This is a genomic window from Pseudomonas sp. SMV7 (assembly GCF_052041995.1).
In the GTDB taxonomy this organism is placed as follows: domain Bacteria; phylum Pseudomonadota; class Gammaproteobacteria; order Pseudomonadales; family Pseudomonadaceae; genus Aquipseudomonas.
The window spans coordinates 1-54,179 of record NZ_JBKGGT010000021.1 but is presented as its reverse complement, the minus strand read 5'-3'; the positions used below and the strand labels follow the sequence as shown (position 1 = coordinate 54,179).

Here is a 54,179-nt window from a genome sequence, read left to right as displayed (position 1 = left end):
TAGCTAGCTAAGAGATTTCATTATTCGATCAATTCCCGCAGCTCGCGCATCATTTCGGTGCTGTCGGCCAGGTTCAGTTCCACAAGACGGTGCAAATGGCTCATCGACTCGACGTCGATGTACAGGCAGATGAAGCCCAGGCGGGTGGCTTCTTCGTGGCGCAATTCCACTTGCATCTGCACGCGCACATCGCGGTCGAGGTGGATGATCGCATCGAAGTCCTGGGTCAGGTCGGCGTCCCACGGCTCGGGGCGCTTGACCAGAAGGCCTTTCAGCGACACGTCCAGCAGTTTTACCGGCCAGCGGCGGTTGCCCTGGCGCAGTTCGGTGGGGGCGTCGAAATCGATGCGCTGGAAGCGGCGGCGCTCGTCGTGGTCGGTCATGAGAAAGCCCTCGGGTGACATCCTGACTATAGTTAGCTTATCTGTGCATCAGGTTCCGCAATCTGGCCGCAGAGGCTCTAGACCAAAGCAAGTGTGGCAATGCGCGATGACACGCCCTAGACTCGATGGGCGGTCTTTTCCAATCCACCAGCTGGAAGCAAACCATGAACAACAATAATAGCCTGCTACGCCACATTCCGTGGCTGGCGCTGGCAGTCATAGGAGCCTGCGCGCTGGGTGTGGTTGCCCTGCGTCGCGGCGAGGCGATCAATGCCTTGTGGATCGTGGTCGCGGCGGTGGCCATCTACCTGGTCGCCTATCGCTACTACAGCCTGTTCATCGCCACCAAGGTGATGCAACTCGACCCGCGCCGCGCCACCCCGGCGGTGCTCAACAACGACGGCCTGGACTACGTCCCGACCAACAAACACATCCTCTTCGGTCACCACTTTGCCGCCATCGCCGGCGCTGGTCCGCTGGTTGGCCCGGTACTGGCTGCGCAAATGGGCTACCTGCCCGGTACCCTGTGGCTGATCGCCGGCGTGGTGCTGGCCGGTGCGGTGCAGGACTTCATGGTCCTGTTCCTGTCCACCCGTCGCAACGGCCGCTCGCTGGGCGACATGGTGCGCGAGGAGATGGGCCGCATCCCGGGGACCATCGCCCTGTTCGGTTGCTTCCTGATCATGATCATCATCCTTGCGGTGTTGGCGCTGATCGTGGTCAAGGCCCTGGCCGAGAGCCCGTGGGGCATGTTCACGGTGATGGCGACCATCCCGATTGCGATGTTCATGGGCGTCTACATGCGCTACATCCGCCCGGGCCGTATCGGCGAGATCTCGGTCGTGGGCGTGGTCCTGCTGCTGGCCTCGATCTGGCTGGGGGGCCAGATTGCCGCGGATCCGGTGTGGGGCCCGGCGTTCACCTTCACTGGCGTGCAGATTACCTGGATGCTGGTGGGCTACGGCTTTGTCGCCGCCGTGCTGCCGGTGTGGCTGGTACTGGCGCCGCGTGACTACCTGTCGACCTTCCTCAAGATTGGCACCATCGTTGGCCTGGCCATCGGTATCCTGATCATCGCGCCCGAGCTGAAAATGCCGGCGCTGACCCAGTTCACCGACGGCACCGGCCCGGTGTGGAAGGGCACCCTGTTCCCGTTCCTGTTCATCACCATCGCCTGTGGTGCGGTGTCCGGCTTCCACGCGCTGATCTCCTCGGGGACCACGCCCAAGCTGCTGGACAACGAAACCAACGCCCGCTACATCGGCTACGGCGGCATGCTGATGGAATCGTTCGTCGCCATCATGGCCATGGTCGCTGCCTCGGTGATCGAGCCAGGCGTGTATTTCGCCATGAACAGCCCGGCCGCCGTGGTCGGTGCCGACGTGGCTTCGGTGGCGCAAACGGTCAGCAGCTGGGGCTTCCTGATCACCCCGGAACAGCTTGAGGCCACCGCCCGCGACATCGGCGAGCACACCATCCTGGCGCGTGCCGGTGGTGCACCGACGCTGGCGGTGGGTATCGCGCAGATCCTGCACCAGGTGCTGCCGGGTGAGAACACCATGGCCTTCTGGTACCACTTCGCGATCCTGTTCGAGGCGCTATTCATCCTTACCGCGGTAGACGCCGGTACCCGTGCCGGGCGCTTCATGCTGCAGGACCTGCTGGGCAGCTTCGTGCCGGCGCTCAAGCGCACCGAGTCGTGGAGTGCCAACCTGATCGGCACCGCCGGCTGCGTGGCACTGTGGGGCTACCTGCTGTACCAGGGCGTGGTCGACCCGCTGGGTGGCATCAACACGCTGTGGCCGCTGTTCGGTATCTCCAACCAGATGCTGGCCGGTATTGCCCTGATGCTCGGCACCGTGGTGCTGATCAAGATGAAGCGCCAGCGCTATGTCTGGGTCACCTTGCTGCCAGCCGTGTGGCTGCTGATCTGCACCACCACCGCAGGCCTGATCAAGCTCTTCGACCCGAACCCGGCAGTCGGCTTCCTGGCCCTGGCCAAGAAGTACAGCACTGCGCTGGACGCCGGCCAGGTCCTGGCCCCGGCCAAGGACATCGGGCAGATGCAGCACGTGATCTTCAACGCCTACACCAACGCCGGCCTGACCGTGCTGTTCCTGGTGGTGGTGTTCAGCGTGCTGTTCTTTGCCGTCAAGGTCGGTTTCGCCGCCCTCGGCCGCAAGGAGCGCAGCGACAAGGAAACCCCGTTCCAGGCCCTGCCTGACGCTTGAGAGGACTGCTGCGATGTTCAACGACCTGGGTCGACTGGGTAAGTACCTGGGGCAGGCCGCCCGCCTGATGGTCGGCATGCCTGACTACGACAACTATGTCGAGCACATGCAGAAGACGCACCCGGACCAGCCGGTGATGAGCTACGAGGCGTTCTTCCGTGAACGCCAGGAAGCGCGTTACGGTGGCAAGTCCGGGCCCAAGTGCTGCTAGGTCCAGGCTAGCGCAGTACTCTGTGCAGGGGCGGCCTTGTGTCGCGATCGGGCCGCCACGTGGCCCCGGCAATTTTGGCTGCGAAGCTGAAAATCCGGGGCCGCGTGGCGGCCCGATCGCGATACAAGGCCGCTCCTGCAGGGGGTGCGCTCCCCGTCCATTCCACTGCACAGGAGATGTTCTGCGTGCAGACGCCTATTCCCGTAACCGTACTCACCGGCTTCCTCGGTGCCGGCAAGACCACCCTGCTCAAGTACATGCTCAAGGCCGAGCATGGCCTGAAGATCGCCGTGATCGAGAACGAATTCAGCGAGGCCGGCATCGACAGCCAACTGCTCGGCGACGAGCCGGTGCAGGTGATGACCTTGGCCAATGGCTGCGTGTGCTGCAGCATCCATGGCGACCTGACCCGCGCCCTGTACCTGCTGCTCGAACGCCTGGATACAGGCGAGATCACCTTCGACCGCCTGGTGATCGAATGCACCGGCCTGGCCGACCCGGCGCCGGTGGCGCAAACCTTCTTCATCGACGAAGAGCTGCGTGAGCGCTACATCCTCGACGGCATCATCACCCTGGTCGATGCGGCCCATGCCGAGTTGCACCTGACCCAGGCCATCGCCCAGGCCCAGGTCGGCTTTGCCGACCGTCTGCTGCTGAGCAAGACCGACCTGGTCGAGCCGGCTGTGGTCGAGGCGCTGGGCGAGCGCCTGGCACGCATCAATGGCCGGGCCGAGATCCGCGTGGTCGAGCATGGCCGCATCGACCTGGCGGAGCTGCTGGATGTGCGTGGGTTCAATCTCAACCCCGATCTGGGCGCGAACCTGAAGCCAGCGCTGCGCCCGCTGCTCAAGCCCGCTACCCCGGACCGCATCTCCACCTTGGTACTGCGCACGCACACCGCTTTGGACATCGACCGCCTCAGCGGCTTCATGAACGCGCTGCTGGAAACGCACGGCAAGCAGCTGTTGCGCTACAAGGGGGTGCTGAACATTGCCGGTGAGGCGCGCAAGCTGGTGTTCCAGGGCGTGCTCAAGCTCTACGGCTTCGACTGGGATGCCGAATGGGCCGAAGGCGAAACCCGCGAAAGCGTGATGGTATTCATCGCCGACGAATTGCCGGAAGCTACGATTCGGGCTGGGTTCGAGGCGCTGGCTGCGGGCTGAGCTGGCGCGGCGTCTGCGCCTGAAACCATTGCGGCCAGGAGCTGCGGTGGCGTGTCTCGACCTCGATGCACGGGATCAGGCGCTCGCTCAGCAGCGCCGTCTGCCGGGCCGCCTTGGCCGTGCGGTACTTGACGCTGTGGATGCACTCGCGATCGCCGAATTCGCAGCGGTTCAGCGCGGTACCGCCGCAAGGGCCGTTGGCCAGGCCCTTGGGGCAGGTTTCCGGGCAGATGTACAAGGTGTCTTCCAGGCGGCAACGGCCGCAGGTGTCACAGCCTAGCAGCGGCCGCTTCACCGCGCGTTCCACCGTGTGCAGCACCTGCGCACCAAGGCGTGTGGTCCATAACGGCTGACGCACGGCCCAGCCGAATGCCTTGCTCAGGCCGTTGCGGCGGCTGAACAGCAGCGTGTGCATGCCGTGCATCAGCTGATAGCGCGCTTTCTCCGTAAACGAGGCCGCGACACGTGTCTCGCCCTGGCGCCAGGCTGCCTGTGGTGGGTGGAAACTGACCGCCGGCAGGCCAGGCATCTGCCAACTGGCGTGCCAGGCCGGTGCCCAGTGTTCCAGCGTTTCGATTTGTGCTTGCCAGTGCTCGATGCGTGCTTCCAGCGCCAGCAGCTGCTGGAGATCGTGAATCCCTGACAGGTGCACACCGGCGTAGCCCATCAGCTTGACGCCGATGATCTGCAACGCCAGGCGGTCGACGCTACGGGCCTGGGCAAAGGCCTTGGACTGGGCCGCTTCAGCTTCGAGCAGGTCGCGCATGGACGGCGTGACGGTCACCCCGGCGACATGGTCGAGCATCGCCGCCCGCCCATGGGTAAGGCTCATGAGGCAGGCCAGCATTGGCCTGGGTGCGGCCTGGCGGCTCATCCAGCGCATGGCTTCCTGATGTTTGCTGGCATCGAAGCCCAGTTGCAGGGTGAAGAAGTCGGCACCGGCCGCCAGCTTTTTCTCAGCCTTGAAGTACTGGGCGCCGCCTTCTTCCTCACAGTACTTGAACGGGTTGAGGGCCGCGCCGAGCAGCCAGTGCGGGCAGGCCTGCCGGGCGATCTGCAGGGCAGCCACCGACTCCAGGTAGCGCACCGGGCGCTGGCCAGGCTGATGACCGGGCAGGCGGTCGCCGGTCAGTAGCAGCAACTGGTCGAGGCCGGCGGCATCCATGCGTTGTAGCTGGGCAAGCAGGTGATGGCGTTCGCGGTCCTTGCCGGAGAAGTGCGGCAGGGCAGGTACCGGATTGCTGAAGGAAGCGAGGGCGTCCAGCGGTGACATGTCCAACGGGCTGCCGACGCGGTCGCCGATGGCCACGGTCATTGGCCAGCCGCACAGGTGCGCGCGCGCCAGGATTGCCTCCATGGCAGCGAAACGTTCTGCGGACGGTTTGGGGACGAATTCCATGACGCAGACAAAGGTGTTTTCACGCAGCGCGGTTTTCAGCAGGCTCATGGGGCCGGGCACCTGGTGTGGTCAGGGTGGCATTGTGCGGCAGAAGGCGGGTGGGGTCATGCTCTGAATGAGACATGTGTGTGCCTGTGCTGGCCTCTTCGCGGGCGCGCCCGCTCCCACAGGTGTTGCATGAACCTGGACGCATGTGGGGTCCCTGTGGGAGCGGGCGTGCCCGCGATGGGGCCAGTACAGACAGCACAAATTCACGATCATGAGAAAATCTTGAGTTAATCTCAAATTTAATGAGTTTGTCTCAAGATGTCGTCGCCCGGACAATCCCCTCATTCATTTTGCATGCTGAGGGACAAGACATGGCACTGGCACACAACCTGGGCTTTCCGCGGATCGGCCACGATCGCGAGCTGAAAAAGGCCCAGGAAGCCTTCTGGAAGGGCGAACTCGACGAAGCCGGCCTGCGCGCCGTGGGGCGGGAGCTGCGTGCCCGGCACTGGCAGGTACAGAAAGACGCCGGCATTGAATTGCTGCCGGTCGGCGACTTCGCCTGGTACGACCAGGTGCTGACCCACTCGCTGACCTTTGGCGTCATCCCCCAACGCTTTGCCAGCAACGACGCTGCCAGGCCCACCCTGCATACCCTGTTCGCCATGGCCCGTGGTGCCGTCGGGGACAGCTGCTGTGGCGGCGCCCACGCCCAGGAAATGACCAAGTGGTTCGACACCAACTACCACTATCTGGTCCCCGAGTTCACCGCCGACCAGCAGTTCGTCCTCAGCTGGGAGCAGTTGTTCGAAGAAGTGCAAGAAGCCCAGGCCCTGGGCCATGCGGTCAAGCCAGTGGTGATCGGCCCGCTGACCTATTTGTGGCTGGGCAAGGCCAAGGGCGGCGATTTCGACAAGCTGGAGCTGCTCGACCGCCTGTTGCCGCTGTATGACCAGATCCTCAACCGCCTGGCTGCCCAAGGCGTGGAATGGGTGCAGCTGGACGAGCCGATCCTGGCCCTGGACCTGCCCCAGGACTGGAAGAACGCCTACGAGCGCGTCTACAACATCATTCAGCGCGCGCCGCTGAAGAAACTGATCGCCACCTACTTCGGCGGCCTGGAGGACAACCTTGGTTTGGCCGCCAACCTGCCGGTCGATGGCCTGCACATCGACCTGGTGCGGGCCCCCGAGCAGTACCCGACCATCCTTGACCGTCTGCCGGCCTACAAGGTGCTGTCGCTGGGCCTGGTCAATGGCCGCAATGTCTGGCGCTGCGACCTGGAGAAGGCGCTGGAGATATTGCGCCATGCCCATGAACGCCTGGGTGAGCGGCTGTGGGTGGCACCGTCCTGCTCGCTGCTGCACAGCCCGGTGGATCTGGCCCGTGAAGACCAGCTGGATGCCGAGCTGCAAAGCTGGCTGGCCTTTGCCGTGCAGAAATGCCAGGAAGTGGCGCTGCTGGCCAAGGCCATCGACGACCCGCAGGCCGCTGACGTCGCCGCTGCCCTGGCGCAGAGCCGGGCCGTGCAGGCCAGCCGCGCTGCCTCGCCGCGCATCCACAAGCCCGCCGTGCAAGCCCGCCTGGCCGCCATCAAGCCCGCCGACAGCCAGCGCCAGTCGGCATTTGCCCAGCGTATCGTCAGGCAGCGTGCAAAGCTCGGCCTGCCAGCGTTCCCGACCACCACCATTGGCTCGTTCCCGCAGACCCCGGCCATTCGCCTGGCGCGCCAGGCCTACAAGCAGGGCAAACTGACCGAGGCCGATTATGTCGAGGCCATGCACAGCGAGATCCGCCATGCGGTGAAAATCCAGGAGGACCTGGGCCTGGATGTGCTGGTACACGGCGAGGCCGAGCGCAACGACATGGTCGAGTACTTTGCCGAGCAGCTCGACGGCTATGCATTCACCCGTTTCGGCTGGGTGCAGAGCTATGGCTCGCGCTGCGTGAAGCCGGCGGTGATCGTCGGCGACCTGAGCCGGCCGAAGGCCATGACCGTGGAATGGATCAGGTATGCCCAGAGCCTGACCGACAAGGTGATGAAGGGCATGCTGACCGGCCCGGTGACCATGCTGATGTGGTCGTTTCCGCGCGAGGACGTGAGCCGTGAAGCACAGGCGCGGCAGCTGGCACTGGCGATCCGCGACGAAGTGCTCGACCTGGAAGCGGCGGGGATCCGGATCGTACAGATCGACGAAGCGGCCTTCCGCGAAGGCCTGCCGCTGCGCCACGCTGCCTGGGCTCACTACCTGGAGTGGGCCACCGAGGCCTTCCGCCTGTGTGCTTCCGGCGTGCGCGACGACACCCAGATCCATACCCACATGTGCTACAGCGAGTTCAATGACGTGATCGAGTCGATTGCAGCGATGGATGCCGACGTGATCACCATCGAGACTTCGCGTTCGGACATGGAATTGCTGGTGGCGTTCGAGCGGTTTGCCTACCCCAACGAGATCGGCCCGGGGGTGTATGACATTCACTCGCCACGGGTGCCGAGCCGCGAGGAAATGGTCAAGCTGTTGCGCAAGGCTGCCCGGCGCATTCCCGCCGAGCGCCTGTGGGTCAACCCGGATTGCGGGCTGAAGACCCGTGGCTGGCCGGAGACCGAGGCGGCGTTGATCAATATGGTGGCTGCTGCCCGTGAACTGCGTACCAGCGCCTGATCTGTGCTAGCCGGGGCCAGCCTCTTCGCGGGTAAACCCGCGATGAGGCCAGGCCGGCCCAGATCAATCCGTGATCAGCGCTCGATCGCCAGGGCCACGCCTTGGCCGCCACCGATGCACAAGGTGGCCAGGCCTTTCCTGGCATCGCGCTTGATCATTTCGTGCAGCAGGGTCACCAGCACCCGGCACCCGGATGCCCCGATCGGGTGGCCGAGGGCAATTGCCCCACCATTCACGTTGACCCGCGCTGCATCCCACTCCAGCGCCTTGCCCACCGCCAGCGCCTGCGCGGCGAAGGCTTCGTTGGCTTCGATCAGGTCCAGTTCGGCCAGTTGCCAACCGGCTTTGGCCAGGCAGCGCTGGGTCGCCGAAACCGGGCCGATACCCATGATCGCCGGGTCGACACCGGCACTGGCATAGGCTGCGATCCGGGCCAGTACCGGCAAGCCCAGGGCCTTGGCCTTGGCGGCACTCATCAACATCACGGCGGCGGCGCCATCGTTCAGGCTGGAGGCATTGCCGGCAGTGACGCTGCCGTCCTTCTTGAACGCCGGGCGCAGTTTGCCCAGGGACTCGACGGTGGTGTCCTGGCGTGGTTGTTCGTCCCGCGCGAACACCTTGGGCTCACCCTTTTTCTGTGGCAGCACGATCGGCGTGATCTCGTCAGCGAAGCGCCCGGCCTCGATGGCCGCCACGGCCTTGCGCTGCGACTCGGCGGCAAAGGCGTCCTGCTGTTCACGGCTGAGGCCGTATTTGTCCACCAGGTTTTCTGCGGTGATGCCCATGTGATAGTCGTTGAACGCATCCCACAGGCCATCGCTGATCATGCTGTCGATCAGTTGGCCGTGGCCCATGCGCTGGCCGGTGCGGGCCGAAGGCATCACGTAGGGGGCGAGGCTCATGTTTTCCTGGCCGCCGGCGATGACCACCTCGGCGTCACCACAACGGATCGCCTGGGTCGCCAGGTGCAGGGCCTTGAGGCCCGAACCGCAGACCTTGTTCAGGGTCAGTGCCGGTACGCTGTAGGGCAGGCCGGCCTTGATCGCCGCCTGGCGTGCCGGATTCTGCCCGGCGCCTGCGGTCAGCACCTGGCCGAGGATGACCTCATCGACCTGCGCCGGCTCCAGCCCGGTCTGCTCCAGCAGGCGCTTGATCACGGCGGCACCGAGGTCTACCGCAGGTACCGTGGCGAGGGCGCCCTGGAAGCTGCCGATGGCGGTGCGGGTTGCGGCGACGATGACCACGTCGTTCATGTTGTTGTTCTCCGTGCGATGGGCGTAATGGCGCAAGCATCGGTGGCTTTGGCTCATTTGTTAAGTTTGTTTTTCTTTGCGATTGATCTGGAAAGCCAATGAATGTGCGGAAGACACCCTGTACATCTAAACTTGGCAGGTTGTACTTCAATTTCGATGGAGGTCATGCTCATGCGCACGCGCGTACTGATAGCCCTGTCCCTGCTGCTCGGCAGCAGCACTGTTTTCGCTGCCACCGAATGCACCACCGCCGACAAGAGCACCTGGCAAGACCCGGAAAAGTTCCAGGCCCAGCTCAAGGAGCAGGGCTACAAGATCAACAAGTTCAAGGTCACCAAGGGCAACTGCTACGAAATCTACGGTTTCGACAAGGATGGCAAGAAGGTCGAGATCTACCATGACCCCGTGACGGGCAAGGCAGTCAAGACCGAGTACCACTAATGGACAGCGACGGCACGATACAGCTGTGGGACCCCCTGCTGCGCCTGTGCCACCTGTCGATCGCCGTGGTGTTCTTCGCCAACTACTTCTTCAACGAGGAGGGGGAAGACTGGCATCAGTGGCTGGGCTACTACGCCCTGGTCGTTGTGTTGGTGCGGGTGGTCTGGGGCTTTGTCGGGCCTCGCAGTGCGCGCTGGGCCGACTTCTGGCCAACCCCGGCAAGCCTGGTCGGGCATGCCCGGGCACTGCTGCATGGGGAGCTTGACCATCACATGGGGCATTCGCCGATAGGCGCCCTGGTGATGGTGCTGATGCTGGCCGGCATCGTCGGCCTGGGCCTGACCGGGTGGGCGTCGCAGGAAGTGGATGCGCTGTTTGGTGTCGACTGGCCGATGGACCTGCACAGCTGGCTGGCCAACGCGGTGCTGGTGCTGGTTTGCGTGCATGTGCTGGGCGCCATCTACGAGAGCGTGCGCCTGCGCGAAAACCTGCCGTGGTCGATGATCACCGGTCGCCGTCGGCGCCGCGATTGACTGCGCCGGCCCATTCGCGGGCGTGCCCGCTCCCACAGGTATTGCGCAGCCTTCAGGATTCGCGCCGTCCCGGTGGGACGGGTTCACCCACGAAGGGGGCCGGAACAGGCCAACCACCGTTTTGCATCCCTATGTTCACCCCGTAATATGTGTCGGATAACCTGCGAGGGTAGTCTCACCCTCTGATCAATCGGAATCGCCCATGGCGGCGCTTCCTCCGGCATAAACCTGACGAGGTACAGACATTGGCCATCATTCATCCTAAGGTTCGCGGTTTCATCTGCACCACGACTCATCCGAAGGGCTGCGAGCTCAACGTCCGTGACCAGATCGAAGCCACCCGCAAGCTGGGCGTGCGCGAGGATGGCCCGAAGAAGGTCCTGGTCATCGGCGCTTCCAGCGGCTACGGCCTGGCGGCCCGTATCACCGCGGCGTTCGGCTTCAAGGCCGATACCCTGGGCGTGTTCTTCGAAAAGCCTGGCACCGAGACCAAGGCCGGTACTGCTGGCTGGTACAACGCTGCCGCCTTCGACAAGTTTGCCAAGGCCGAGGGCCTGTACAGCAAGTCGATCAACGGCGATGCCTTCTCCGACGAAGCCCGCGCCAAGGTCATCGAGCTGATCAAGAACGAAATGGGTGGCAAGGTCGACCTGGTCATCTACTCGCTGGCCTCGCCTGTGCGCAAGCTGCCGCAGACCGGTGAACTGGTGCGTTCGGCGCTGAAACCGATCGGCCAGCCCTACAAGTCGACCGCCATCGACACCAACAAGGACACCATCATCGAGGCCAGCATCGAGCCGGCCACCGAACAGGAAATCAAGGACACCGTCACCGTCATGGGTGGCCAGGACTGGCAGCTGTGGATCGACGCCCTGGCCGGCGCCAACGTGCTGGCCGAAGGCGCCCGTACCGTGGCCTTCAGCTACATCGGCACCGAAATCACCTGGCCGATCTACTGGCACGGTGCGCTGGGCCAGGCCAAGCAGGACCTCGACGAAACCGCCCTGCGCCTGGACAAGAAACTGGCCGGTGAAATCAAGGGCGGCGCCAACGTGGCGGTACTCAAGTCGGTGGTTACCCAGGCCAGTTCGGCCATTCCGGTGATGCCGCTGTACCTGTCGATGGTGTTCAAGATCATGCAGGAGAAGGGTGTTCACGAAGGTACCCAGGACCAGCTGGACCGCATGTTCCGCGAGCGCATGTACCGCGCCGACGGCGCGCCGGCCGAAGTCGACGAGAAGGGCCGTCTGCGCCTGGACGACTGGGAGCTGCGTGACGACGTGCAGGACGCCTGCAAGGCCATGTGGCCACAGGTAACCACCGAGAACCTGTTCGAGCTGACCGACTATGCCGGTTACAAGAAGCAGTTCCTCAACCTGTTCGGCTTCGAGCGCGCTGACGTCAATTACGACGAAGACGTGGCGACCGATGTGAAGTTCGACTGCATCGAGCTGTAATCGCGGCTGACTTGTACCGGCCCGCTCCTGCGGGTGTTCTCCGCCTGCAGGAATGGGTTTACCCGCGACGAGGCCGGTACAGGCTACGAATCTTTGCTAGCTTTGGCGCACGACCCCAGGGAATGTGCCATGAGCAGCCTTAACCAACCTGCCACCGCCTTTCGCCACACCGCAGCCGACGGCTACAGCCTCGGCGGCTTTCGCTGGCGCCACGCCCAAGCTGACAGCCAGCGCCCGCTGGTGATCATCAGTGCTGCCACGTCGGTACGCTGTCGCTACTACTCGCGGTTCGCCGACTACCTGTTTGCCCAGGGCTGTGATGTGCTGACCTACGATTACCGCGGTATCGGCGAGTCCCGCCCGCCATCGTTGCGCGGCTTCCAGGCCTCCTGGAGCGACTGGGGCCGGCTGGATTTCGAAGCCATGCTTGCCTATGCCGCAGAGCACTTCCCGGGCCAGCCGGTGGATGTGGTGGGGCACAGCTTCGGCGGCTGTGCGGTGGGCTTGGCGCCGTCCGCGGGCCAGGTACGCCGGCTGGTGATGGTGGGGGCGCAATTTGCCTACTGGCGCGACTACGCGGCCGACCAGCGCTGGCAACTGTTCGGCAAGTGGCACGTGGTGATGCCATTGCTCACCCGGGCGTTCGGTTATTTCCCCGGCAAGCGCCTGGGCTGGCTGGAGGACACGCCTGCCGGCGTGGTGCATGACTGGGCCACCTGTACCCCGCGTTATGAGCAGCGCCCCAGCGGGCGGGCACTGGCGATGCTACCGTTCGCCCAGGTACAGGCGGCGACGCTGGCGATCAGCCTGACCGATGACCCCTTTGGTACCGTGGCGGCGACAGAGCGCCTGCTGGGCTACCTGCAGCAGGCTGAGCGCTGCCATTTGCGCATCGCGCCTGGGGATATCTCGGTCGGGGAAATCGGCCATTTCGCGTTCTTCCATGATCGATTCCGCGAGAACTTGTGGCCGGTGGCGGTGCAGTGGTTGCAGCGGGGCAGGCTGGCAGCTGGCGTGCCGGGAACAATCATCAGTTGAGGTAATACAAACTTCGGCGGCCGCCTTGCGGCCCATCGCGACACAAGCCCGCTCCGGCTGAAGCAGCGGCCTGGTGTCGCGATGGGCTGCAAAGCAGCCCCGGCAATCTCACGCCTTGCGCGAAAGTGGCTGCCCGGCAAACTTCACGCCAGCCAGGCCATGCCTGATCAGCGCGCGGATGTTGCCATGGTCGCTGCCGTCCGGCGTGGCCAGCACATCCCGGTAGTGCTCGCCAAAGGCCAGCAGCGCTTCCTGGTCGCTCAGCCCTTCCAGCAGCGCCAGGCCCAGGGTCTTGCACGAGCCTTCGTTCTGCCCGGCCGCATTCGCCACGCCGCCGTTGTCGAAGGCCTGTGGCTGGTAGTTGTAGTGGTCGGCAACGAACGCCAGGGTATCGGCAAAGACGTGCTTGCCGCTGGCGAGGCTGGTGCGCAGGGTGTCGAGGTCAGTCACGAGGTTTTCCTTTTTCGAACGCCGCTTGTTGCTCGGCGCTGGCTTCTTTCTGGTATTGGGCCTTCCATTCGGCGTAGGGCATGCCGTACACCGCTTCGCGGGCATCGTCCAGGCTTACGTCGAGCTGGCGCTCGTCAGCCGCCGCCTTGTACCACTTGGACAGGCAGTTGCGGCAGAAACCGGACAGGTTCATCAGGTCGATGTTCTGCACGTCGCTGCGCTTTTGCAGGTGTTCGACCAGGCGCCGGAACGCGGCGGCCTCCAGTTCGAGCTGTTGCTGTGGGGTCATGGGCTTCTCTCAGGTCATGCGATTCTTCAGGTGGCGGCCACCGTTGATGACCACTTGGCTGCCGGTGCTGTACTGGCTGGCGAGCAGGTACTTGACCGTCTCGATCAACGGGCCGGCGCCGGGTTCGAACTCCAGCAAGGCTTTCTTCAAGGTTTGCTGGCGATAGGCTTCGTCACCGCCTTCCTTGAGGATCAGCAGCCCGGGCAGGATACCGTTCACATGCACCTTGGGCGCATATTTTTCGGCGAACGACAGCACCATGTTCTGCAACGCGGCCTTGGTCGCGGCATAGCCGATATGGCTCTTGCTGCCGCGCGAAGAGGTTTCGTCGCAAATATGAATGATGTCGGCCTTTTCCACCCTCGCCAGCAGCTCGCCCAGCGCCAGGTTGAGGTGGTAGGGCGCTTCGACGTGCAGGCGGAACATGGTCTCGAGGTTGTCGAGACCATCGTCGAGCCACAGCGAGGCGTTATGGATGATCGCGCGCAGGCCGTCGTAATGGCCATGCAGGTAGTCGATCAGGGCCTGGCGGTCGGCCACCTGGCACAGGTCGGCCTGGAACTGCACGATGTTCGGGTGGGCCGCCTGTGGCTGGGCGCTGCGGCTGGCACTGACCACCGTATGGCCGGCCTGGGCCAGTTCAAGGGCCAGGGCCAGCCCGACGCGCTGGCTGGCTCCGGTAACGAGAATTGGGCTGTTCATGTTCGGGGCGGTCAACTGTCTGTCCTTGGGTTGCCGCCCAGCATACCCGAACTGTTCAGCGCGTGTACCGCTGGCCTCAGCGGCTGCGCAAGGCACCCGTGGTGGGCGGCGACGCGTGCAGCCAGCCGGCCAGCAGGCGGGTGGACAGCGGGATGAACAGGTAGACCATCACAGGCGTCAGGGCCAGAGTGCTGAGCAGTACCCGAGGCACCAGGCCCAGCGCTGCCAGCCAGTGGCCGAACACCAGGTTGAACACCAGCGAAACCGGGAAAAACGCCAACCAGATGGCCACGGCCTGCTTCCAGCGCGGCGGTTTCTGCACCATGTTGGTGCCAAACCAGTCATCAATGCCGCTTACGCGCGCCTCTCTGGGGCGTTCGAACAGGCCGTTGCCGCGTTGCAACCAGGCCCGGCGCGAAGCGGAGTGCTCCCAGGCATGCAGTGTGGGTTCGTCACTGAAGCGGAAGATGATCTGGAACTCGTCGCCATCGTGGGGTGGGGCGAGGATGCCCGAGCCGAGGTAGCCGGGAAAATCGGTGGCCAACTGCTCGCCTTCATGCAGCCAGGCCAGCAGGTCCTGGTAGCGGCCATCGGCGGCGCGGCGCGACACCAGCAAGGTGACGGGTGGGGTAGACATCGTGTATCTCCTGGCAACAGGGCTGGCGGGTAGCTGGCCCTTCTGGCTGAGCCGCCCGGGGTGGTGGGCGACGCAGGCATGCATGCAAGAATCGGGCGCGGATTATCGCGTATCGGCAAGCTTCGGCCAATGTCATCCGGCAAACGGTCGATCCCTGTGCCCGTTACGGTCGTAGTAGACTATTGCTCGAACTTCCACAGGGTACCCCGTGCACATGAACGAACAGGGACGTAAGCCAGTGATCGACGCCGGCCTGATGCAGCAGGACCTGTTTCCGATCCGTGAAGTTTCCCGCCTGACCGGCGTCAATGCCGTGACCTTGCGCGCCTGGGAGCGCCGCTATGGTCTGATCCAGCCAACCCGCACCGACAGTGGTCACCGCCTGTATTCGCAGGCCGATATCGATGACGTACGGCGCATCCTCGGCTGGCTGGAGCGCGGTGTGGCGGTGAGCAAGGTCGGCAGCATACTTGCGCGCGACCATGCCCTGGCAGGGCAGGCAGGCAGGGCGACGGATACCTGGGCACGTTGGCAGCAGCAGATTCGCCAGGCACTGCAACGTTTTGATGCGGCAAGCCTGGACCGCCTGTTCGACGAGGTGTTTGCAGCAAGCGCCCTGGACCAGGTATTCAGCGAAGTGTTCATGCCGGTGTGGCATGACCTGGCCGTCGGGCAGGGCGGTTATGGGCAGGCCAGCGAGTGGCTGTTCCTGGACCAGTTCCTGCGTGGCCGGGTGTTCGCCCGCTTGCGGCTTGCCCATGCGCCGCGCAAGCGCACGGTGGTGTTGGCGCCACTTCCGGGGCAGTGCCATGAGCTGGAACTGCTGGTCACCAGCCTGGCTCTGGGCTGCGACGAAGTGGGCGTGACCCTGTTGGCGAACGCGCAGCCGCTGGCGGAGCTGGCGCTGGTTTGCGAGCGCCTGAAACCGGATGCCCTGGTGTTGTTCTCCCACCAGTCCCCCACCGTCGAACTCAGCCGGCGCCTGGCACGCCTGGTGGCCGGGTTGGAGTGCCCGTTGCTACTGGCCGGTGAGGCGGCGGAACTGGCACAGGACAGCCTGGCTGGCAGCCCGATTGCCTGCCTGGGCGCACAAGGTAGTGTGATGCGCCAACGCTTGCGGCAGTTTCTGGCCGGTCAGCTCGATACCTGAGTGTGCAGTTCGGGGTGGGCCCGGCGATGGGCCTGAAGAATGTAGTCGCGCAGGCGTTCGGTTTCTTCGGCCGCGCTTTGACTGAGGTCGTAGGCGGCCAGGTCCGGGCCGATGCGCCGGCTCAACACGCCATGCAGTTCGATGGGATTGATGCCGCCTGGCGCGAAGCGCAGCTCGAAGCGGGCTGGCGCTGACGGCAGGCCACGGACTTCAACCAGCGTCCCCTTGAACGAAATATCACGAACCCACAGGCCGCTGACTTGCCCATCGGCATCGAGCAACGCGCTCGGCTGCTCCATCGACAGGCGCCAGGGGCGCAGCATGGGGCCATCTTCGTAGATTTCCGGCGAGCCCAGTTGCAAGTGCAGGGCGTGGAATTCGTCTTCCACCAGTTGCAGCGGGAAGCTGATCTGCTGGTTGTTGAACTGGGCCTGCAAGGTGACTTGCTCGTTGGCCACCAGACGGGTAAGCAAGCTCTGGATGCGGCGGTCGCCATTGACCAGCAGGCTCGACATGGGGTCGGCCAGGTTCAATTGCGGCGAATGCTGCATGTTCTGTATGAAGTCCAGTTCGTCCTGGGTGAGGAGCGCTTCTGCTTGCATGATCGAACTCAAGGGTGGCGTTTTCTTCAACGGGATTGACCGTGGCCGACGTACTTGGTTCAGGTGCGTTCGTCGGGTTTCGGACGAGCGTGTAGTTCCGCCAGCTCGCGTTCCAGTTCGACCTGGCGGCTCACGTCCTTCTGGATACCGATGAAGTAGGTGCGTTGTTCGGCATCGTGCCTCACCGGGGTGATCGACAGCTCGTTCCAGAAGGCGCTGCCATCCTTGCGGTAGTTGCGCAGCACTTCGCGGCACGGGCGGCCTTCGGCCAGCGCCTTGCGAATGCGGGCGCGGCCAAGCTGGTCACGGTCGTCGGCCTGCAGGAAGCGACAATCCTGATAGAGGATCTCGTCACGGCTATAGCCGGTCAGGCGTTCGAAGGCGGCATTCACATAGATCAGGATGGTGTCGTCGCCTTCCTGTTCGGCGACCACGATCCCGTCGTTGGATGCGTCGACCATGGATTGCAGCAATTGGGCGTTGATCATGTTCGGGCCATTGGCGAGGAAGGGCTGAAGATGGCGACTTTGGTAGAGGCGGCCTTTTGCCAGCGCTGGGTGGTAGTATCCTACGATTTCACTCAGTTTCGGAATCCTCTACTTGATGAAAGTCGCCATTATTTCCGGATCGGTCTACGGCACCGCCGAAGAAGTCGCCCGTCACGCTGAAACCCTGCTCAAGGCAGCAGGCCTGGAAGCCTGGCATGCGGCACGCGCCACCTTGCAGGACCTTGAAGGTTTTGCGCCTGATGCCCTGCTGGCCGTCACCTCCACCACCGGCATGGGCGAGCTGCCGGACAGCCTCATGCCGCTGTACAGCAGCATCCGCGATGCGCTGCCGGCAGCCTGGCGTGGCCTGCCGGGCGCGGTGATCGGGCTGGGCGATTCCAGCTATGGCGATACCTACTGCGGTGGCGGTGAGCAAATGCGCGAGCTGTTTGCCGAACTGGGCGTGCGCGAAGTGCAGCCGATGCTGCGCCTGGATGCCAGTGAGACGGTAACCCCGGAAGCGGATGCCGAGCCTTGGCTGGCGGAGCTGGCTGCTGCACTGAAAGCCTGACGGGCTGTGTCGCCGGTTCCGGTCTTTTCGCGGGTAACCCGCGAAGAGGCCAACGGTGGCAACTCATGCCCTGTTGTCGGGCACTGATCGTTCGCTCACCAACGCCAACCACGCCTGCGCGGCGCGTGACAGGTACGCCCCGCGCCGCCAGATGAAGGCGATGTCCCAACGCAAGTCCTCCGGCGAACGCAGCGGCAAACGCACTACCCCGGGGCGTTCCAGTGCGCTTGCCACCACACGGGGCAGCAACACCACGCCCTGGCCCGCCGCCACCAGCGCCGCGAGAAAGTCGGCCTGGCCACTGCGCCCGCCTTCCTTCGGGGTAAAGCCTTGCTGCTGGCATGCCTTCAGTAACCGGTCATTGAGCACGAAGCTGCGCTGATAAAGCAGAAACGGGGTATCGGCCAGTTGCTGCAGGTCCACCCCGTCCTGGCCCGCCAGCCCGTGGCTGGCCGGTAGCAGGGCATCCAGCGGCTCGTTGCAGAACGGTTGATAGTCGAAGGCTTCGTCAGTGGGTGTCAGGCTGCCGCCCAGTTCCAGTTCGCCACTTCTGACCGCTTGTTCGACGCTGCGGCTGCCGCCTTCGAGCAATTGCACGGTAATGTTCGGGTGACGCCGCCGGTACTCGGCGAACAACCCGGCGAAGAGCGCGTCACTGCCCAGCATCGGCAAGCCCAGGCGCAACTCGCCGCGGCCCATCTGGCTGAGGTCGTCCAGTTCACTCAGCAGCGCCTGACGCTGGCGCAGCAAGGCTTCGCCACGCTCCAGCACGATGCGCCCGGCCGCGGTCAGGTGCAGCTGTGAAGCCTGGCGTTCCAGTAGCGGCTGGCCCACATCTTGCTCCAGCTGGGCGACCTGTTTGCTCACGGCCGACTGGCTGATGTGCAGGGTTTGCGCCGCCTGGGTGAAGCCACCGCGGTGAACGACTTCGATAAAGCTGCGCAGTTGTTTGAATTCCATGATCGCAATTCCATTATGGAATGGAGTTCAGTCTAACAATTCGCTTCTGGCCTAGGTAGCCGAATCCTAAAATGAGGGCCTGTTCGAGGAACCCCCCATGAAACCCGCGTTACTGAAAAAAGCCCTGCGCCTGCTGACCGAGCTGGCGACCCTCTGTGCCCTGTTCCTGCTTGGCGGCCAGCTTGCTTCCTGGCTGGGCTGGCCGATTCCGGGTGGGGTGATGGGCCTGGCCATGCTGTTGTTGCTGTTCGCTGCAGGTGTGCTCAAACCGGCCATGCTGCAACTGGGGGCGGGCTGGCTGATGGCCGAAATGCTGCTGTTCTTCATTCCGGCGTTGATGAGCCTGCTCGATTATGGCGCCCTGATCCGTGACGAAGGCTGGCGCATCTTGTTGGTGATTGCCGTGAGCACCCTGATGGTGATGGTGGTGACCGCATTGACCGTTGAACTGGTGTGCCGCTGGAGGTTGCGTCATGAGCCTTGAACCCATGCCGCTGTTCTGGCTCGCCCTGACGCTGCTGGCCTATCTGGGCAGCCGCTGGTTGTACCGGCGCAGTGGGCGCTACCTGCTGTCGCCGCTGATCCTGGTACCGGTCTTGTTGCTGGCGGTGGCGGTACCGCTGCACACCGCCTATGCCGAGTATGCCCGCAATACCCACTGGCTGATGAGCGTGCTCGGCCCGGTGACCGTGGCATTCGCGGTGCCGATCTGGCAGCAGCGGGCGATGCTTGCACGCCACTGGCCGGCGCTGATGGTGGGCATGGTGGCCGGCAGCAGTGCCTCGATTGCCAGTTCCTGGGGGCTGGCTCACCTGCTCGCACTGGACAGTGCGACCAGCCTGTCGCTGGTGCCACGTTCGATCACTACGCCCTTCGCCATGCCGCTGGCGCATGACCTCGGTGGGGTACCGGAGCTGACCGCAGTATTCGTGATGTTCACCGGCGTACTCGGGGCCATGTTCGGCGGCGTGCTGCTGCGCTGGCTGCCGTTGCGTACGCCGCTGGCGCGGGGTGCGCTGTTCGGCGTCGGCGCCCATGGCGCGGGGGTCAGCCGGGCACAGGAGGTGGGCCGCGAGGAAGGCTCGGTGGCGGGCCTGGTGATGGTCCTGACCGGGCTGCTGAACCTGTTCGCGGCACCGCTGCTGACCATGCTGCTCTGACCGTTCGTGCCACTGACTCGCTCAGTCATCAAGCTGGCTGGCAACGCAAGTTCAAGGCCTTGGGCTGCTGGCTAGACTCAGCCTCGACTCAGAGAGCACATGTAAGTGCCGAGGTGACATGCAATGAGCGCAGCCTTGCCCTGTTCAGCCAACACCACTTCACCGGGACCCCGCTGATGCCTATGGCCGAAATTCCATTGTGCGTCTGGCGGACCCGGGGGCAGAGTTTCACCTTCCGGGGCCAGAGCATCCGCTACTGGATTGCAGGGCAAGGCGAGCCCCTGCTGCTGCTGCACGGTTTTCCCACTGCCAGCTGGGATTGGCACTATCTGTGGGGGCCATTGGCCCAGCGCTTCCGGGTGATCGCCTGCGACATGCTCGGCTTTGGCGATTCCGCGAAACCGGTCAATCATGCCTACAGCCTGATGGAGCAGGCCGACCTGCAGCAGGCCTTGCTCGCCGAGCTGCAAGTCGGGCAGCCGGTGCACCTGCTGGCCCACGACTACGGTGGCAGCGTGGCCCAGGAACTGCTGGCGCGGCATCACGAACAGCGCGCCAGTATCGGCAGCTGCGTGTTCCTCAACAGCGGGTTGTTTGCGGAAAGTTGCCGCCTGCTGCTGATCCAGAAACTGCTGCTCAGCCGTGTCGGCTGGCTGGTAGGGCGCTCGTTCGGGCGCGACGATCTGGTGCGCAACGTGACCCAGGTGTACGGGCCCTGCACCCATCCCAGTGAAAGTGCACTGGATGACCTCTGGAGCCTGATCACCGCCAACAACGGCACGCGCGTGTTGCACAAGCTGGTTGGCTACATGCCGGAGCGCAGGCTGCACCGTGATCGCTGGGTCGGTGCCATGCAGCGTGAAGGCGTGCCGCTGCGCCTGATCAACGGCATGGTCGACCCGCTGTCGGGGGCGCATATGGTCGAGCGCTACCGGCAACTGGTACCGGCGCCGGACACGGTACAACTGCAAGGTATCGGCCACTATCCGCATACCGAAGCGCCGGTTCAGGTATTACGCCATTACCTGGCCTTTCGCGATCGGCCGCTGAGCTATCTGCCCCAGAAGATGGCGTGGTCCTGACCAGGCGTTACGACCATCGCATTGTGTTATTGCCAGGCATTCAGCCAGCAGGCGCTTGATTGTCCATTCGCCTTCGGCGGCAGACACTCGGCTGACCTGAACCTGCCTGGAGCCTTGAACATGAGCGAGCCTGTCCGTCTGCAAGATCGCGTGGTGATCGTCACCGGAGCCGGCGGCGGCCTGGGCCGTGCCCATGCGTTGCTGTTCGCTGCGCGTGGCGCCCGGGTGGTGGTCAATGACCTCGGTGGCTCCACCCATGGTGAGGGTGCCAGCGCCTCGGCCGCTGACCGGGTGGTCGAGGAGATCCGCGCCGCTGGCGGCAACGCCATCGCCAGCCATGATTCGGTCAGCCAGGGCGCGCGTATCGTCGAACAGGCCCTGGACAGCTTTGGCCGGGTCGATGTGCTGGTGAACAACGCTGGCATCCTGCGTGACAAGACCTTCCACAAGATGGAGGACAGCGACTGGGAGCAGGTCTACCAGGTACATGTCGAAGGGGCCTACAAGGTTACCCGCGCCGCCTGGCCGCACCTGCGCGCGCAGAACTGGGGGCGGGTCATCTTCACCGCCTCCACGTCGGGCATCTACGGTAACTTTGGCCAGGCCAACTACGGCATGGCCAAGCTGGGCCTGTACGGCTTGACCCGTACCTTGGCGATCGAGGGGCGCAAGCATGGCATCCTGGTCAACGCCATCGCCCCGACCGGCGGCACCCGCATGACCGAAGGGCTGATCCCGCCCCAGGTGTTCGAGCGGCTCAAGCCCGAACTGGTCAGCCCGCTGGTGGTGTACCTGGGTAGCGAACAGTGCCAGGGCAGCGGGGAGCTGTTCGAAGTGGGTGGCGGCTGGGTGGGCAAGGTGCGTTGGGAGCGTAGCCTGGGCGTGGGTTTCGATCCGCGTGAAGGCTTTACCCCGGAGCAGGTGGCGGAGAACTGGGTGCGCATCGGCGACTTCGAGGGGGCGGTACACCCGCAGGACAGCTTGCAGGCCTTGCAGCAGATGATGGCGAACCTGCAACAATACCCGTTGGGCTGAAACCTTTGCCGGCACAGCCGAAGTTTTATGTTCAGCGCAGATAAAAAAGGCCGCTGCAAGCCGCAGCGGCCAATCGAGACGTCAGATCAAGGAGCTTCAAAATCTACGTCGGTGAACCTCGCAGGCCTGAAAGGCGGGGGGAGAGCCCTTCATGCCGGCCAGTGAGCTAAGAATAAGCGCTTGATCCTGTAGGAAAAATAGCGGCTTATGACATTCACCTTTACGCCTCGGGCAATAGTGCCGCAGGTGTATAACCCATCCGCCAGCTGGTTTCCCGAGCTGCCGCCAGCAGCCGTTGCGCCGCCGGGCCATGCTCGTCGGCATGGAAGATCGACGTTGGCCCGACCACGGTCATCACCGCAGCGATCTGCCCCATGGCATTGAACACCGGGGCCGACAGCGCATCCACGCCGGGCATCAGCAGCCCGTGTACATGGTGCAGGCCACGTTCGCGAATGCCGGCCAGTACTGCCTGGTAATCGGCGGCACTGTGCTGCATGGCGGCCAGTTCCCGGTCGCGCAACTCCACGGTCTCGCGTTCGGGGAGGTAGGCGGCGAACACCAGGCCGGTGGACGAGCTGAGCAGCGGCAATACCGAACCGATCTGGGTGACCACGGTGACTGCGCGTACTGCCGGCTCGATGCTGACCACCGTCGCGCCCTGGTTACCCCATACGGCAATGAAGCAGCTCTCGTTGAGTTCATCGCGCAACTGTGACAACGGCAGCGCGGCGATTTTCAGTACATCGATGCTGCCCAGCGCCGCCAACCCTACCCGCAGGGCCTCGCGGCCCAGGCCGTAATGGTTGGTGGCGGCGTCCTGTTCGGCAAAGCCGCTGGCGATCAATGCCTGCAAATAACGGTGCACCTTGCTCGCCGGCATCTGCACATGCTCTGCCAGGCGCGACAGCGAGGTGGAAGGGGAAAGCTCCGCAAGGGCCTTGAGGATGTCGGTGCCGACCTCTGCCGAGCGGACTTTCTGCTTGCCGTTGTCGGCGGGGGAGCTGGCTTTGGTCATGGACATCTGCTTCCGGAGTTTTCGCGTCGCGCCTTTATAGCTTGACGCATTGCCCGGAGCAAATTACGTTATTCGTAATCTGATTACGATAAAAACAACGCAGACGCGCTGCCAACCCGATCGGGACCGGTAGCCAGCTGCCAGCAACGGCTCGGCCAGAGCCCGGAGGCATCGATGAATCGCGATACGTCACCCGACCTTCACTACCTCAGCGGCTTTGGCAACGAGTTTGCCAGCGAAGCCCTGCCGGGTGCCCTGCCGGTCGGGCAGAACTCGCCGCAAAAGGCCCCTTACGGGCTGTATGCCGAGCTGCTCTCGGGCACGGCGTTCACCATGGCCCGCAGCGAGCTGCGTCGTACCTGGCTGTACCGTATTCGTCCGTCCGCGCTGCACCCACGTTTCGAGCGCCTGGCGCGCCAGCCACTGACCGCCCCGCTGGGCGCCATTACCCCCAACCGGCTGCGCTGGAACCCCCAGCCGATCCCCAGCGAACCGACCGACTTCATCGAAGGCTGGCTGCCCATGGTGGCCAACTCGGCATCTGACAAACCGGCCGGCGTCAGCATCTACATCTACCGCGCCAACCGCTCGATGGAACGGGTGTTCTTCAACGCCGACGGTGAGCTGCTGCTGGTGCCGGAACAGGGCCGCCTGCGCATCGCCACCGAACTGGGGGTCATGCAGGTCGAACCGCTGGAAATCGCGGTGATTCCGCGCGGCATGAAGTTCCGCGTCGAGCTGCTCGACGGCCAGGCGCGTGGCTACATTGCCGAAAACCACGGCGCACCGCTGCGTATCCCGGACCTGGGCCCGATCGGCAGCAACGGCCTGGCCAACCCGCGCGACTTCCTCACCCCGGTGGCGCATTACGAGGAGGTGGCAGGCCCGGTGCAGCTGGTGCAGAAGTTCCTTGGCGAACACTGGGCCTGCGAACTGCAGCACTCACCGCTGGACGTGGTCGCCTGGCACGGCAGCAACGTGCCGTACAAGTACGACCTGCGGCGCTTCAACACCATCGGCACGGTCAGCTTCGACCACCCGGACCCGTCGATCTTCACGGTACTGACTTCACCGACCAGCGTGCATGGCATGGCCAACATGGACTTCGTGATCTTCCCGCCACGCTGGATGGTGGCCGAGAACACCTTCCGTCCACCATGGTTCCACCGCAACCTGATGAACGAGTTCATGGGCCTGATCAACGGTGCCTACGACGCCAAGGCCGAAGGTTTCCTGCCCGGCGGTGCCTCGCTGCACGGGGTGATGAGCGCCCACGGCCCCGATGCCGAAACCTGCGAAAAGGCCATTGCCGCCGACCTGGCGCCGCACAAGATCGACAACACCATGGCCTTCATGTTCGAGACCAGCCAGGTGCTGCGCCCGAGCGTGCAGGCCCTCGAATGCCCGCAATTGCAGGCCGACTACGATAGTTGCTGGGCCACCTTGCCGAGCACCTTCAACCCGAACCGGAGATAACCCATGAACCAGACCGCCATTGCCCGTAGCTGGGTGGAGCACGCCAACGGGCACAGCGACTTCCCGCTGCAGAACCTGCCGTTGGGCATTTTCAGCCGGCCCGGGGAAGCCAGGCGCTGTGGCGTGGCCATCGGCGATGCGATCCTCGATCTCGAGGCAGTGCTGGCTGCCGGCCTGTTCGACGGCGCCGCCAAGGCCGCTGTGGAAGCCACCCGCGGTGGCACTCTGAACGCATTCTTCGCCCTTGGTCGAGGCGCTCGCGTGGCCTTGCGCGAACGCCTGCTGGTGTTGCTGGGCGAGCACAGCGAGCACCAGGCGGCGTTGCAGCCAGCGTTGTATCCGGCCAGCGCCTGCCAACTGCATGTCCCGGCGCAGATCGGTGACTACACCGACTTCTATGTAGGCATCGAACACGCCAGGAACGTCGGCAAGCTGTTCCGCCCCGACAACCCGCTGCTGCCCAACTACAAGTACGTGCCGATCGGTTATCACGGCCGCGCCTCGACCATTCGCCCGTCCGGCACCGACGTGCGCCGTCCCAAGGGCCAGACCCTGCCGGCTGGGCACAGCGAACCGAGCTTCGGCCCCTGCGCGCGCCTGGACTACGAGCTGGAACTGGGCATCTGGATCGGCCAGGGCAATGACATCGGCCAGGCGATCCCGATCGGCGATGCCGCCGAGCACGTCGCCGGCCTGTGCCTGCTCAACGACTGGTCGGCCCGGGATATCCAGGCCTGGGAATACCAGCCGCTGGGCCCGTTCCTGTCGAAAAGCTTCGTTACCACCATCTCACCGTGGGTAATTACTGCCGAAGCGCTGGAGCCGTTCCGTTGCGCCCAGCCAGCACGCCCGCAAGGCGACCCGCAGCCACTGTCATACCTGCTGGACAAGCGCGACCAGGCCGCCGGTGCGTTCGATATCGAACTCGAGGTGCTGCTGCTGACCGAGCGCATGCGCGAGCAGGGCATGGCCCCGCACCGCCTGACCCTGAGCAACACCCGCAGCATGTACTGGACCGTGGCGCAGCTGGTGGCCCACCACAGTGTCAATGGCTGCCAGCTGCAGCCGGGCGACCTGTTCGGTTCGGGCACGCTGTCGGGCGCCACGCCTGGTTCGTTCGGCAGCCTGCTGGAGATTACCGAAGGCGGCAAGCACCCGGTGGAGCTGGCCAGTGGCGAGGTGCGCAAGTTCCTCGAGGACGGCGACGAGATCATCCTGCGCGGCCGTTGCGTGCGTGAGGGCGTGGCCAGCATCGGCTTCGGCGAATGCCGCGGCACGGTCATCGCGGCCAACTGAGGAGGCAGGGGCATGGAGCTGTACACCTATTACCGTTCCACCTCATCCTATCGGGTGCGCATTGCCCTGGCGTTGAAGGGGCTGGCCTACCAGTCCCTGCCGGTCAACCTGTTGCAGGGTGAGCAACGCGGTGCTGGCTACGTCGCCATCAACCCGCAGGGCCGCGTGCCGGCGTTGCGCACTGACGACGGTGAGCTGCTGGTGCAGTCTCCGGCGATCATCGAGTTCCTGGAAGAGGTTTATCCACAGCCCGCGCTGCTGCCTGCGACGCCGGCGACGCGTGCCAAGGTGCGCGGTGTGGCTGCGATCATCGGCTGCGATATCCACCCGTTGCACAATGTCAGCGTGCTCAACCGGCTGCGCCAGGCCGGGCATGACGAGACCCAGGTCAACCAGTGGATTGGCCACTGGATCAGCCAGGGGCTGGCGGCGGTGGAGCAACTGATCGGCGATCACGGTTTCTGTTTTGGCGATGAGCCAGGCCTGGCGGATGTCTACCTGATCCCGCAGTTGTATGCGGCCGAACGGTTCAACATCGACCTCGACGGCTTCCCGCGCATCCTGCGGGTGGCCGCCCTGGCAGCCGGGCACCCGGCGTTCGCCAAGGCACACCCCGCCCAGCAGCCGGACTGCCCGGCTCAGTGAATGGAACGGTTCGCCGCCGGAAGCTTGCCGATACGCTCGCACAGCTTCAGGCGCTGGACCGGGTCTTCCGTCAGCAGCAACGCATGCTCCAGGTCGAAGCGCTCGGCCTGCGGGCAATCCAGATGCTGGTAGAGCGAGGCGCGGGTCACATAGTCGCTGACTTGCGCCGGCCCCAGTTGCATGACCCGTTCGGCATCGATCAGTGCCGCCAGGTGGTTGTCATTGCTGAGGTGCAACTGGCGCAGGTTGCGTGACAGGCGTTGCAATATCTGCGCGGGGCTGGCACTGCGCAGATGCTCGGCGGTCAGTGCTACCTGCGGGCCAAACTGACGCGCCAGCAGTTCGCGACAATCGTTGGGGTACAGGCGTCGGCCGCCGCAGGGGTCGAGGAGGTGGTCGGCACCCGGCACGCGCAGCAGGAAATGGCCGGGAAAGCCCACCCCCTCCAGGGGTATGGACAGGCGCCGGGCCAACTCCAGGGCGAGGATGGCCAGGGCCAGCGGTTGGCCACGGCGACGCTGCAGCACCTTGTCCATCAGCGCGGCATGCGGGCGCAGGGGATGATACTCATCCTGCTGGAAACCCAGGGCATTGAGCTGGCGCAACAGTGGCTGGGCCAGTTCGCACAGCGGCAGCATCGGCAGGCTGGCACTGATCTCGCGCTGCAGGTCATGCAGCGTGGCCAGGCTGGCCGCCGGCTCGATGCTGCGGTCATGCTCGGCGGCAATCCACAATGCGGCTTCCAGCAGGGCGACGGGCTCGCGTTCCAGGCAGGCCAGGCAGGCTTGACGTGGCTTCATGGGGCTTCTCCACACACGCTTGAGTATTAGCCGCGGCGCGCGGTTTCGTCCAGTGGTCCGGCGGCGGCGTCGGCCCGAGGGCCAAGCCTATACTGGAATGAGCACCTCTCAGGGGAGCCCGTCGATGTTCGCGCTGATGCAAAGCACCCGTACCCAGTCGCTGCACCTGTTCACCGACCCGCCCACCGGCCTCAAGGCCGTGGTGGCGATCCACAGTGAACAGTTGGGGCCGGCCATGGGCGGTTGCCGCTACCTGCCGTATGCCGACGACGAGAGCGCCATGACCGACGCCATTCGCCTGGCCCAGGGCATGAGCTACAAGGCAGCACTGGCCGGCTTGCCACTGGGTGGCGGCAAGGCAGTGATCATGCGCAACCCGCATGTGGAAAACCGTGCCGCGCTGTTCGAGGCCTTTGGCCGCTTCGTCGATACCTTGCAGGGGCGCTTCATCATCGCCGTGGACAGCGGCACCTCTACCCTGGACATGGACTGCATTGCCCAGAGTACCCCGCATGTGACCAGCACCACGGCCTGCGGCGATCCTTCACCGCACGCGGCGATGGGGGTTTTCGCCGGCATACGTGCAACCACTTCGTTCCGGCTTGGCAGTGATGACCTGCAGGGGCTGCGGGTTGCGGTGCAAGGGCTGGGCAATGTCGGTTATGCGCTGGCCGAGCAACTGCATGCGGCGGGGGCGGACTTGCTGGTGAGCGACCTCGACCCCGGGCGGGTGCGGCTGGCAGTGGAGCAGTTCGATGCCAAGCCGGTCACCAACGATGCGTTGCTCAGCACCCCTTGCGACATCTTTGCGCCCTGCGGCGTGGGCCCGGTGCTGAACGGGCAGAGTGTGATGCAGTTACGTTGCGCAGCGGTGGCGGGGGCGGCGAACAACCAGTTGACTACCTTGCAGGTGGCCGACCAGCTGGAATCGCGCGGAATCCTGTATGCGCCGGATTACGTGATCAATGCCGGTGGGTTGATCTACGTGGCGCTTACCCACCGTGGCGAGGACCTGGGCACCATCACCGCGCACCTGGCGCGGATACCTTCGCGGCTGACCGAAGTGTTCGGCCATGCGCAGGCGGAGAAACGCTCGCCGGCGCGGGTGGCGCAGATGCTGGCGGAGCGCTTGCTCTACGGCTGACGGCCGCTCCTGCCAAGGCCAGCGCAGGTGTTACTCGGCCGCTGGCGCCTCGAGCAACTCGGCCAACGCATCCGGCTGGCTCTTGAACGCACGGGCGAACACATCGCGGTTTCTCGCCATGTAGATGCCGGCTTCCTCGACCTGCTGCTCGGTCAGCGAGGGCACGGCCTTGTGCAGCACGTCGGCCAGGCGCTCGGCCAGTTCGAGCATCTTGTCGTGACGGTCTGCTTCGGCCTTATCCATGAACAAGCGCTCCGGGTCGCGGCTGCTGCGATACACCACTTCGACGGCCATTCATCACCTCTGTGCCTTTTGCTGGTTAGGTTACGATCTACTGTATCTATATACAGTAATGGCATTTGCCATTGCCGCGCAAGCCCATTCTTCAGCGCGTGGGCGCGTGCCTTGCGGCAATCGGTCGCCTTCCAAGGCAAGGGCCTGGCCCTTTAACTGCATGGCACAAGCGTCACACCGGTGGCGCATCATCCTTCAAGACGTATCGGGGAATGGAACATCGTGAACATCAAATGGGCAGAAAAGCTGCGCAAGGGCCTGCACGGCTCGGCCGACTCGCTGGGCAACCTGTGCGTCGAGGCATTCCATTACCTGGCGCTGTTCGGCATTGGCGCGATCACCGCCTATGCGGCGGTGATGACCTTCCTGGACATGCTCGGCAAGGGCGGGGTCAGCGTCGATGACATTCTGCTGCTGTTCATCTACCTGGAGCTGGGGGCGATGGTCGGGATCTACTTCAAGACCAACCACATGCCGATCCGCTTCCTGCTGTACGTGGCCATCACTGCACTGACCCGCCTGCTGATCGGCGATGTCTCACACCACAAGGCGCCGGACGCAGGGCTGCTGTACCTGTGCGGTGGCATCCTGTTGCTGGCGTTCTCGATTCTGGTGGTGCGCTACGCCTCGTACCGCTACCCCTCGACCAAGGTGCTGGATGCCAATGGCAAGGAAGTGGAGGAGGGCAAGTAGCCCTCAGTTGGCCATGAAATGGCGGGGTTCGCGCTGAGCGTCGCGGGTCAGTGCGGCCAGCACTTGCAAGGGGTTCTGGTTGTGTTCGATGGCCAGGCCCAGGCGAATGCTGTCGATCACCCGTTGCAGGCGCACCGGGTCATTGCGCTGGGCCTGGGTGATGAGGCGCTTGGCGACTACGCCGCTGTCGTCGGACAGGGTCAGCATGATGCTGCCGTCAAGGTTGGCGATGCTCAGGTTGACCCGGTATTCGTGGGCGAATGCAGCACTGATTCGTTCGAATGGGTTGTTCATGGTCGTGCTTCTGCAATGAATGACTGCAGGGGTTGACCGACGCCTTCGGCGGTTGGTTCAGTGCCATTGATCGACACCAACGAAAACGCCCGGCACGAGGCCGGGCGTTGCTGGCGTTGCCGATCAGGCGTCCGGGTCATTCAGTTCCAGGGCGCCGCGCTTGCTGCGCAGCTTGCCGTAGAAGTGTTCCAGCGCGTGGTTCAGCTTGGTGGCGGCACCATCGACTGCCTGGTCCAGCGAAGTGGCAGTGTGGGTCACAGAGATCGGTTGATGGCCTTTGGGGCGAGCCTCCATCTGGCAGCGTTTGTCATGCGGTCCGGGCTTGGCGCCGTTCTCGTCGCGCAGGTGGACCTCGATGCGGGTGAGGTCGTCTTCGTAACGTTCCAGCGAGCTCTGCAGGGTGCTGCGGACCCACTGGTCGAGCCGGGCGTTGCCTTCGAAATGGTTGCTGCTGTTGACCTGGATTTGCATGATTCAATCCTTATTCAGCTTGCTCGCATGGAGACGCGCCTAGGCCTTTGAGACCCTTGGAAATTCTGCGTCTCTTGACTCTAAGGTCAGGCAACGGCGAAACGAATTCAAGCCCTTTTTGAAAATAAATTTCTTGTTGCATACACGGCCACAGCTGACCACGCAGCGCTCAGCCTTTGCTTATGAGAATTGAAATCATTATTATTGAACGCCCGATAACGCCCGACCGTTCGCCATGACGCGTAAAACCGCCAGCCTCCCGCTCAGCTATCGCCTGGCCGTGACTTCACGCAGCCTGGCCGCCTTGCTGGGCGGCTACCTGCTGGCGTCGATGGCCAGCGTCTGCATTGCTCTGGTGGCGCCATTGCCGCAGGTCGATGCGACACTCACAGGCCTGTTGCTGTCATTCGTCTTCTACCTGCTGGCGTTCATCTGGTGCTTCGCCTGCCGCAGCGCTTTGCGCGCCTGGCTGGGTGTGCTGGCGCCCACAGTGCTACTGAGCGTGATCAGCGGCTTGGCCTACTGGATGACAAGCGCATGAAGGAAGGCTTCCGCCAGGCCATGGCCTGGCTGCACACCTGGACCGGCCTGATCTTTGGCTGGCTGTTGTTTGCCATCTTCCTTACCGGCACGCTGTCGTACTTCAAGGAAGAGATCACCCACTGGTCGAGGCCGGAGGTGCGTAGCCAGGCACTGGACCCGACCCATGCTCTGGAGGTGGCCCAGCGTTACCTGCTGGACAACGCAGGTCATTCGGGAACGTGGTTCATCCGCCTGCCCAACGCACGTGAGGCGGGCTTGAACGTGGGCTATCGCGATACCCATGGCGGGCCACGTGGCGTTGTCAGCCAGACCCTCGATACCCAGACCGGTGAGCCGCTGCAGGCACGTGACAGCCGCGGTGGTGAATTCTTCTACCGCTTCCATTTCCAGTTGCAGATGCCACACCCCTATGGCCGCTGGCTGTCGACGTTCTGTGCATTCATCATGTTGCTGGGGCTGGTGACCGGCATCATCACGCACAAGAAGTTCTTCAAGGAATTCTTCACCTTCCGCCCCGGCAAGGGCCAGCGCTCCTGGCTGGATGGGCACAACGCCATCGGCGTGCTGGTGCTGCCGTTCCACCTGATGATCAGCTACAGCAGCCTGGTGCTGTTCATGTACCTGGTCATGCCGGCGGGCATCATGGCCAGCTATGGCAATGACACCGGCAAGTACTTCAACGACCTGTTCGGCCGCAACGATGCGCCTGCGCCAGCCCATGTCGCCGCACCGCTGGTGCCGTTGGCAGGCCTGTACGTCAGGGTTCAGGAGCTGCAACCGGGCGCGCGTATTGGCGATATCCAGGTGCAGAACCCGGGCGACCGCAATGCCCGCGTAACCTTCAGCCAATCGTCGGCCGACCACGTCGCCTACCGGCGCAGCGCCAACTGGACGTTCGATGGCACCACGGGTGCGCTGCTGAGCCAGGGCAAGCCGGAGAGCGGGGTGATGATGGCCGCGTTCAGTTTCGCCGGCCTGCACATGGGCAATTTTGCCGGGCCCTGGCTGCGCTGGCTGTATTTCTTCTTTGGCCTGGCGGGTACCGCGGTGATCGGCACCGGGCTGGTGATGTGGCTGGGCAAGCGTCAGCTCAAGCATGCCGGGAACGAACGCCTGCCGGGCGAGCTGCGCCTGGTCGAGGTACTCAACATCGCCAGCATGAGCGGGCTGTTGCTGGCCGTTGCCGGTTTCTTCTGGGCCAACCGCCTGATCCCGCTGGGGGTGCACGGCCGGGCCGACTGGGAGGTCAATACCTTCTTCATCACCTGGGGGCTGACGCTGGTGCACGCCGTGCTGCGCAGTGGGCACCGGGCCTGGGCCGAGCAACTGGCATTGGGTGCGCTGGCGTTTGCCCTGCTGCCGCTGCTCAATGCCCTGACTACCGGCCAGGGCCTGAACCATTCGCTGCCGGCAGGGGACTGGGCCATGGCCGGCTTCGACCTGACGGCGCTGGCGACCGGCCTGTTCCTCGCCTGGCTTGCCGGCAAGCTGTCGCGCAAGCCGAGGGCGGCTGCCGGACGCGCCCGGCGAGCAGCCAGCACGCCACCGGCCGAAACAGCGGGCGCAAGCTGATGGCAGGCATCGCACTGATCACATTCGCAGGCCTGGTTGCCTTGTGCCTGGCCATGCAAAAACACTTCGCCGACTTGCTCAGGCGCAAGCCACGCCCAGGCCAGCTGCGCCTGTTGCGTGGCGCCGGCTGGTTGCTGTTGCTGGCTTCGCTGGTACTCAGCGTACACCTGCGTGGCTGGGCCCATGGCCTGGTGCAATGGGTCGCGGTACTGATGGCCGGGGTGACCGTGTGGGTATTCGGCCTGCCATACCTGCCCCGGCTGCTGCTGGGCCTGGCCGCCGTCGGCGTGGTGCTGGGGCCGTTGCTCGTGGTGTATGCCGGGTGACCCGATGAGTGAACCGGGCAACATGTTCGAGCCGGGCGCCGACAACGGCGGCGGACGTGCGCGTTTCGTCGAAGTGTTCCAGGCCCAGCGCGCGCGCATGGAGGCATTGGTCAGCCGTCGGGTCGGTTGCCGGGCCACGGCATCGGACCTGGTCCAGGAGCTGTTCCTGCGTTTCTGGCGCCGCCCCGAGGTCAAGGTCGAAGCCCTGGATACCTATCTGCTGCGCTGCGCCGGCAACCTGGCTATCGACCACTTGCGCAGTGAAGGCAGCCGCGAACGTGTGGTCGAAGCTGCGTTGCCGGCAGATGAAGCCCAGGCGCCGGAGCAGGCCGTGCAGGTCGACCACGATCTGCAGCGCATCGAAGCCGCCTTGCGCGCCTTGCCCGAGCGCACCCGGCAGATCTTCCTGCTCAATCGCATTCACGGCTGCAAGTACGGCGAGATCGCCACGGCCATGCAACTGTCCCAGAGTGCTGTGGAAAAGCATATGATGCGCGCCCTCGAGGCGTGCAAGGCGAGTGTGGCCGAGCCCGCGTCCATCCCACGCCGGCCAGGGAGCGCCCGTCGATGAGCCATCTACCGCCGATTACCGAGGCGCAGTCCCAGGCTGCACTGCAATGGCTCAGCCGCATCAACGAGCAGCCCGCGCACGCCGAGGGGGCCGCGTTCAAGCGCTGGCTGCTGAGCCACCCCGCGCACCGTGCAGCCTTCGCCCAGGCGCAGGCGCTGTGGCAGGCCAGCGGCACCGCTGCGGCGCGCCTGGCTGACGAAGAACAGCAAGGCCTGCAGCGCTATCTGGACGCGATGGCCCGGCCAGTGGCCAGGTCGCCGTGGCGGCAGCGGCTCGCGGCACTGGCGCTGGCGGCCTGCCTGGTCCTGGCTGTGGGGATTGCCGGGGGCTGGCAGCCTGGCTTGTGGCTCCAGGACCTGCAAGCCGACTACAGCAGTGCCGGGCAGGTGCGCCAGGTGATGCTGGCCGACCGGTCGCAAGTGACGCTGGATGCGCAGAGCGCGATTGCAGTCGATTTTGTCCGCGGCGAGCGTCGTGTGCGCTTGTTGCATGGCGCGGCGTTCTTCCAGGTCACGCATACCGGTGAGCCATTCCTGGTCGAAGCGGCGGGTGGCGAGGTGCGGGTGCTCGGCACCCAGTTCGAAGTGCGTGGGCAGGGCGAAGGCGCCCAGGTCACGGTCCGTAGCGGGCGGGTGGCAGTAAGCCCGGCGCCGGGCGCCGCAAGGCGCGAACTGACGGCCAACCAGCAGGTCGCCTACGCTGCAGGCCAGCTGGGCGACCTTGTGGCGGTGGACGGCGACACCCGCCTGGCCTGGCGCCAGGGTTGGCTGAATTACTACCAGGTCCCGCTGGCGCAGGTGGTCGAAGACCTGGGGCGCTATTACCCGGGGCGCATCCTGTTGCTCGACGACGAACTGGGGCAGCGCAAGGTCAGTGGCAGTTTTCCTGTGGCAGAACCGTTGCTGGCGCTGGATTCGCTGGGCAAGGTGATGGGTTTCTCGCGGCAGACTGTGCTGGGACGGTTGACGGTGATCCGATAGGCGCCTGTGCCGGCCTCTTCGCGGGCAGCAATGAAAATATTTTCAAATAGCGGGTGAGGTAACAGGACGTGACATCCGTGTAATGAGTGGAAGTGCGATTCATTCGCAGTCATAACCCTCTCACAGGTCAGCGTCCATGAAGTTCACCCCGCGTTGCGTCCCTCTCTGGCTCGGCCTGTCCGCGCTGCCGGCCCTCGTTTTCGCTCCACTGGCCTGTGCTGCCGAGCAACAGCAGGCCTACGCCTTCGCCCAGCCGGCGCAACCCTTGGCACAAGCGCTCAACGCCTTCAGCCGCACCACTGGCCAGGGCGTGGTCTACACCTTGGCGCTGCCCGGCGTACAGGCCCCGGCGCTGAACGGCCGGTACAGCGCCGAGCAGGCCCTGCAACAGCTGCTGGGCAGCAGTGGGCTGGCCTGGCGTCGCGTCGACGCACGCACCTTCACCCTGGAAGCGCTGGACACTTCCGGCGCCCTCAACCTGCAGGCCACCACGATAAGCTCGGAACTGGACGAATACAGCTACCAGCCCCCGGCCAGCGTCTCGATCATGCGCGGGCAGGGCCCGAGCCAGGACATTCCCCAGGCGATCAACGTGGTGCCGGCCCAGGTCATCCGCGACCAGGCCCCGCGCAACCTCGACGACGCCCTGGCCAACGTCAGCGGCATCACCCAGGGCAACAACTTCGGCGGCACTTCCGACACGGTGATGAAGCGTGGTTTCGGTGATAACCGTGATGGTTCGATCATGCGCGACGGCATGCCGGTGGTACAGGGCCGCAACCTCAATGCCAGCACCGAGCGGGTCGAAGTGCTCAAGGGCCCGGCGTCGCTGCTGTACGGCATCCAGGACCCGGGCGGGGTGATCAACGTGGTCAGCAAGCGGCCGCAGCTGCAACAGTACAACGCCCTGACCGTGCGCGGCTCGACCTACGGCAGTGGCAAGAATGGCAGTGGCGGCGGCTTCGACAGTACCGGCGCGCTGGGCGACAGCCATTTCGCCTACCGCCTGATCGTCGACCACGAGGACGAGGACTACTGGCGCAACTACGGCGTGCACCGCGAATCGCTGGTGGCGCCGTCGCTGGCCTGGCTGGGTGAGGACACCCAGGTGGTACTGGCCTACGAGCACCGCGAGTTTCTCTCACCGTTCGATCGGGGCACGGCATTCGGCAACAACGGCCACCCGCTGGACATCCCGGCCACGCGGCGCCTGGACGAGCCATTCAACGACATGGAAGGGCGTTCCGACCTGTACCGCCTGGAGCTCGACCACCAGCTGGCCGATGACTGGAAGCTGCACTTCGGCTACAGCTTCAACCGCGAGACCTACGATGCCAGCCAGGTGCGGGTGACCAAAGTCATTGAAACAAGCGGCACGCTGTCGCGCAGCATCGACGGCACGCACGACGCCATGAGCCGTGATCAGTTCGCCACCCTGAGCCTGGCCGGCAACCTGCAACTGGCCGGCATGCAGAACGACCTGCTGTTCGGCATCGACCATGAGGACCGCAAGATCTTCCGCGGTGACTTGATCCGGCAGAAAGCCCAATCGACCTTCAGCTACGTCAACCCGGTCTATGGTCAGGAAGTGGAGGGCACCACGGTCGGTGCCAAGGAAAGCGACCAGACCGACAAGCTGCGCACCGATGCGCTGTTCGCACAGGACGCGCTGCACCTGGATGAGCACTGGATCCTGGTGGCCGGCGCGCGCTTCCAGCAATACGACCAGTACGCCGGTCGCGGCCGCCCGTTCCAGGTCAACACCGACAGCAACGGCCAGACCTGGGTACCGCACGCGGGTGTGGTGTACAAGCTCGATGAGCAACTGTCGTTCTATGCCAGCTACAGCGAATCGTTCAAGCCCAACTCGAGCATCGCGCCGCTGGTCGGCAACGTGGTGCTGGACGGCTCGGTGGCCCCGGAGGAGGGCAAGTCGTGGGAACTGGGGGCCAAGCTCGACATGCCGGGGCGCCTCACCGGCACCCTGGCGCTGTTCGACATCACCAAGCGCAACGTGCTGGTGTCCAGCCTCGACCAGCGCACCGGCGAGACGCTGTACAGCAATGCCGGTGAAGTCGGTTCGCGGGGTGTCGAGCTGGACCTGACCGGCCAGCTCAGCGAGCGCTGGAGCCTGATCGGCAGCTACGCGTTCACCGATGCTGAAGTGACCAAGGACCCTGAACTCAAGGGCAACCGCCTGCAGAACGTGGCCCGGCACAGTGGTTCGTTGTCGGCGGTGTACGATTACGGCAGCCTGTTTGGTGGCGACCGCTTGCGCATGGGGGCCGGGGCACGCTACGTGGGCGAGCGAGCGGGTGATTCGACCAACACCTTCGACCTGCCTGCCTATACCGTCGCCGATGCCTTTGCCAGCTATGAAACCCGGCTAGACGAGCACAAGGTGCGGTTGCAGCTGAACGTCAAGAACCTGTTCGACAAGGTTTACTACAGCTCGGCGGTGAACCAGTATTTCGTGGCTGTCGGGGATGCGCGGCAAGTGAGCTTGTCCAGCACCTTCGAGTTCTAGACCAGCCTGTGCCGGCCTCTTCGCTACAGGTACTGTGCAGCCCTTCAGGGTAGTACGGTCCCTTGCAGGAGCGGCTTTAGCCGCGAATGGCCGAGCGGTATTCGCCCGGTGTCGCACCGATCGCCTGGCGAAAGCGGTTGCTGAAATGGCTGGCGCTGGCAAAGCCGCAGAGCAGGGCAATCTCCCCCAGCGGCATCACCCCCAGCCGCAGCAGCTGGCAGGCCCGGTGCAGGCGCCGGGCCAGCAGGTACTGGTGCGGCGGCAGCCCGAAGCTGGCGCGGAACATGCGCGCGAAATGGTATTCGGACAGGTTGCAGCGCACGGCCAGTTCACCCAGGGTAATGGGCTGGTCCAGGTGTGCTTCGATGTAATCGACCATCTGCCGGCGCAGGCTCGGTGCCAGCCCGCCTTTCATACGCAGGCCCTGGCGCAGCCCGACCTGGTTGAGCAGCGCATGGTCGACAATCGCGTGCGCCAGGCTGCTGGCCAGCAAGCGCTCGCCAGGTTCGTCCCAGTCCAGGGTGATCAGCTGGCGAAAGCGCGCGGCCTGCTGCGGGTCGTCGAGAAAGGTCGCCTCCTGCAGTTGCAGCTCACGCGGTTCGCGGTCGAGCAGGCGCACGCAGCCCAAGGCGAACTGCGCCTCGCTGATGTACAGGTGGGCCAAACGGATCGCGCCATTGACCACCCAGTTCGACTCCTGCCCGGCCGGCATCACGCACAGCTTGTTCGGCGCCCCCTTGTCGGCCGGGCGCTGGCGACGGAAGGTGCCGGTGCCGTCGGCGATGTAGCACGACAGGGTGTGGTGGCTGGGTGCCTGGTAGTCGCGGGCATCGTCGCGGTTGTTCCACAACGCCGCCGCCAGGCCGTCGCCCAGCTGCGCGCTCAGCTCCAGCCGGGCGTTGGGCGAGGCGTGCATGGCGTTGAACACTTGCAGTTGGCTGAATGGCGTCATGGGCGGTTCCTCTTGCCAGCCATCCTACTGCGCCTTGGGCAGGCTTTCAGCCACCTGCAGGACAAATGCGCAAGTTTGTGCAAGCGCGTGGTTGTGCGAGCGGAGAACACTGGGATGCCTCGGCGAGGGCTGTGCCCTCGATTAGCGGCCAAAACCGCGAAGCGCCGGGCACCGATCTTGAAAGGCTCAAGGAACCGCCACCATGAACTTGTCACTCTATCTACTTACCGTGCTGATCTGGGGTACGACCTGGATCGCCCTCAAACTGCAGCTGGGCGTGGTCGCCATCCCGGTCTCGATCGTCTACCGCTTCGCCCTGGCCGGGCTGATCCTGTTCGCCTTCCTGCTGCTCACCCGCCGCCTGCAGCCGATGAACCGGCGTGGTCACCAGATCTGCCTGGCCCAGGGCCTGTGCCTGTTTTGCGTCAATTTCATCTGCTTCCTCAGCGCCAGCCAGTGGATCGCCAGCGGCCTGATTGCGGTGGTGTTTTCCACCGCCACCTTGTGGAACGCGCTCAACGCACGGATCTTCCTTGGCCAGAAGATTGCCAGCAATGTGCTCGGCGGTGGCGCCTTGGGCTTGCTCGGCCTGGGCCTGTTGTTCTGGCCGGAGCTGTCCCACCACACGGCCAGCCGCGAGACCCTGTATGGCCTTGGCCTGGCTTTGCTCGGCACCTTGTGTTTCTCGGCCGGCAACATGCTCTCGAGCATGCAGCAGAAGGCCGGGCTCAAGCCGATGACCACCAATGCCTGGGGCATGGTCTACGGCGCAGCGATGCTGGCGCTGTTCTGTGTGATCAGCGGCGTGCCGTTCAGCATGGAGTGGAATGCGCGCTATATCGGCTCGTTGCTGTACCTGGTAATCCCGGGTTCGGTGATCGCCTTCACCGCCTACCTGACCCTGGTCGGGCGCATGGGGCCGGAGCGGGCGGCGTATTGCACGGTGCTGTTCCCGCTGGTGGCGTTGAATGTGTCGGCGGTGGCCGAGGGCTATCAATGGACGGCGCCGGCCTTGTTGGGGCTGGTGGCGGTGATGGCGGGGAATGTACTGGTGTTTCGCAAGCCCAGGGCCAAGTTGGCAACCGGGCTGTCGAGGCCTGTGTAGCAGCGGCCTTGTGTCGCGATGGGGCGCGTAGCGGCCCCGATTCAGCTTCTTCGCTGATATTGCCGGGGCCGCTTTGCGGCCCATCGCGACACAAGGCCGCTCCTGCAGGAACCGCGTCGGGTCAGGCGAGCATCAGCCCTTCCACACTTGCGGGTTGACCAGGTCTCGCGGCCGCTCACCCAGCAGCGCCGCACGCAGGTTGTCGATCGCCCGGTTGGCCATGGCCTCGCGGGTTTCGGCAGTGGCCGAACCGATGTGCGGCAAGGTCAGTGCATTGGGCAGCTTGAACAGCGGCGAATCGCTCAGCGGCTCTTTCTCGTACACGTCCAGGCCTGCACCGCGAATAGTGCCGTTCTGCAGCGCCTCGATCAGCGCCGCCTCGTCCACTACTGGCCCGCGGGCGATGTTGATCAGGAACGCGCTCGGCTTCATCAGTTGCAGCTCGCGGGTACTGATCAGCTTGCGCGTGGCATCGGACAGCGGCACCACGATGCACACGAAGTCCGCTTCGGCCAGCAGTTGCTCCAGGCTGCGGAACTGGGCACCCAGCTCTTGCTCCAGCGCCGGCTTGCGGCTGTTGCCGCTGTACAGGACCGGCATGTTGAAACCGAAGTGGCCCCGGCGCGCCACGGCTGCGCCGATGTTGCCCAGGCCGACGATGCCCAGGGTCTTGCCATGCACGTCGCTGCCGAAGTGCGCCGGGCCCACCGTGGCCTGCCAGTGGCCGGCCTTGGTCCAGGCATCCAGTTCGGCGGTGCGGCGGGCGCAGCCCATGATCAGCGAGAAGCCCAGGTCGGCGGTGCTTTCGGTGAGCACATCCGGGGTATTGGTCAGGGCGATGCCACGTTCGTTGAGGTAGTCCAGGTCATAGTTGTCGTAGCCGACCGAAACGCTGGACACCACTTCCAGCCTGGCCGCGCCTTCGAGCTGTGCCCGGCCCAGCTTGCGGCCGACCCCGATCAGGCCGTGGGCCTCGGGCAGCGCCTCGTTGAACTGGGCGTTGATGTCGCCCAGCTTGGGGTTGGGCAGGATCACATTGAAATCTTGCTGCAGGCGCTCGGCCATGGCCGGGGTAATGCGGCTGAAGGCCAGGACGGTCTTTTTCATCGGGCAATTTCCACAAGAAAAGCCAACAAGCTACAAGCTTCAGTTGGCGATCAGCAACTGGTGGGTTTTCAGGTCCGCCTCGTGCGCCGCGAGAATCTCCGGCAGCGAGTTGCGCAGGTATTCGACCCAGGTCTTGATCTTGGCGTCCAGGTACTGGCGCGACGGGTAGATCGCATACAGGTTCAGCTCCTGCAGGCGGTACTCGGGCAGCACCCTTACCAGGCTGCCGTCACGCAGGCCGTCGATGGCCGAATAGATCGGCAGTACGCCCACGCCCATGCCGCTGCGAATCGCGGTCTTCATGGCATCGGCGGTATTGACCATGAACGGCGAGCTGGTGATGTTGACCATCTCCTGGCCTTCCGGGCCGTCGAACAGCCACTTTTCCAGCGGGATCACCGGGCTGACCATGCGCAGGCAGGCGTGCTGGAGCAGGTCGGCGGGCTTGTGCGGCACGCCGTGGCGGGCGATGTAGCTGGGCGAGGCGCAGACGATGCTGTAGGTGATGCCCAGGCGCTGCGACACGAACCCCGAGTCGGGCAGTTCGGTGGCCAGCACGATGGACACGTCATAGCCCTCGTCGAGCAGGTCGGGCACGCGGTTGGCCATGGTCAGGTCGAAGGTCACGTCCGGGTGCGATTCGCGGTAGCGGGCAATGGCATCGACCACGAAGTGCTGGCCGACCCCGGTCATCGAGTGCACCTTCAGTTGCCCGGCGGGGCGCGCATGAGCGTCGCTGGCTTCGGCCTCGGCTTCTTCCACGTAGGTAAGAATCTGTTCGCAACGCATCAGGTAGCGCTTGCCGGCTTCGGTCAGCGCAATGCGGCGGGTCGTGCGGTTGAGCAGCCGTGTTTGCAGATGGGCTTCCAGGTTGGAGACTGCCCGCGACACGTTCGCGGTGGTCGTATCCAGCTGCCCGGCGGCAGCGGTAAAGCTGCCCAGTTGGGCTACGCAACTGAAAGCACGCATGTTTTGCAGGGTGTCCATGGGTCACTCTCGATGTAGAGGACAAAATTGTGTCACGAAGTAACGAAAAAAAGATGAAAAGTTGCCTTCGACCAAAGGCGGATTATCGCTGTTTCGGTAACAAAGATTCGCAGGAATCCACGCTTATCGCCAGTGCTGCCGCCCCCTAGAATTGCCCGGCCCTATCACCTCTTCCTCGGGAATTCGCAGCTGTGCCGCGTCGCATCATCAGAACGCTCAGTGCGTTCAGTGCCTGTGCCCTTGCCCTCACCTTGAGCGGCTGTATCGGAACCTGGGGCATAGCCCCGCAAAGCAAGACGCTGCAAGCCAATACCCTGACCACCGACGCGGCCATACGCGAAGCCGCGAGCGACGCCCACTGGCCCGAGCAGCAGTGGTGGCAGGCCTATGGCGACCCTCAGTTGAACCGCTGGGTTGACCTGGCCGTGGCTGGCAGCCCGAGCCTGGCCATGGCGGCGGCGCGGGTGCGTGAAGCCAAGGCCATGGCGGGCGTGGTGGAGTCGGCAGAGCAGCTCCAGGCCAATGGCCAGGCCACGCTCAAGCGCCACAACTGGCCTGAAGACCAGTTCTACGGCCCCGGCGCGCTGTCTGGCGCCAACACCTGGGACAACAACGCCGCCATCGGCTTCAGCTACGCCCTCGACCTCTGGGGCCGCGAACGCAATGCCAGCGAGCAGGCCGTGGACCAGGCGCACATGAGCGTGGCCGAAGCCCGCCAGGCGCAGCTGGAGCTGCAGAACAACGTGGTGCGCGCCTATATCCAGCTGAGCCTGCACTTCGCCGAGCGCGATATCGTAGAGGCCGAACTGCAGCAGCAAGAGCAGATCCTGGCCCTGGCCAAGCGTCGCCTGGAGGCTGGCATCGGCACCCACTTCGAAGTCAGCCAGGCCGAAGCGCCGCTGCCGGAAACCCACCGCCAGCTCGACAGCCTCAATGAACAGATCGCCCTGACCCGCAACCAGCTGGCCGCGCTGGCCGGCAAGGGCCCGGGCGAGGGGGCGCAATTGCAGCGCCCGAGCCTGACCTTGGCGGCGCCCCTGAAACTGCCATCGCACCTGCCGGCCGAGCTGGTCGGCCAGCGCCCCGACGTGGTCGCCAGCCGCTGGCAGGTGGCCGCCCAGGCGCGTGGCATCGATGTCGCCCACGCCGGCTTCTTCCCCAATGTCGACCTGGTCGGCAGCCTGGGCTTCATGGCCACAGGCGGTGGCCCGCTGGAGTTCCTCACCGGGCGCAAGTTCAACTACAACGTCGGCCCGGCCATCAGCCTGCCGATCTTCGACGGTGGCCGCCTGCGCTCGCAGCTGGGCGTGGCCTCGGCAGGCTACGACGTGGCCGTGGCGCGCTACAACCAGACCGTGGTCGGTGCGCTGAAAGACATCTCCGACCAGTTGATCCGCCGCGAGTCGATGCAGCAGCAGTCGCACTTTGCCGCCGAGTCGGTCGCTGCCGCGCAAAAGACCTACGACATCGCCATGGTCGCTTTCCAGCGCGGGCTTACCGACTACCTCAACGTGCTCAACGCGCAAACCTTGCTGTTCCGCCAGCAACAGGTGCAGCAGCAGGTGCAGGCCGCCCGCCTGATCGCCCATGCCGAGCTGGTCACCGCCCTGGGCGGTGGCTTGCAGGCTGGCCATGACGTGCCGCAGGAACAGCGCCAGGCAGCACCGGAAACCCCGGCCACCCTGGCCATTTTCGACAAGACGCCGGACAACGCCGAATGAGCAGCTCCAGTTTGCCCATGCGCTGGCTGCAGAGCCTGGAATGGCGCCGGGGCTTCTTTGCCTGGGCGCGCACCGACGGTGTGACCTGGGTGTACATCTTCAAGGTGCTGACCGCCGCGTTCATCACCCTGTGGCTGGCCATGCGCCTGGAACTGCCACAACCGCGCACAGCGATGATCACCGTGTTCATCGTGATGCAGCCGCAAAGCGGGCATGTGTTCGCCAAGAGCTTCTACCGGGTGCTGGGCACCTTGGCCGGCTCGGCGATGATGGTGGCGCTGATCGCCATCTTTCCGCAGAACACCGAACTGTTCCTGCCCAGCCTGGCCGTGTGGGTAGGCCTGTGCTCGGCCGGTGCCATGCGCTACCGCACCTTCCGCGCCTATGGTTTCGTGCTGGCCGGCTACACCGCAGCGATGATCGGCCTGCCGGTGCTGCAACACCCTGACCAGGCATTCATGGCGGCGGTGTGGCGGGTGCTGGAAATCGCCCTGGGCATCCTGGTGTCGACCTTCGTCAGCGCGGCGATCCTGCCGCAGTCGGCCAGTGCCGCCATGCGCAACGCCCTGTACCAGCGCTTTGGCGTATTTGCCGGGGTAGTGGTCGAAGCCTTGCGCGGCGACAGCCAGCGCGACCGCTTCGAGACCAGCAACGTGCGCTTCGTCGCCGAGGCAGTGGGCCTTGAGAGCCTGCGCAACGTCACCGCGTTCGAAGACCCGCACATGCGCCGACGCTCTGGCCGGCTGGTGCGCATGAACAGCGAATTCATGGCCATCACCACCCGCTTCAATGCCCTGCACCGGTTGCTGGAGCGCCTGCGTGCGCGGGGCCCGCGGCAGATCGTCAGTGCCATCGAGCCGGGCCTGGACACCCTGGTGGAGTTGCTGCAACCCTACGTCGGCCGGGCGCTGACCGATGCCGACGCGTTGCGCCTGACGTTGGAACTGGCGGCCTACAAGGAAGGCCTGCAGGCGCAGGTACGCAGCCTGCGCGCCGAGTACCTGGCGACCGAGCCGAGCGAGGCCGACCTGCTCGATTTCCACACGGCCTTCGAGCTGCTCTACCGCTTCGTCGACGAGATGTACAGCTATGCCGAGACGCACGCCTCGCTGGCCGCGCACCGGCACCAACGCGAACAATGGGACGAGCCCTATGTGGCGCAGACCAGCTGGCTGGTGTCACTGGCCGCTGGCCTGCGCGCCTCGGCGGTGCTGTTGCTGCTGGGCAGTTACTGGCTGCTCAGCGACTGGCCCAGCGGGGCCATGATGACCCTGATCGCCACGGTCACCGTCGGCCTGTCGGCGGCTTCGCCCAACCCCAAGCGCATGTCGTTCCAGATGGCCTGCGGTACGGCGATTGGCGCCTTCGTCGGCTTCTTCGAAACCTTCTTCGTGTTCCCCTGGATCGACGGTTTCCCGCTGTTGTGCATGGTGCTGGCGCCGGTGTTCGTGCTCGGCGCCTTCCTCTCGTCACGCCCGGCCTATGCCGGCTACGGCATCGGCCTGCTGGTGTTCTTCGCCATCGGCTCGGTGCCGAACAACCTCACCGTGTATGACCCGTACAGCTTCATCAACGACTACATCGGCATGGTCATCGGCATGTTCGTCTGCGCTGCGGCCGGGGCAATCATCCTGCCGCCGAACAGCCGCTGGCTGTGGAGCCGCCTGGAGCAGGAGCTGCGCGAGCAGGTGCTGTTCGCCATCAGCGGTCGCCTGCGCGGCCTGGGCTCGGCGTTCGAGAGCCGCACGCGTGACCTGCTGCACCAGGCCTACGGTCTGGCCGCTGGCAAGCCGCAGGTACAAAGCCAGCTGATGGGCTGGATGTTCACCGTGCTGGAAATCGGCCACGCGGTCATCGAACTGCGCAAGGAGCAGGCCCGCGCGCCGGTGCACCCGGCCTACGCCGAGTCGCAACCCTGGCGCCAGGCCATCCGGGTCATGGGCCGCGCCCTGGCACGGCTGTTCCTGCAGCCCAGCGCCAGCAACCACGAACGCGCCCTGGTGGCGGTGGACCACGCCATTGCCCGCGTACAGGCCACCGACGAGCCGTTCGCCCGGCACTTCGACACCTCGGTACTGCGCCGCGCGCAAAGCTACCTGCACTTCATCCGTTCATCCTTGCTCGACCCACAGTCGCCACTGGCACCGGCGAAAGGACTGCACCGTGCTCCGTGAAATCATGCCCCGTGAAATCGCCTTCCATGGCGTGTACATGCCCACCATGACCTTGATGTTCCTGTTCGCCCTGGGCCTGGCCTGGGGCCTGGACCGGTTCATCGCCAGCCATGATGGCTACCGCTTCTTCTGGCACCCGGCGCTGCTGCGCCTGAGCCTGTTCGTCTGCCTGTTCGGCGCCCTGGCGCTGTCGCTCTACTGGTGAGAATCCTTCGATGAAAAAGTTCTTCAGCCTGATTGCCACCCTGCTGGTGCTGACCGCTGCCGTGGTGATCGGTCGCCAGTTGTGGCTGCATTACATGACCACGCCATGGACCCGTGACGGCCGCGTGCGCGCCGATATCATCAATGTCGCCGCCGATGTGCCCGGCTATGTGGTGGACGTGCCGGTCAAGGACAACCAGCGGGTGAAGAAGGGCGACCTGCTGATCCAGATCGACCCCGAGCACTACCAGCTGGCCGTCGACCAGGCCAAGGCCCTGGTCGCTTCGCGCAAGGCCACCTGGGAAATGCGCAAGGTCAACGCCAAGCGCCGTGCCGACATGGACAACCTGGTGATCTCCAAGGAAAACCGCGACGACGCCAGCAACATCGCCAACGCGGCCCAGGCCGACTACCAGCAAGCCCTTGCCGAGCTGGCGGCGGCCGAGCTGAACCTCAAGCGTACGCAGATCGTGGCCACGGTGGACGGCTACGTGACCAACCTGAATATCCACAAGGGTGACTACGCGCGCACCGGTGAAGCGGTGATGGCGGTGGTCGACGAGCACTCGTTCTGGGTATACGGGTTCTTCGAGGAGACCAAGCTGCCGCATGTGAAGGTGGGGGACCAGGCCGAACTGCAGATGATGAGCGGCGAGCGCATCAAGGGCCATGTGGAGAGCATTGCCCGTGGCATCTATGACCGCGACAACCCGCAAAGCCGCGAGCTGATCGCCGATGTGAACCCGACCTTCAACTGGGTACGCCTGGCGCAGCGGGTGCCGGTGCGTATTCACATTGACGAGGTGCCGGAAGGGTTCCTGCTGGCGGCGGGGACGACCTGTACGGTGGTGGTGAAGCCGGGCGAGGAGTAAGTGCTGCTATCCGGGCCTGGCATGCGCAGGCCCGGACTCTTGCAGCAATTGATCCCAATCGTCTGGAGGTTTGCCGCTTAGCAGCATCTTCTGAAAAACCTTATAAGCGTCGTCACTGCTGTCGTAGGCCCGCTTGCAAGATTCGTCATTGACCCATGCCAACACGATGATCCGACTGGCAGTGTGGTAGCGAAAAAACAGCCGGTATTGCTGAAAGAACTTTGCTCTGAACCAGTGCTTGTGGTCACCCCCTAGCGTTGCACCTTGCCGGTACTCCGCCTTGGTCGGGTCCTGGGGGATCACATCAAAGGCCAAGCGCCTGATTGCCGCGAGCCGCTTGAAAGCATTTTTTTTCGTGTAACCCGCCGGGTCCTTCTGCATCTGAGCCTGAACTTGCGCGCTGAGCGCTTCCAGTTTGGCCAGGAACAGCGGGTGGGCAAAGACAGTCCATCCATGAATGACAAGCGGCTTCCTGTTCGCATCACTCATTCATCTTCCGCCGACAGGGGTTGATCCAGGTCGATCTCTGCATCACCCACGAGCTTGTCGAGGCGAGCGATAAGGTCAGCATCGACAACCTGCAGCCGTTGAGGATTGGTTGCGATGTCGTGAGCCAGAAAGTTCAGGAACTGGCCTAGCACGGGATCGTCCTCGGTTGCCTCTGCTCGGGTGAGTATCACCCCCCCGTCAGGGCGAATCGAGTAATGGATCTTGTCACGCTTTTTCAAACCTAAAGCACGACGCACGGTTTCCGGAACGGTGGTCTGGTACCGATCGGTAAGCGTGGACTCGACTTCGAAAGTGGTAGCCATGGGCAGTGTCCAAAGAGATACAACGATGCCCATCAAAGGTAATGCGATTGCATTGCGTGGTCAATGCAATCGCATTACCTGACTGATCAACGGTTCAAGCAATCCCCACCAACACCGGCACCTCAACCCGATCAATCACCTTCGCGCTGATCGACGGGTCCAGCAACCGCCCCAGCCGCGACAGGTGGCGGTGGCCCATGATGATCAGCTCGCAGTCCAGTTCCTGTGCCTTGCCGACAATTGCCTCGACCGGCTGCCCGGCAACCATGCAGCCCTGGCTGTCGAAGCCGGCCTGTCGCAGTAGCGCCACCGCTTCGGCCACGGCGCGGTCACCCAGGCGTTGTTCCTCGCAGGCGGCGGGATATTCCTCCAGTTCCTCGGTAGTGTAAGGCGCGGGATGGTCGTGCACGGCGAAGGTCGCGTCGATGGCCAGCAGCACATGCAGTTCATGAGCGCCGGGCTGGCAATAGCGACGGGCGAGGGTGAGCAGGGCGGTGGAGGCGGGGGAGGCATCGATGGCGATCAGGACGGGGCTGGGCATGCGGGCTCCTTGGCTGAGGCTGGCTGATGTGCCGATACCTCATTTATGGCCGAACCCGGCCAGTGAATAAATGCCCCGCCACGCACGAGCGCATTGCGTCTGGTGCAATCCGCCAACCTGCTACCATCGCCATATTCCACAGCTGTCACGGAAAACGGCCATGCAACTCCCCGACATGAACCTGCTCGTCGCCCTCGATGCCCTGCTCGACGAAGGCAGTGTAGTCGGCGCGGCACAGCGCATGAACCTGAGCCCGGCGGCGATGAGCCGGACCCTGGGACGTATCCGCGAGGCCCTGGGCGATCCGATCCTGGTGCGCGCCGGCCGCGGCCTGGTGCCGACGCCACGAGCGTTGGCCCTGCGTGAGCAGGTGGCTGCGCTGGTGGAGCAGGCCGGTGAGGTGTTCCGCAGTGCCGATGAGGTCGACCTGCCCAAGCTCGACCGGGCCTTCAATATCCGCACCAATGACCTGTTCATCGCCCTGTACGGCGCGCAGCTGCTGCGGCGCATGCACGAGCAGGCACCGCGCACGGTGCTGCGCTTCGTGCCGGAGAGCCCCGGCGGTGATGATGACAGCGTGCTGCGCGACGGGCGTACCGACCTGATCATCAGTTCGACCGTGGACCTGGGGCCGGAGATCAAGGTGCAGAGCCTGTTCCAGACCTACTACGTGGGGCTGGCGCGGCGCGACCACCCGATTTTCGAGCAGCCGATCACGCCGCACAGTTTTGCCAGTTATCCACAGATCAGCGTGTCCCGTCGTGGACGGGCCAATGGGCCGATCGATGTGGAACTGGCCAACTTCAAGGTGCAGCGGCGGGTGGCGCTGATCACCCCGAGTTTTCACTCGGCGCTGTTCTCGCTGCCGGATTCCGACCTGATCCTGCCGATGCCGGCCAATATCCTCAACAGTGTGCACAAGCTCGGGCTGCCGCTGCGCTCGTTCGAGATCCCGGTGCCGCTGGAGCGGGTGACCGTGCTGCAGGCGTGGCACCCACGGTTTCACAATGACCCGGCGCATCGGTGGTTGCGGCAGACTTTGAAGGCTTGCTGCAGTGTCGACCCTTGAGTGATGTTCTGCCTGGGCCGGCCTTTTCGCGGGTGAACCCGCTCCCACAGGAATATCACAGGTCTTGAGAGATGCTCTGTACCTGTGGGAGCGGGTTTACCCGCGAGAGGGCGATGCGGTATTACTCTGGATTGCGCCTGACGCAACATAAACCTACCGATAAGTCAGTTTTCGTCAGCATTCGACCTTCTTAGACTTGCTCCAGTCGCAAATTGTTGCTGGAGATGTCTGCCCATGAGTTCCCTGTCCGCCCCGTCTGCTGTGGTTGCCGCCGCGCCCGCGCCGGCTGCGCCTGCGCAGACTGCGTTCGGCCTGCAGGTAGTGGTCGGGCTGTTCGGTGTATTGCTGGCCGTGTTGTGTGCTGGCCTCAACGAGTCGGTGACCAAGATCTCCCTGGCCGATATCCGTGGGGCCATGGGCATTGGCGCCGACGAAGGCGCCTGGCTGCTGGCGGTCTACAGCGCCGCCTCGGTCTCGGCCATGGCCTTTGCGCCATGGCTTGCTACCACGTTCTCTTTGCGGCGCTTCACCATGAGCGCCATCGGCCTGTTCGCCGTGCTCGGCCTGCTGCAACCGTTCGCCCCCAACCTGCACAGCCTGATGCTGCTGCGTGTGCTTCAGGGCTTCGCGTCTGGCGCCTTGCCGCCTATGTTGATGAGCGTGGCCCTGCGCTTCCTGCCACCGGGCATCAAGGTCTATGGCCTGGCTTGCTACGCGCTCACTGCCACCTTCGGGCCCAACCTCGGCACGCCGCTGGCCGGGCTGTGGACCGAATACGTCGGCTGGCGCTGGGCGTTCTGGCAGATCATCCTGCCCTCGGCACTGGCCATGGCCTGTGTCGGCTGGGGCCTGCCGCAGGACCCGCTACGCCTGGAGCGCTTCCGGCAGTTCGACTGGCGTGGCGTGCTGCTCGGCCTGCCTGCCATCAGCTGTATCGTGCTGGGCTTGTCGCTGGGCGACCGCTGGGGCTGGTTCGATTCGCCGCTGATCTGCTGGCTGCTTGGTGGTGGCCTGCTGTTGCTGGTGCTGTTCATGTACAACGAATGGTCCGAGCCACTGCCGTTCTTCCAGTTGCGCATGCTGTCGCGGCGCAACCTGAGTTTCGCCCTGGTCACCCTGGCCGGGGTGCTGATCGTGCTCTCCGGCGTGGGCAGCATCCCTTCGGCCTACCTCGCGCAGCTCCAGGGCTATCGCCCGGCGCAGACCAGCCCATTGATGCTGCTGGTGGCGATGCCGCAACTGATAGCCCTGCCACTGACGGCGGCGCTGTGCAACATCCGCGCAGTGGACTGCCGCTGGGTGCTGGGTGTCGGGCTGGCGTTGCTGGCGGTGTCCTGCCTCGGCAGCAGCCTGCTGACCGCCGAATGGATCCGTGGCGACTTCTATCCGTTCTACCTGCTGCAGGTATTCGGCCAACCGATGGCCGTGCTGCCGCTGCTGATGCTGTCCACCAACGGCATGACCCCGCAGGAAGGCCCATTCGCTTCCAGCTGGTTCAACACTGTGAAGGGCCTGGCAGCGGTGATTGCCGGTGGCCTGCTGGACGCTCTCGGCACCGTACGCCGGCACTTTCATTCCAACCATCTGGTGGACAGCCTGGGCAACGCCCCGTTGCTCGACGACAACGCCGTGGGCCTGGCCAAGCGTATCCACGAACAGGCGCTGGTGCTGACTTCGGCCGACCTCTATCTGGTCATGGCCGGTATTGCCATGGCCCTGATCTGCCTGATTCCTTTCGTGCCTACCCGGGTCTACCCACCGCGCGCGGTGGCTTGAACCCGGGGTGAATTCGAGAACCGCTGAAATGACCAACAACCGTAAAACCCTGATCGTCGGCTCGGTGCTTGCCGTGGCCGTCCTGGCCGGCATCGTCGGCCCCTGGATGCTCGGCAGCGACCACCGCCAGAGCACCAATGATGCCTATGTGGCTGCTGACTACACCGTGGTCGCGCCGAAGGTCGCCGGCTTCATCAAGGAGGTGCTGGTAGAAGACAACCAGCAGGTCAAGGCCGGCCAGCTACTGGCGACCATCGATGCCCGCGACTACCAGGCAGCGCTGGATGCCGCGCAGGCGCAGCTGTGGGTGGCCAAGGCGCAGAGCGCCGACGCCAGGGCCACCTTGGAACGCCAGGCCGCACTGATTGCCCAGGCCGAGGCCGAGGTAAAAGCGGCCCAGGCCGAAGCCGCATTCGCCGACCATGAAGTGAACCGCTACAGCCGCCTGGCCGAACAGGGCGCCGGTACCGTGCAGAATGCCCAGCAGGCGCGCAGCAGGGTCGACCAGGCGCGCGCACGCCTGGCCAATGCCCAGGCGGCATTGCTGGCAGCGCGCAAACAGGTGGATATCCTCAGCGCCCAGGTGGCCAGTGCCGATGGCCAGCTCAAGCGCGCCGAGGCAGGGCTGGAAAAGGCCCAGCTCGACCTGTCCTACACCCGCATCACGGCGCCGGTGGATGGCATGGTCGGCGAGCGCGCCCTGCGCGTCGGCGCCTACGTCAACCCGGGCGCCCGCCTGCTGTCGGTGGTGCCATTGCAGCAGGCCTACGTGGTCGGCAACTTCCAGGAAACCCAGCTGACCCATGTGCAGCCTGGCCAGGCGGTGAGCATCAGTGTCGACACCTTTGCTGGCGAGCAGTTGCGCGGCCATGTGGAAAGCATCGCCCCGGCCACCGGGGTGACGTTCGCCGCGGTCAAGCCGGACAACGCCACTGGCAACTTCACCAAGGTGGTGCAGCGCATTCCGGTGAAGATTGTCTTCGATGACGGTCAGCCGCTGTTAACCCGCCTGCGCGTGGGCATGTCGGTGGAAGCGACCATCGATACCCGTGGCGACACGCTGCATGGCAAAGAGGTGAGTGCGCGATGAACCCGGCATTCCGCTTGAGCCCGTTGCTGCTGGCCGTATGGCTGGCCGGCTGTACCTTGGGCCCGGATTTCCAGCGCCCCGACAGCCAGGCACCGCAACAGTGGGCGCCGTTGCAAGGCGAGGCGGCGGCCAGCCAGCCACAGGCCGAACCGCTGGAACTGCGCTGGTGGGAAAGCTTCCATGATGCCCAGCTGAGTGCCTTGATCCAGCGCGTTGCCGAGCGCAACCTGGACCTGCAGATGGCCAGCGCCCGCTTGCTGCAAAGCCGGGCCCTGCGCAGCAGTGTCGCTGCCGATGAGGTACCGTCGGTGGACGTGAACGCCGGCTATGGCCGCGCGCGCAACAGTGCCGAAGGCCTGAGCGACCCGTCCGGCAAGGCGGGCAAGGCCGCCTTCAACCTCTGGCAAGGCGACCTGGTGGCCGGTTGGGAACTGGACCTGTGGGGCCGCGTGCGGCGCCAGGTCGAAGCGGCCGATGCTACTGTCGAAGTGGCCGAAAACGACCGTCGTGGCGTGCTCCTGGCGCTGCTTGCGGAAACCGCCGGCAACTACATCCAGCTGCGCGCCGTGCAGCACACCATCGATGTGACCCAGGACAACCTCAAGGTCGCCCGACACAGCCTGAAGCTGTCTGAGGACCGCCAGGCCGAAGGCGTCGCCACCCGGCTCGACGTGGCCCAGGCCAGTGCCCAGGTGGCTTCGATCGAGTCGCGCCTGCCCAGCCTGGAGGCCCGCCGCGATGACCTGGTCAACGCGCTCAGCCTGCTCGCTGCCGAACCGCCGCGTAGCCTTCAGGCCGAACTGCTCAAGGGCGGCGAACTGCCTGCGCCGGAGCAGAAGTTTGCCATCGGCCTGCCGTCGGAGCTGGCCGAGCGGCGTCCGGACATTCGCCAGGCCGAGGCTCGCCTGCATGCCGCGACTGCCAGCATCGGGGTGGCCGAGGCCGACTTCTACCCCAGCATCCGTCTGTCGGGCAGCGTCGGTTTCCAGGCCATGCAGTTGGCGGATTTCGGCGGCTGGGATTCGCGTCGCTTCGCCTTCGGCCCGCAGCTGTCACTGCCGATCTTCGAGGGTGGCCGGCTCAAGGGCACCCTGGAACTGCGCGAGGCACAGCAACAGGAAGCGGCGCTGAACTATCGCAAGGTGGTGCTCGGCGCCTGGCATGAAATCGACGATGTGCTACGCCTGTACAACGCCAGCCAGTTGCGTCGCGACCACCTGGCAGAGGCGGTGCGGCAGAACCGCATCGCCCTGGAAACCGCCCAGCGCCAATATGTGGAAGGGGCGGTGGACTTTCTCAACGTGCTGACAGTGCAGGGCGCACTGCTGGCCAGTGAGGAGCAGTGGATCGACAGCTCGGCGGCGGTGTCGCAGGCGCTGGTGGGGCTGTACAAGGCCTTGGGCGGTGGCTGGCAGGCATTCGATGAGCAGCCGCATTCTCACAGTTAGAGAGGGAGCACAAATGCACATTTCCTTGAACGGCAAGCGCGCCATCGTCAGCGGTTCCACCGCCGGTATCGGCCTGGCGATTGCCATCGGCCTGGCCGAGGCGGGCGCCGAAGTGGTACTCAACGGCCGTACCCAGGCCCGGGTCGACGACGCCCTGAACGGTGTGCGCGAGCGCTTGCCACAAGCCCGCATCATCGGCGTTGCCGCCGACCTGGGCACCCAGGCCGGTGCGCAGGCACTGTTCGATCAGGTGCCACACACCGACATCCTGATCAACAACCTTGGCATCTTCGAGCCCAAGCCGTTTTTCGAAATCGACGACCAGGACTGGCAGCGCTTCTTCGACGTCAACGTGCTCAGTGCCGTGCGCCTGTCGCGTCACTATGCCCAGGGCATGGCAGAACGCGGTTGGGGCCGGGTGATCTTCCTGTCCAGTGAATCGGCACTGCAGATCCCGACCGAGATGATTCACTACGGCATGACCAAGACCGCGCTGCTGGCGGTATCGCGTGGGCTGGCCGAGACCCTGGCCGGGACCGGGGTGACGGTGAATTCGGTGCTGCCGGGGCCGACACGTTCGGAGGGGGTGGGCGACTTCTTTGCCAAACTGGCCGAGGAGCAGGGGGTGTCGACTGAAGAACTGGAAGCCAACTTCCTGGCTGAACACCGGCCGACCTCGCTGATCAAGCGGCTGGCGACGGTGGAGGAGGTGGCGAACATGGTGGTGTATCTGGCGTCGATGCAGGCCAGTGCTACTACCGGAGCTGCCTTGCGAGTGGATGGCGGGGTGCTGCGTTCCATTGCCTGATCTGTTTTGCCTGTACCGGCCTCTTCGCGGGCTTGCCCGCTCCCACAGGTACAGTGCATCTTCGAGATCACACTATCCTTGTGGCAGCGGGCAAGCCCGCGAAGAGGGCAGCACAGACAACCAATCAATCAGAGCGGGCGCAGCAGGCCAAACCGCTTGCGCAACGCCCAATCCAGCACCCGCCGCGGCAGTAACCGGGCCATCAGCGGCAACGCCATGCTGCCATTGCCCAACCGCACCACCGCCGGCACCGGCGACTTCCCGACCGCCGCCAGCACGCCCTGGGCAAACACCGCCGCCGAAGTAGGTTTGTCCTGCGAAGCCCGCGCCCGTGCCTGCACATGCTCGCGCAGCGGCCACCACGCTGAATCCGCCGCCAGCACCTGCTCGGCCTGGCGCTGGGCATTGCTGGCGAACTGCGAGGCAATCGCTCCTGGCTGCACTTCCATGACCTGCACACCGAACGGCGCCAGTTCCAGGCGCAAGGCATCGCTCAGGGCATGCACGGCTGCTTTCGAGGCGCAGTAGGCGCCGGCGAACGGGGTGACCAGCACGCCTGATACGCTGCCGATGTTCACCACCAGGCCTCGTGACCGGCGTAGTTGCGGGAACAATGCGCGGGTAACGCCAACCACGGCGAAGACGTTGGTTTCGAACTGCTGGCGCAGGGCATCCACGCCGCCGTCGAGCAACGGGCCCATGGCGCCGTAGCCTGCGTTGTTGATCAGGATATCGAGGTTTTCCAGTTCCTCGGCCAGGCGGGCCAGCGCCTCGCTGTCGTTTACATCCAGTTGCCGGGCGGTGAAACCGGCGGCGTTCAGTTGCTCGACATCCTCAGGTTTGCGGGCAGTCGCCCAGACGTGGTGGCCGGCATCGCGGAAGGCGTCGGCCAGGGCGCGGCCGATGCCGCTGGAACAACCGGTGATCAGGACGGTGGGCATGGTTGGGGCCTGTTGTCGGGAAAGTTGTGTTGACTG

The 54,179-nt window shown here is 64.6% G+C and carries 57 protein-coding genes; 35 read left to right on the top strand and 22 right to left on the bottom strand.

What is annotated here, in order from left to right:
• Window positions 1-20: 20 nt before the first annotated feature.
• Entirely contained in the window at window positions 21-383 is a 363-nt protein-coding gene (locus ACLEJP_RS21685) for a PilZ domain-containing protein (protein ID WP_440809735.1), read from the bottom strand.
• 164 nt (window positions 384-547) lie between these two features.
• Between ACLEJP_RS21685 and ACLEJP_RS21680 the strand changes: the two genes are divergently transcribed.
• The 3 genes from ACLEJP_RS21680 to yjiA all read left to right on the top strand — a co-directional run bounded on the left by ACLEJP_RS21680 (window position 548) and on the right by yjiA (window position 3,988).
• On the top strand, window positions 548-2,614 hold the full coding sequence (locus tag ACLEJP_RS21680; protein ID WP_440809732.1) for a carbon starvation CstA family protein: 2,067 nt from the start codon (window positions 548-550) through the stop codon (window positions 2,612-2,614).
• Window positions 2,615-2,627: 13 nt separating this feature from the next.
• Entirely contained in the window at window positions 2,628-2,825 is a 198-nt protein-coding gene (locus tag ACLEJP_RS21675) for a YbdD/YjiX family protein (RefSeq protein WP_029614786.1), read from the top strand.
• A gap of 185 nt (window positions 2,826-3,010) precedes the next feature.
• Window positions 3,011-3,988, top strand: a complete 978-nt coding sequence (gene yjiA / locus ACLEJP_RS21670) for a GTPase (protein WP_440809731.1) — start codon at window positions 3,011-3,013, stop codon at window positions 3,986-3,988.
• On the opposite strand, the gene ACLEJP_RS21665 is transcribed toward yjiA, so the two are convergent.
• On the bottom strand, window positions 3,948-5,435 hold the full coding sequence (locus ACLEJP_RS21665) for a methylenetetrahydrofolate reductase C-terminal domain-containing protein (protein WP_440809729.1): 1,488 nt from the start codon (window positions 5,433-5,435) through the stop codon (window positions 3,948-3,950). The genes yjiA and ACLEJP_RS21665 overlap by 41 nt on opposite strands.
• A gap of 311 nt (window positions 5,436-5,746) precedes the next feature.
• Between ACLEJP_RS21665 and metE the strand changes: the two genes are divergently transcribed.
• Window positions 5,747-8,038 carry a 5-methyltetrahydropteroyltriglutamate--homocysteine S-methyltransferase gene (gene metE / locus ACLEJP_RS21660; protein WP_440809727.1) on the top strand — a complete coding sequence of 764 codons (2,292 nt, stop codon included), beginning with the start codon at window positions 5,747-5,749 and terminating at the stop codon, window positions 8,036-8,038.
• 74 nt (window positions 8,039-8,112) lie between these two features.
• Here the strand turns inward: metE and ACLEJP_RS21655 are convergent, their stop codons facing one another.
• On the bottom strand, window positions 8,113-9,291 hold the full coding sequence (locus tag ACLEJP_RS21655) for an acetyl-CoA C-acetyltransferase (protein ID WP_440809724.1): 1,179 nt from the start codon (window positions 9,289-9,291) through the stop codon (window positions 8,113-8,115).
• A gap of 171 nt (window positions 9,292-9,462) precedes the next feature.
• On the opposite strand from ACLEJP_RS21655, the gene ACLEJP_RS21650 reads away from it, so the two are divergent.
• The 4 genes from ACLEJP_RS21650 (at window position 9,463) to ACLEJP_RS21635 (ending at window position 12,760) form a co-directional block, all read left to right on the top strand.
• The gene (locus ACLEJP_RS21650; RefSeq protein ID WP_440809723.1) at window positions 9,463-9,732 is read left to right on the top strand and encodes a PepSY domain-containing protein; all 270 of its coding nucleotides are present in this window, start codon (window positions 9,463-9,465) and stop codon (window positions 9,730-9,732) included.
• A complete protein-coding gene (locus ACLEJP_RS21645; RefSeq protein ID WP_440809721.1) occupies window positions 9,732-10,265 on the top strand; it encodes a cytochrome b/b6 domain-containing protein in 534 nt (177 codons plus the stop codon). Before ACLEJP_RS21650 ends, ACLEJP_RS21645 begins: the two co-directional genes overlap by 1 nt.
• Window positions 10,266-10,510: 245 nt before the next feature.
• Window positions 10,511-11,722: an enoyl-ACP reductase FabV gene (fabV, locus tag ACLEJP_RS21640; protein WP_440809718.1), complete on the top strand. Its 1,212-nt coding sequence runs from the start codon at window positions 10,511-10,513 to the stop codon at window positions 11,720-11,722.
• Window positions 11,723-11,851: 129 nt separating this feature from the next.
• Window positions 11,852-12,760 (top strand): alpha/beta hydrolase family protein, encoded by a 909-nt coding sequence (locus tag ACLEJP_RS21635; RefSeq protein WP_440809716.1) that lies wholly within the window; start codon window positions 11,852-11,854, stop codon window positions 12,758-12,760.
• A gap of 108 nt (window positions 12,761-12,868) precedes the next feature.
• Here ACLEJP_RS21635 and ACLEJP_RS21630 read toward each other — a convergent pair whose 3' ends face one another.
• The 4 genes from ACLEJP_RS21630 to ACLEJP_RS21615 form a co-directional block, all read right to left on the bottom strand.
• Window positions 12,869-13,210: a HopJ type III effector protein gene (locus ACLEJP_RS21630; RefSeq protein WP_440809714.1), complete on the bottom strand. Its 342-nt coding sequence runs from the start codon at window positions 13,208-13,210 to the stop codon at window positions 12,869-12,871.
• The gene (locus tag ACLEJP_RS21625; RefSeq protein ID WP_225779241.1) at window positions 13,203-13,499 is read right to left on the bottom strand and encodes a DUF1244 domain-containing protein; all 297 of its coding nucleotides are present in this window, start codon (window positions 13,497-13,499) and stop codon (window positions 13,203-13,205) included. The genes ACLEJP_RS21630 and ACLEJP_RS21625 overlap by 8 nt, the downstream gene beginning before the upstream one ends.
• A 9-nt stretch (window positions 13,500-13,508) precedes the next feature.
• A complete protein-coding gene (folM, locus tag ACLEJP_RS21620) occupies window positions 13,509-14,201 on the bottom strand; it encodes a dihydromonapterin reductase (RefSeq protein ID WP_440809711.1) in 693 nt (230 codons plus the stop codon).
• Window positions 14,202-14,277: 76 nt separating this feature from the next.
• Complete coding sequence (locus tag ACLEJP_RS21615; protein WP_440809708.1) at window positions 14,278-14,838, bottom strand: antibiotic biosynthesis monooxygenase; 561 nt, start codon at window positions 14,836-14,838, stop codon at window positions 14,278-14,280.
• A 214-nt stretch (window positions 14,839-15,052) separates the two neighbouring features.
• Here ACLEJP_RS21615 and ACLEJP_RS21610 point away from each other — a divergent pair, with 214 nt between their 5' ends.
• Window positions 15,053-15,988, top strand: a complete 936-nt coding sequence (locus tag ACLEJP_RS21610; RefSeq protein ID WP_440809705.1) for a MerR family transcriptional regulator — start codon at window positions 15,053-15,055, stop codon at window positions 15,986-15,988.
• Here ACLEJP_RS21610 and ACLEJP_RS21605 read toward each other — a convergent pair.
• A complete protein-coding gene (locus ACLEJP_RS21605) occupies window positions 15,973-16,590 on the bottom strand; it encodes a hypothetical protein (protein WP_440809703.1) in 618 nt (205 codons plus the stop codon). The genes ACLEJP_RS21610 and ACLEJP_RS21605 overlap by 16 nt on opposite strands.
• Before the next feature lie 59 nt (window positions 16,591-16,649).
• On the bottom strand, window positions 16,650-17,078 hold the full coding sequence (locus tag ACLEJP_RS21600) for a PAS domain S-box protein (protein ID WP_225779237.1): 429 nt from the start codon (window positions 17,076-17,078) through the stop codon (window positions 16,650-16,652).
• A 115-nt stretch (window positions 17,079-17,193) separates the two neighbouring features.
• On the opposite strand from ACLEJP_RS21600, the gene ACLEJP_RS21595 reads away from it, so the two are divergent.
• A complete protein-coding gene (locus ACLEJP_RS21595) occupies window positions 17,194-17,649 on the top strand; it encodes a flavodoxin (RefSeq protein WP_440809701.1) in 456 nt (151 codons plus the stop codon).
• 63 nt (window positions 17,650-17,712) lie between these two features.
• Here ACLEJP_RS21595 and ACLEJP_RS21590 read toward each other — a convergent pair whose 3' ends face one another.
• Window positions 17,713-18,609: a LysR substrate-binding domain-containing protein gene (locus tag ACLEJP_RS21590; RefSeq protein ID WP_440809699.1), complete on the bottom strand. Its 897-nt coding sequence runs from the start codon at window positions 18,607-18,609 to the stop codon at window positions 17,713-17,715.
• 97 nt (window positions 18,610-18,706) lie between these two features.
• Between ACLEJP_RS21590 and ACLEJP_RS21585 the strand changes: the two genes are divergently transcribed.
• The 4 genes from ACLEJP_RS21585 to ACLEJP_RS21570 all read left to right on the top strand — a co-directional run bounded on the left by ACLEJP_RS21585 (window position 18,707) and on the right by ACLEJP_RS21570 (window position 21,886).
• Window positions 18,707-19,093, top strand: a complete 387-nt coding sequence (locus tag ACLEJP_RS21585) for a CidA/LrgA family protein (protein WP_289130857.1) — start codon at window positions 18,707-18,709, stop codon at window positions 19,091-19,093.
• A complete protein-coding gene (locus ACLEJP_RS21580; protein ID WP_225779233.1) occupies window positions 19,083-19,769 on the top strand; it encodes an LrgB family protein in 687 nt (228 codons plus the stop codon). Before ACLEJP_RS21585 ends, ACLEJP_RS21580 begins: the two co-directional genes overlap by 11 nt.
• A 176-nt stretch (window positions 19,770-19,945) precedes the next feature.
• A complete protein-coding gene (locus ACLEJP_RS21575) occupies window positions 19,946-20,851 on the top strand; it encodes an alpha/beta fold hydrolase (protein WP_440809697.1) in 906 nt (301 codons plus the stop codon).
• Between the two features lie 120 nt (window positions 20,852-20,971).
• Window positions 20,972-21,886 (top strand): SDR family oxidoreductase, encoded by a 915-nt coding sequence (locus ACLEJP_RS21570; RefSeq protein ID WP_440809694.1) that lies wholly within the window; start codon window positions 20,972-20,974, stop codon window positions 21,884-21,886.
• A gap of 220 nt (window positions 21,887-22,106) precedes the next feature.
• Here ACLEJP_RS21570 and ACLEJP_RS21565 read toward each other — a convergent pair whose 3' ends face one another.
• Window positions 22,107-22,904 carry an IclR family transcriptional regulator gene (locus ACLEJP_RS21565; RefSeq protein ID WP_440809691.1) on the bottom strand — a complete coding sequence of 266 codons (798 nt, stop codon included), beginning with the start codon at window positions 22,902-22,904 and terminating at the stop codon, window positions 22,107-22,109.
• 174 nt (window positions 22,905-23,078) lie between these two features.
• Between ACLEJP_RS21565 and hmgA the strand changes: the two genes are divergently transcribed.
• Genes hmgA through maiA form a run of 3 tightly spaced genes read left to right on the top strand, consistent with a single transcriptional unit; the run spans window position 23,079 to window position 26,321 of the window.
• Complete coding sequence (hmgA, locus tag ACLEJP_RS21560; RefSeq protein WP_440809688.1) at window positions 23,079-24,380, top strand: homogentisate 1,2-dioxygenase; 1,302 nt, start codon at window positions 23,079-23,081, stop codon at window positions 24,378-24,380.
• 3 nt (window positions 24,381-24,383) lie between these two features.
• Window positions 24,384-25,676 carry a fumarylacetoacetase gene (gene fahA, locus ACLEJP_RS21555; RefSeq protein WP_440809685.1) on the top strand — a complete coding sequence of 431 codons (1,293 nt, stop codon included), beginning with the start codon at window positions 24,384-24,386 and terminating at the stop codon, window positions 25,674-25,676.
• A 12-nt stretch (window positions 25,677-25,688) separates the two neighbouring features.
• On the top strand, window positions 25,689-26,321 hold the full coding sequence (maiA, locus tag ACLEJP_RS21550) for a maleylacetoacetate isomerase (RefSeq protein ID WP_440809682.1): 633 nt from the start codon (window positions 25,689-25,691) through the stop codon (window positions 26,319-26,321).
• On the opposite strand, the gene ACLEJP_RS21545 is transcribed toward maiA, so the two are convergent.
• Window positions 26,315-27,121: a SirB1 family protein gene (locus ACLEJP_RS21545; protein ID WP_440809680.1), complete on the bottom strand. Its 807-nt coding sequence runs from the start codon at window positions 27,119-27,121 to the stop codon at window positions 26,315-26,317. The genes maiA and ACLEJP_RS21545 overlap by 7 nt on opposite strands.
• A gap of 124 nt (window positions 27,122-27,245) precedes the next feature.
• Here ACLEJP_RS21545 and ACLEJP_RS21540 point away from each other — a divergent pair, with 124 nt between their 5' ends.
• Window positions 27,246-28,265: a Leu/Phe/Val dehydrogenase gene (locus ACLEJP_RS21540; protein WP_225779225.1), complete on the top strand. Its 1,020-nt coding sequence runs from the start codon at window positions 27,246-27,248 to the stop codon at window positions 28,263-28,265.
• Between the two features lie 30 nt (window positions 28,266-28,295).
• Here the strand turns inward: ACLEJP_RS21540 and ACLEJP_RS21535 are convergent, their stop codons facing one another.
• Window positions 28,296-28,559 carry a YebG family protein gene (locus ACLEJP_RS21535; RefSeq protein ID WP_440809678.1) on the bottom strand — a complete coding sequence of 88 codons (264 nt, stop codon included), beginning with the start codon at window positions 28,557-28,559 and terminating at the stop codon, window positions 28,296-28,298.
• 222 nt (window positions 28,560-28,781) lie between these two features.
• Here ACLEJP_RS21535 and ACLEJP_RS21530 point away from each other — a divergent pair, with 222 nt between their 5' ends.
• Entirely contained in the window at window positions 28,782-29,252 is a 471-nt protein-coding gene (locus tag ACLEJP_RS21530) for a phosphate-starvation-inducible protein PsiE (RefSeq protein ID WP_225779224.1), read from the top strand.
• A gap of 3 nt (window positions 29,253-29,255) precedes the next feature.
• Here ACLEJP_RS21530 and ACLEJP_RS21525 read toward each other — a convergent pair whose 3' ends face one another.
• On the bottom strand, window positions 29,256-29,546 hold the full coding sequence (locus ACLEJP_RS21525; protein ID WP_225779223.1) for a DUF3509 domain-containing protein: 291 nt from the start codon (window positions 29,544-29,546) through the stop codon (window positions 29,256-29,258).
• 123 nt (window positions 29,547-29,669) lie between these two features.
• Window positions 29,670-30,017 (bottom strand): HPF/RaiA family ribosome-associated protein, encoded by a 348-nt coding sequence (locus ACLEJP_RS21520; protein WP_225779222.1) that lies wholly within the window; start codon window positions 30,015-30,017, stop codon window positions 29,670-29,672.
• Window positions 30,018-30,252: 235 nt separating this feature from the next.
• On the opposite strand from ACLEJP_RS21520, the gene ACLEJP_RS21515 reads away from it, so the two are divergent.
• From ACLEJP_RS21515 to ACLEJP_RS21490, 6 genes are all read left to right on the top strand, one after another.
• A complete protein-coding gene (locus ACLEJP_RS21515) occupies window positions 30,253-30,558 on the top strand; it encodes a DUF3649 domain-containing protein (protein WP_440809673.1) in 306 nt (101 codons plus the stop codon).
• On the top strand, window positions 30,555-32,132 hold the full coding sequence (locus tag ACLEJP_RS21510; protein ID WP_440809670.1) for a PepSY-associated TM helix domain-containing protein: 1,578 nt from the start codon (window positions 30,555-30,557) through the stop codon (window positions 32,130-32,132). Before ACLEJP_RS21515 ends, ACLEJP_RS21510 begins: the two co-directional genes overlap by 4 nt.
• The gene (locus ACLEJP_RS21505) at window positions 32,132-32,458 is read left to right on the top strand and encodes a DUF3325 domain-containing protein (RefSeq protein ID WP_440809668.1); all 327 of its coding nucleotides are present in this window, start codon (window positions 32,132-32,134) and stop codon (window positions 32,456-32,458) included. The genes ACLEJP_RS21510 and ACLEJP_RS21505 overlap by 1 nt, the downstream gene beginning before the upstream one ends.
• 4 nt (window positions 32,459-32,462) lie before the next feature.
• The gene (locus tag ACLEJP_RS21500; RefSeq protein WP_440809665.1) at window positions 32,463-33,029 is read left to right on the top strand and encodes an RNA polymerase sigma factor; all 567 of its coding nucleotides are present in this window, start codon (window positions 32,463-32,465) and stop codon (window positions 33,027-33,029) included.
• Window positions 33,026-34,009 carry a FecR family protein gene (locus tag ACLEJP_RS21495; protein WP_440809663.1) on the top strand — a complete coding sequence of 328 codons (984 nt, stop codon included), beginning with the start codon at window positions 33,026-33,028 and terminating at the stop codon, window positions 34,007-34,009. The genes ACLEJP_RS21500 and ACLEJP_RS21495 overlap by 4 nt, the downstream gene beginning before the upstream one ends.
• Window positions 34,010-34,145: 136 nt before the next feature.
• Complete coding sequence (locus tag ACLEJP_RS21490) at window positions 34,146-36,536, top strand: TonB-dependent siderophore receptor (protein ID WP_440809661.1); 2,391 nt, start codon at window positions 34,146-34,148, stop codon at window positions 36,534-36,536.
• Between the two features lie 76 nt (window positions 36,537-36,612).
• Here ACLEJP_RS21490 and ACLEJP_RS21485 read toward each other — a convergent pair whose 3' ends face one another.
• A complete protein-coding gene (locus ACLEJP_RS21485; RefSeq protein WP_440809658.1) occupies window positions 36,613-37,488 on the bottom strand; it encodes a helix-turn-helix domain-containing protein in 876 nt (291 codons plus the stop codon).
• 202 nt (window positions 37,489-37,690) lie between these two features.
• On the opposite strand from ACLEJP_RS21485, the gene ACLEJP_RS21480 reads away from it, so the two are divergent.
• Window positions 37,691-38,593 (top strand): DMT family transporter, encoded by a 903-nt coding sequence (locus ACLEJP_RS21480; RefSeq protein ID WP_440809655.1) that lies wholly within the window; start codon window positions 37,691-37,693, stop codon window positions 38,591-38,593.
• A gap of 132 nt (window positions 38,594-38,725) precedes the next feature.
• Here ACLEJP_RS21480 and ACLEJP_RS21475 read toward each other — a convergent pair whose 3' ends face one another.
• A complete protein-coding gene (locus tag ACLEJP_RS21475) occupies window positions 38,726-39,700 on the bottom strand; it encodes a 2-hydroxyacid dehydrogenase (protein ID WP_440809653.1) in 975 nt (324 codons plus the stop codon).
• 39 nt (window positions 39,701-39,739) lie between these two features.
• On the bottom strand, window positions 39,740-40,687 hold the full coding sequence (locus ACLEJP_RS21470) for a LysR family transcriptional regulator (protein WP_225779212.1): 948 nt from the start codon (window positions 40,685-40,687) through the stop codon (window positions 39,740-39,742).
• Window positions 40,688-40,878: 191 nt separating this feature from the next.
• On the opposite strand from ACLEJP_RS21470, the gene ACLEJP_RS21465 reads away from it, so the two are divergent.
• From ACLEJP_RS21465 to ACLEJP_RS21450, 4 genes are read left to right on the top strand one after another with little or no spacing between them, the layout of a single operon-like run.
• Window positions 40,879-42,408: an efflux transporter outer membrane subunit gene (locus ACLEJP_RS21465; RefSeq protein WP_440809651.1), complete on the top strand. Its 1,530-nt coding sequence runs from the start codon at window positions 40,879-40,881 to the stop codon at window positions 42,406-42,408.
• Entirely contained in the window at window positions 42,405-44,582 is a 2,178-nt protein-coding gene (locus ACLEJP_RS21460) for an FUSC family protein (protein ID WP_440809649.1), read from the top strand. The genes ACLEJP_RS21465 and ACLEJP_RS21460 overlap by 4 nt, the downstream gene beginning before the upstream one ends.
• A gap of 4 nt (window positions 44,583-44,586) precedes the next feature.
• Window positions 44,587-44,787 (top strand): DUF1656 domain-containing protein, encoded by a 201-nt coding sequence (locus tag ACLEJP_RS21455; protein WP_008097766.1) that lies wholly within the window; start codon window positions 44,587-44,589, stop codon window positions 44,785-44,787.
• A gap of 10 nt (window positions 44,788-44,797) precedes the next feature.
• Window positions 44,798-45,658, top strand: a complete 861-nt coding sequence (locus tag ACLEJP_RS21450) for an HlyD family secretion protein (RefSeq protein WP_225779209.1) — start codon at window positions 44,798-44,800, stop codon at window positions 45,656-45,658.
• A gap of 6 nt (window positions 45,659-45,664) precedes the next feature.
• Here ACLEJP_RS21450 and ACLEJP_RS21445 read toward each other — a convergent pair whose 3' ends face one another.
• From ACLEJP_RS21445 to ACLEJP_RS21435, 3 genes are all read right to left on the bottom strand, one after another.
• Window positions 45,665-46,147, bottom strand: coding sequence for a type II toxin-antitoxin system YhaV family toxin (locus tag ACLEJP_RS21445; RefSeq protein ID WP_440809646.1), 483 nt, complete (start codon window positions 46,145-46,147; stop codon window positions 45,665-45,667).
• On the bottom strand, window positions 46,144-46,470 hold the full coding sequence (locus tag ACLEJP_RS21440) for a type II toxin-antitoxin system PrlF family antitoxin (protein ID WP_225779207.1): 327 nt from the start codon (window positions 46,468-46,470) through the stop codon (window positions 46,144-46,146). The genes ACLEJP_RS21445 and ACLEJP_RS21440 overlap by 4 nt, the downstream gene beginning before the upstream one ends.
• Before the next feature lie 94 nt (window positions 46,471-46,564).
• Window positions 46,565-47,011 carry a universal stress protein gene (locus ACLEJP_RS21435; protein ID WP_440809643.1) on the bottom strand — a complete coding sequence of 149 codons (447 nt, stop codon included), beginning with the start codon at window positions 47,009-47,011 and terminating at the stop codon, window positions 46,565-46,567.
• Between the two features lie 160 nt (window positions 47,012-47,171).
• Between ACLEJP_RS21435 and ACLEJP_RS21430 the strand changes: the two genes are divergently transcribed.
• From ACLEJP_RS21430 to ACLEJP_RS21410, 5 genes are all read left to right on the top strand, one after another.
• Window positions 47,172-48,080, top strand: coding sequence for a LysR family transcriptional regulator (locus ACLEJP_RS21430; protein WP_440809641.1), 909 nt, complete (start codon window positions 47,172-47,174; stop codon window positions 48,078-48,080).
• A 234-nt stretch (window positions 48,081-48,314) separates the two neighbouring features.
• The gene (locus ACLEJP_RS21425; protein ID WP_440809639.1) at window positions 48,315-49,856 is read left to right on the top strand and encodes an MFS transporter; all 1,542 of its coding nucleotides are present in this window, start codon (window positions 48,315-48,317) and stop codon (window positions 49,854-49,856) included.
• Between the two features lie 28 nt (window positions 49,857-49,884).
• Window positions 49,885-50,946 carry an HlyD family secretion protein gene (locus ACLEJP_RS21420; protein WP_440809637.1) on the top strand — a complete coding sequence of 354 codons (1,062 nt, stop codon included), beginning with the start codon at window positions 49,885-49,887 and terminating at the stop codon, window positions 50,944-50,946.
• Window positions 50,943-52,394 carry an efflux transporter outer membrane subunit gene (locus tag ACLEJP_RS21415; RefSeq protein WP_440809634.1) on the top strand — a complete coding sequence of 484 codons (1,452 nt, stop codon included), beginning with the start codon at window positions 50,943-50,945 and terminating at the stop codon, window positions 52,392-52,394. Before ACLEJP_RS21420 ends, ACLEJP_RS21415 begins: the two co-directional genes overlap by 4 nt.
• Before the next feature lie 13 nt (window positions 52,395-52,407).
• The gene (locus ACLEJP_RS21410) at window positions 52,408-53,202 is read left to right on the top strand and encodes an SDR family NAD(P)-dependent oxidoreductase (protein WP_440809632.1); all 795 of its coding nucleotides are present in this window, start codon (window positions 52,408-52,410) and stop codon (window positions 53,200-53,202) included.
• A gap of 128 nt (window positions 53,203-53,330) precedes the next feature.
• Here ACLEJP_RS21410 and ACLEJP_RS21405 read toward each other — a convergent pair whose 3' ends face one another.
• Window positions 53,331-54,143, bottom strand: coding sequence for an SDR family oxidoreductase (locus ACLEJP_RS21405; protein WP_440809630.1), 813 nt, complete (start codon window positions 54,141-54,143; stop codon window positions 53,331-53,333).
• Between the last annotated feature and the right edge of the window lie 36 nt (window positions 54,144-54,179).

Coding starts and splice junctions, on each gene's coding strand:
- ACLEJP_RS21685 (WP_440809735.1), bottom strand. CDS start 383: ATGACCGACCACGACGAGCGCCGCCGCTTCCAGCGCATCGATTTCGAC.
- ACLEJP_RS21680 (WP_440809732.1), top strand. CDS start 548: ATGAACAACAATAATAGCCTGCTACGCCACATTCCGTGGCTGGCGCTG.
- ACLEJP_RS21675 (WP_029614786.1), top strand. CDS start 2,628: ATGTTCAACGACCTGGGTCGACTGGGTAAGTACCTGGGGCAGGCCGCC.
- ACLEJP_RS21665 (WP_440809729.1), bottom strand. CDS start 5,435: ATGAGCCTGCTGAAAACCGCGCTGCGTGAAAACACCTTTGTCTGCGTC.
- metE (WP_440809727.1), top strand. CDS start 5,747: ATGGCACTGGCACACAACCTGGGCTTTCCGCGGATCGGCCACGATCGC.
- ACLEJP_RS21655 (WP_440809724.1), bottom strand. CDS start 9,291: ATGAACGACGTGGTCATCGTCGCCGCAACCCGCACCGCCATCGGCAGC.
- ACLEJP_RS21650 (WP_440809723.1), top strand. CDS start 9,463: ATGCGCACGCGCGTACTGATAGCCCTGTCCCTGCTGCTCGGCAGCAGC.
- ACLEJP_RS21645 (WP_440809721.1), top strand. CDS start 9,732: ATGGACAGCGACGGCACGATACAGCTGTGGGACCCCCTGCTGCGCCTG.
- ACLEJP_RS21635 (WP_440809716.1), top strand. CDS start 11,852: ATGAGCAGCCTTAACCAACCTGCCACCGCCTTTCGCCACACCGCAGCC.
- ACLEJP_RS21625 (WP_225779241.1), bottom strand. CDS start 13,499: ATGACCCCACAGCAACAGCTCGAACTGGAGGCCGCCGCGTTCCGGCGC.
- folM (WP_440809711.1), bottom strand. CDS start 14,201: ATGAACAGCCCAATTCTCGTTACCGGAGCCAGCCAGCGCGTCGGGCTG.
- ACLEJP_RS21615 (WP_440809708.1), bottom strand. CDS start 14,838: ATGTCTACCCCACCCGTCACCTTGCTGGTGTCGCGCCGCGCCGCCGAT.
- ACLEJP_RS21610 (WP_440809705.1), top strand. CDS start 15,053: ATGAACGAACAGGGACGTAAGCCAGTGATCGACGCCGGCCTGATGCAG.
- ACLEJP_RS21605 (WP_440809703.1), bottom strand. CDS start 16,590: ATGCAAGCAGAAGCGCTCCTCACCCAGGACGAACTGGACTTCATACAG.
- ACLEJP_RS21600 (WP_225779237.1), bottom strand. CDS start 17,078: ATGATCAACGCCCAATTGCTGCAATCCATGGTCGACGCATCCAACGAC.
- ACLEJP_RS21595 (WP_440809701.1), top strand. CDS start 17,194: ATGAAAGTCGCCATTATTTCCGGATCGGTCTACGGCACCGCCGAAGAA.
- ACLEJP_RS21590 (WP_440809699.1), bottom strand. CDS start 18,609: ATGGAATTCAAACAACTGCGCAGCTTTATCGAAGTCGTTCACCGCGGT.
- ACLEJP_RS21585 (WP_289130857.1), top strand. CDS start 18,707: ATGAAACCCGCGTTACTGAAAAAAGCCCTGCGCCTGCTGACCGAGCTG.
- ACLEJP_RS21580 (WP_225779233.1), top strand. CDS start 19,083: ATGAGCCTTGAACCCATGCCGCTGTTCTGGCTCGCCCTGACGCTGCTG.
- ACLEJP_RS21575 (WP_440809697.1), top strand. CDS start 19,946: ATGCCTATGGCCGAAATTCCATTGTGCGTCTGGCGGACCCGGGGGCAG.
- ACLEJP_RS21570 (WP_440809694.1), top strand. CDS start 20,972: ATGAGCGAGCCTGTCCGTCTGCAAGATCGCGTGGTGATCGTCACCGGA.
- ACLEJP_RS21565 (WP_440809691.1), bottom strand. CDS start 22,904: ATGACCAAAGCCAGCTCCCCCGCCGACAACGGCAAGCAGAAAGTCCGC.
- hmgA (WP_440809688.1), top strand. CDS start 23,079: ATGAATCGCGATACGTCACCCGACCTTCACTACCTCAGCGGCTTTGGC.
- fahA (WP_440809685.1), top strand. CDS start 24,384: ATGAACCAGACCGCCATTGCCCGTAGCTGGGTGGAGCACGCCAACGGG.
- maiA (WP_440809682.1), top strand. CDS start 25,689: ATGGAGCTGTACACCTATTACCGTTCCACCTCATCCTATCGGGTGCGC.
- ACLEJP_RS21545 (WP_440809680.1), bottom strand. CDS start 27,121: ATGAAGCCACGTCAAGCCTGCCTGGCCTGCCTGGAACGCGAGCCCGTC.
- ACLEJP_RS21540 (WP_225779225.1), top strand. CDS start 27,246: ATGTTCGCGCTGATGCAAAGCACCCGTACCCAGTCGCTGCACCTGTTC.
- ACLEJP_RS21535 (WP_440809678.1), bottom strand. CDS start 28,559: ATGGCCGTCGAAGTGGTGTATCGCAGCAGCCGCGACCCGGAGCGCTTG.
- ACLEJP_RS21525 (WP_225779223.1), bottom strand. CDS start 29,546: ATGAACAACCCATTCGAACGAATCAGTGCTGCATTCGCCCACGAATAC.
- ACLEJP_RS21520 (WP_225779222.1), bottom strand. CDS start 30,017: ATGCAAATCCAGGTCAACAGCAGCAACCATTTCGAAGGCAACGCCCGG.
- ACLEJP_RS21515 (WP_440809673.1), top strand. CDS start 30,253: ATGACGCGTAAAACCGCCAGCCTCCCGCTCAGCTATCGCCTGGCCGTG.
- ACLEJP_RS21510 (WP_440809670.1), top strand. CDS start 30,555: ATGAAGGAAGGCTTCCGCCAGGCCATGGCCTGGCTGCACACCTGGACC.
- ACLEJP_RS21505 (WP_440809668.1), top strand. CDS start 32,132: ATGGCAGGCATCGCACTGATCACATTCGCAGGCCTGGTTGCCTTGTGC.
- ACLEJP_RS21500 (WP_440809665.1), top strand. CDS start 32,463: ATGAGTGAACCGGGCAACATGTTCGAGCCGGGCGCCGACAACGGCGGC.
- ACLEJP_RS21495 (WP_440809663.1), top strand. CDS start 33,026: ATGAGCCATCTACCGCCGATTACCGAGGCGCAGTCCCAGGCTGCACTG.
- ACLEJP_RS21490 (WP_440809661.1), top strand. CDS start 34,146: ATGAAGTTCACCCCGCGTTGCGTCCCTCTCTGGCTCGGCCTGTCCGCG.
- ACLEJP_RS21485 (WP_440809658.1), bottom strand. CDS start 37,488: ATGACGCCATTCAGCCAACTGCAAGTGTTCAACGCCATGCACGCCTCG.
- ACLEJP_RS21480 (WP_440809655.1), top strand. CDS start 37,691: ATGAACTTGTCACTCTATCTACTTACCGTGCTGATCTGGGGTACGACC.
- ACLEJP_RS21475 (WP_440809653.1), bottom strand. CDS start 39,700: ATGAAAAAGACCGTCCTGGCCTTCAGCCGCATTACCCCGGCCATGGCC.
- ACLEJP_RS21470 (WP_225779212.1), bottom strand. CDS start 40,687: ATGGACACCCTGCAAAACATGCGTGCTTTCAGTTGCGTAGCCCAACTG.
- ACLEJP_RS21460 (WP_440809649.1), top strand. CDS start 42,405: ATGAGCAGCTCCAGTTTGCCCATGCGCTGGCTGCAGAGCCTGGAATGG.
- ACLEJP_RS21455 (WP_008097766.1), top strand. CDS start 44,587: ATGCCCCGTGAAATCGCCTTCCATGGCGTGTACATGCCCACCATGACC.
- ACLEJP_RS21450 (WP_225779209.1), top strand. CDS start 44,798: ATGAAAAAGTTCTTCAGCCTGATTGCCACCCTGCTGGTGCTGACCGCT.
- ACLEJP_RS21445 (WP_440809646.1), bottom strand. CDS start 46,147: ATGAGTGATGCGAACAGGAAGCCGCTTGTCATTCATGGATGGACTGTC.
- ACLEJP_RS21440 (WP_225779207.1), bottom strand. CDS start 46,470: ATGGCTACCACTTTCGAAGTCGAGTCCACGCTTACCGATCGGTACCAG.
- ACLEJP_RS21435 (WP_440809643.1), bottom strand. CDS start 47,011: ATGCCCAGCCCCGTCCTGATCGCCATCGATGCCTCCCCCGCCTCCACC.
- ACLEJP_RS21430 (WP_440809641.1), top strand. CDS start 47,172: ATGCAACTCCCCGACATGAACCTGCTCGTCGCCCTCGATGCCCTGCTC.
- ACLEJP_RS21425 (WP_440809639.1), top strand. CDS start 48,315: ATGAGTTCCCTGTCCGCCCCGTCTGCTGTGGTTGCCGCCGCGCCCGCG.
- ACLEJP_RS21420 (WP_440809637.1), top strand. CDS start 49,885: ATGACCAACAACCGTAAAACCCTGATCGTCGGCTCGGTGCTTGCCGTG.
- ACLEJP_RS21415 (WP_440809634.1), top strand. CDS start 50,943: ATGAACCCGGCATTCCGCTTGAGCCCGTTGCTGCTGGCCGTATGGCTG.
- ACLEJP_RS21410 (WP_440809632.1), top strand. CDS start 52,408: ATGCACATTTCCTTGAACGGCAAGCGCGCCATCGTCAGCGGTTCCACC.
- ACLEJP_RS21405 (WP_440809630.1), bottom strand. CDS start 54,143: ATGCCCACCGTCCTGATCACCGGTTGTTCCAGCGGCATCGGCCGCGCC.